Genomic DNA, 57,275 nt, shown 5'->3' with positions numbered 1-57,275 from the left:
ATGAGGCGCAGCAGGGTCGACTTGCCGGCGCCGTTGGGCCCGGTGAGCGCGATCCGCTCCGGCCCCCGGATCACCAGGTCGGCGCCGTCGCCGGCGAACACCTCCCGGTCGTCGAAGCGGGCCCGCATCCCCTTCCCGGTGAAGACCGTGCGGCCGGCCGGGACGGTGGTGTCCGGCAGGTCCACGACGATCCGGTCCTCCTCGCGCAGCGCCCGTCCGGCCTCGTCGAGCCGGGCCTGGGCCTGGCCGACCCGGGCCGAGTGTGTCTCGCGGGCCTTCCCGGCGGCCTCCTGGGCGCCCCGTTTCATGGTGCCGGCGAAGATCTTCGGCAGGCCGGCGTTCTTCAGGTTGCGGCTGGCGTTGCTGGCCCGCCGGTCCGCGCGCTCGCGGGCCTGCTGCATCTCCCGCTTCTCCCGCTTGACCTCCTGCTCGGCGTTGCGGATGTTGCTCTCGGCCACCTCCCGCGCCGCCTGCACCGCCTCGGTGTACGCGGTGAAGTTGCCGCCATACCAGCGGATCTCGCCGCGATCCAGCTCGGCGATGCGGTCCATCCGGTCCAGCAGTTCCCGGTCGTGGCTGACCAGCAGCAGGCAGCCGGTCCACTCGGACAGCACGTCGTACAGCTTGTGCCGGGCCTCCAGGTCCAGGTTGTTGGTCGGCTCGTCGAGCAGCAGCACGTCGGGGCGCCGGAGCAGCTGCGCGGCCAGGCCGAGAGAGACCACCTGGCCTCCGCTGAGGGTGTGCAGCCGTCGGTCGAGCGTCAGCTCGCCCAGGCCGAGGCGGTCCAGTTCGGCGCGGGTGCGCTCCTCGATGTCCCAGTCGTCGCCGATGGTCGCGAAGTGCTCCTCGCTGGCGTCGCCGGCCTCGATGGCGTGCAGCGCCGCAATCCGCTCGGCGACGCCCAACACCTCGGCCACGGTCACGTCGCCGACCAGCGGCAGGGTCTGCGGGAGGTAACCGAGCACCCCGTCGACGGTGACGCTGCCGCCGCTGGGCGTCAGCTCCCCGGCGATCAGCCGCAGCAGCGTGCTCTTGCCGGCGCCGTTGGGCGCAACCAGACCGGTGCGGCCGCCGGGGACGGTGAAGGACAGCTCCGAGAAGACCGGGGTGTCATCCGGCCAGGAGAAGGACAGGTTCGAGCAGACAATGAACGCATCAGACATGCGAGTGACCTCAAAGGGTGGGGTGGGCGCGCCGGAGCCGCCCGACGAAAACGGGGACCGGTGGAACGACGACATGGCCACGGCGGCCGCGCAGACGCGCGCCGAACGATGGCCTGAGACATCCGGTATCACCCGGAGATGTCGTCGTCACCCGCCATGTCTGGTCTCCCTCGTCAACCGCTGACACCCAACTCCGCAAAGTCTAACAACCGATCTTCGCCCCGCCACCGGGTTCCCGGAGTCGTTGGCCGGCCGCGCTTGAGCGTTATACCTGTGAGTCATAGCTATGACTCACAGGTATAACGCTCGAAAGACAGACATGCCCGCGCGGCGGGGCGACGCTGCGCTCACCGTGGCCGGTACTCGACCTCCGGGCGGCCGGGTGTGCCGTAGCGGGGCCGGCGGGCGGCCCGGTCGACGGTCACCAGGTACTCCAGGTAGCGGCGGGCCGTCACCCGGGAGATGCCGGTACGCGCGCTCACCTCGGTCGCGGAGAGCCCCACCTCCGCGCGGGTCCCGTCGCTGAGGGCGGCGCGTACCCGGTTGAGGGTCTGCGCGTCGAGCCCCTTGGGCAGGCTGTGCCCGGCCGCACCGCGCAGGGTGGCGAACATCCGGTCCACCTCGTGCTGGGCGGCCACCTCACCATCGGCGAGCGCCTGCGCGCGGTAGTCGGCGTAGCGTTCCAGCTTGTCGCGGAACGCGGCGAAGGTGAACGGCTTGAGCAGGTAATGGGTCACGCCGAGGGAGACCGCGGTGCGCACCACCGCCAGGTCCCGCGCCGAGGTCACCGCGAGTACGTCGACGCTGCTGCCGGCCGCGCGCAGCGCCCGGCAGACGTCCAGGCCGTGCAGGTCCGGTAGCCGGAAGTCGAGCAGCACCAGGTCCACGTCGCCGCCGTCGTTGGCGCGCAGCGCCGCCATCGCCGCCCGGGCGGTGTGCGCCACCCCGACCACCACAAAGCCGGGAACCCGCTCGGTGTACGCCGCGTGCGCCTCCGCCAGCAGCGGCTCGTCCTCCACGACCAGCACCCGGATGTCGGTCATCGGCGCACTCCGACCGGCAGCCGGACGGTGAACAGGCTGCCGCCGTCGTCCGAGCGGCCCACCTCGGATCGGCCACCGTGCCGGTGGATCACCTGGCCGATCAGGGCCAGGCCGAGCCCACGGCCGGTGCTCTTGGTGGACCAGCCGCGCCGGAACGCGTCCGCCACCCGGTCTGGCGCCAGCCCGGGGCCGCTGTCGGCGACCCGCACCACCAGCTCGTCGTCGACCGTGCCGACGAAGACCCGCACCCGGCGGGGCGCCGGCGTGCCGGCCACCGCTTCGAGGGCGTTGTCGACCAGGTTGCCGACCACGGTGAGCAGGTCGTTGGTCGGCAGCGGGCTGTCGTCGAGCCGGCAGTCCGGCTCGATCACCAGGTCCACCCCGCGCTCACTGGCCTGCGTCGACTTGCCCAGCAGCAGCGCGGCCAGCGCCGGCTCGGTCACCGCGCCGACCACCCGGTCGGTCAGCTGCTGAGCCAGCGCGAGGTCCCGGGTGCCGAGGCGGACCGCCTCGTCGGGGCGGCCCAGCTCCACCAGGGTCAGCACGGTGTGCAGCCGGTTGGCCGACTCGTGGGTCTGCGCCTGCAACGCCTCGGTCAGCGCGCGGACCGAGTCCAGCTCGCTGGCCAGGGTGCGCAGCTCGGTCTGATCGCGCAGGGTCAGCACCGTGCCGAGCACGGCGCCCTCGAAGCGGGTGATCCGCTGGTTGGCCACCAGCACCCGGTCACCGGCCAGGACCGGCTCGTCGAGGGCGTCCCGCCCGGAGCCGAGCAACTCGGCCACCGCCGGCGGCAGGTCGATCCCAGCCACCGGCTGGTCGATCACCGGCGCGTCCGGGTCGAGCCCGAGCAGCCGACGGCCCTCGTCGTTGATCAATGCCACCCGGCGGTCGGTGGTCAGCACGACGAGGCCCTCACGCACCGAGTGCAGGACCGCGTCGTAGTACTCGTACATCCGCGTCATCTGGGCCGGCCCGAGGCCGTGCGTCTGGCGGCGCAGCCGGCGACTCAACAGCCAGGAGCCGGTCGCGGCGAGGGCGAGCGCCGGCGCGGCGACGCCCAGCAGCACCGGCAACTGGCCGAGCAGCTTGCGGTTGATCGCCGAGGTGGTGATGCCCACCGACACCAGACCGACGATCCGGCGCTGGTCGTCGTACACCGGCACCACCGCGCGCACCGACTCGCCGAGCGTGCCGACGTTGGTGATGGTGAACGGTTGGCCGGCCAGCGCCGGCTCGATCTCTCCGACGAACGGCTGCCCGATCAGCTCCCGGGTCGGATGCGAGAAGCGGGTGCGGTCCGGGGCCATCACCACCACGAAGTCGGTGCCCGTCGCCAGCCGGGTCGACTCGGCGTACGGCTGGAGGGCGCCGGCCGGGTCGGCGGTCGCGAGGGCCGCGCGGACGTCGGGGGAGCGGGCCACGGTCTGCGCGACCGCCAGCACCTCCTCCTGCGCCGCCTGCCGGGCGTCGCTGCGGGCCAGCCAGACGGCGCCCGCCGCGCCGGCCAGCACGAGCAGCGTCACCACCACCGCCTGGAGGGCGAACAGTTGCCCCGCGATGCTCCACTGGCGGCGGAACACCTCCACCACCTCCTCGTCGTGCCGCGGTCGTTGGTGCGTTCGCGGTGAACAGAATGACCGCAAGGCTGTCAACGGTTGAGACGCGCTTCACATTGTCGGGATGGACTCCACCGCATCCACCACCACACCGGCGCCGCCGGCCCGTCGGGACCGTACCCGTTACCTCTACCTGGCCGTCATCGTGGCCGTGCTGGCCGGCATCGTGGTCGGCCTGGTCGCCCCCGAATTCGGCAAGGAACTGAAGCCGATCGGCACGGGCTTCGTCAACCTGATCAAGATGATGATCAGCCCGGTCATCTTCTGCACGATCGTGCTGGGCGTCGGCTCCGTCCGGCAGGCCGCGAAGGTCGGCAAGGTCGGCGGACTCGCGCTCGGCTACTTCCTCACCATGTCGACCGTCGCGCTCGCCATCGGCCTGGTGGTCGGCAACCTCATCCACCCCGGCTCCGGCCTGAACCTGGGTCAGGACCTCGCCGGCGCGGGCAAGGCCGCCGCGGGCGACGAGGCCGGCGGGACGGCGGACTTCCTGCTCGGGATCATCCCAACCACGCTGCTCTCCGCGCTCACCGAGGGCGAGGTGCTCCAGACGCTGCTGGTCGCGCTGCTGGTCGGCTTCGCCGTGCAGGCCATGGGCCGGCGCGGTGAGTCGGTGCTGAGCGCCATCGGCGTCATCCAGCGGGTGGTCTTCAAGGTGCTCGCCATGATCATGTGGTTGGCGCCGATCGGCGCATTCGGTGCCATGGCCGCCGTGGTCGGCGCGACCGGCGTCGACGCGCTCAAGAGCCTCGCGCAGATCATGGTCGGCTTCTACGCGACCTGCCTGATCTTCGTGCTGGTGATCCTCGGCGCCCTGCTCTGGTTCATCGCCCGGATCTCGATCTTCTCGCTGCTGCGGTACCTCGGCCGCGAGTTCCTGCTGATCCTGTCGACGTCGTCGTCGGAGTCGGCGCTGCCGCGCCTGATCGCGAAGATGGAGCACTTCGGGGTGAGCAAGCCGGTCGTGGGCATCACGGTGCCGACCGGGTACTCGTTCAACCTGGACGGGACGGCGATCTACCTGACGATGGCGTCGCTGTTCATCGCCGATGCGCTGGGCAAGCCGCTGTCGATCGGCGAGCAGGTGTCGCTGCTGCTCTTCATGATCATCGCTTCCAAGGGTGCTGCGGGGGTTACCGGCGCCGGGCTGGCGACGTTGGCTGGTGGGCTTCAGTCGCACCGGCCGGATCTCGTTGACGGGGTCGGGCTGATCGTGGGCATCGACCGGTTCATGTCGGAGGCGCGGGCGTTGACGAACTTCGCCGGTAACGCGGTTGCGACGGTGCTGGTGGGGACGTGGACCGGGGAGTTCGACCGGGACCGGGCGGTGGGAGTGCTGCGCGGCGACGACCCGTTCGACGAGGCGACGATGCTCGACGAGCACGACGACGCGGACGAGCCGGAGTCACGGCGGGCTGCCGACGAGCCGGCTAGTGTGCCGGTCTGACCTCGCGAATAGCAAACTCTCGGGGGTCGCGTTGGCCGAGCGCAGGCGCGACCCCGGTGCATAGAAAAGGACACCGGGTTGGTCCTGGGTGGCGCCCAGGCAGGTGAAAGGCCACTTCCCGGAAACGGGAGGTGGCCATTCTGCTGTCGTGCAGCAGTCGCGGTTACTGTGTGCGGGCGCTACCGGGAGGGTGGTGACTGTGACGGACATGCTGAGGGTCCAAGACTTGCGCCAGGCGTGCGAGATGCTGCTGGACGCAGTGGAAGAGCGGTTCGGGCCGGAGATTGGTCTGTCGGACGTCGGCGTCGATGCCTACTGGAACGTCGACCTGCGGACCTCGTTCGAGGTGAGTGCCGACCCGGCACCGGGGATCGACGTCGGGCAGAGCAGCGACGACATCGCGGAGCTGCGAGCGCTGCTGCGCCGTGCGGCGGACGACGTGCCGGTGCTCTGGCACGACCTACAACACCTTGCCGGAGCACTGCGGCTGCTGGCCTATCTCGACCTTCCAGTTACGGGAGCCGACGAGAGCTGAGGCCAGCCGCTGCGACTAGTGCAGTCTGGGCGCTCGCAGGGTGCCGGGGTCAGCGGCCGAGGGTGCCGTGCGGCCAGCCAATGACACGGTCGGGGATACATGTCTGTTGCTTTCAGCCATTAGCGGTAGGTGGAGCGGTGCGCGCCGCAGCTCCTCTATCTCATGACGCTTGCCTCAAGGTACTGCTGGACGTACCGATGCCTCACCATTGGAGGTGTGCCCATGGATGAGGACACTGGGGGCCACGCTAAGCCGTATCTAGCATTCTGGATTGGCTCTCCCAGGGGGCTTATTAGGTCGACGTTGCGAAACGTCACTTCTAGCCCTTCTGTAAAATGCAACACAAGTATGTGGACTTGAAAGAGTTCGATGCTGGTGATCCAATACGTGCGGAGAGTCCCGTCTTCCAGAATTGGTCCTTCGCAGGTTGGGTGGTAACTGATGGTATCGCCGTTGGTGTAGGGGAATGCCCAGACGTCAAGCCTAGGCGGGGTGATTGAGGCTCGCAAAGCATCGCGCTGATCCTGGCTGGACCCTTTTCGCATCTTGCTCAACGCTTCGATGATGATGGCTGTTTTGCTAGCCCAGCGCCCGACGTGTGCTAGTTCTTGTCTTGCAATGACCCGTTCGGTGCCCCTGGCCATGTCGTGAATAGTGGGGCCGGCCGCTTCTTCGAGTCGGCTCATCCATCCGTTATTGCAACTTCCGCAGACCTCGCGAACTTTTCTGCCGAACGGTTTCGCCTTGACTGTTTTCTCAACTTCGGTTCTCTTGCCGTCGCTATTGATGAGCCAGCCGGAGTCTGTTCTGTCGAAGAGGGATGCCCCGAATACCTTGCGCCAACTCTCGGGCAGCACGTGTTCCGCCGTGATGTTGCTGGTGGACTGGCAGAAGAGGCAAACCTTGGGTAGGCGGGTCGCCATGGAGTCCCTCTTCTTCTCGGCAGATGGGGTGGTCGCTACTCGGCGACGAAGACTCCCACCCCGGGCAGGGTCTCGGTCATCCCCTTGATCCGTAGCACCTGCATGGCACGGTCGATTACCGGCTCGGTGACCCCGTAGTGCTCGATCAACTCTCGCCGACTGGGCAGCTTGGAGCCGGGCTGGAACTCGCCTGACGCGATGCGTTCGGCGAGGTCGTCGGCAATCTGCTCGTAGCGGTAACGCGGTGGCACGTGGTTCTCCTCGGTTGGCAACACGAGTAGACCACCTACGTCAGCCCTTGACTACCCAACGGTACCTGTGGGAGGTTGCCGAGGAGGTCGATTCCCTCGGTTGGCGCTGTGGGCCGTCCTCGCCGGCGTGGATGTTCGGCGCGTCCCCCGCGTTCGGACATCCACGCCTCCAGATTGCTGCGGCACAAAGAGGTGGCGGTGCTTCCTTCGATTTGGCCCATCTGGTCTTGGCGGCACTGGCGGCATATCTGCCGCTGCGGAGGCGATCTGCCATGCCGGAGCCGTCACCGCATCCCGATCAACCGCGGCCACTGGCCCAGCCAGGACGGCCCGCAGTGACCACTCACCGCCCGATCAAGCCGGCCTGGACGTGCGGCGGCTGTGTGGGGGAGTGGCCATGCCAGACCCGGCGCCGAGAGCTGCGAGCCGAGTACGACCGCGCCCCGGTGTCACTAGCTCTCTACCTGGCCGCCCATCTCGTCGACGCCGCCCAGGACCTGGCCCACGTTCCCGCTGGCCACCTGCATTACCGATTCCTCGGCTGGACTCGATGAGCATCCTGCGGCCGGGCGACGAGAAGTTCCACTACAGCGACGGCTCTCACAAGTGGATCCCGCCGGACCCGGACTACGACCAGGAGGTCTGGGACGAGCAGGTCCGCCAACACAAGCACGGCCACCTGCGAAACGAGCGGGCCAAGGTCCGAATCCAACGCCTCGTCTGACGCCAGAAGCACATCAGCGAAGTGCACCAGCCGTGCCAACCCAGCCGAGCCGAAAGGCGTCAGCAGGTCATCTGACCTCGTATCAAATCGGAGGACGGCCGCCCCCCAAAGGTTCACGCCGAAGCGGTCACTCCAGCACGGCTGAGTGGTTGGTCGCGGTAGACGAGACGCGATCCACCGGGGGGAGACTCCACAGCAGGAGCTGGAACGGGTCCTCGCCGCAGGTGAGCCAGGTGCCGTCGCCGAGCGCCATCGGGCTCTCCGAAATGGGCATCGGGTATTCGACCCGACCGAGCACGTCACCCCGCGCCACGTCGATGAGCCAATGCTGCGGGCGACCGTACTCCTCGTCGTTCTCGTCGGCTCTCGCGATCACCGTGCGCTCGTCGACGAAGCCGCACTGGTAGTCCCAGTAGGGCTCCTCCGCGGTGTCCGACGGTTGTTGCGAGTGGGGCTGAAGCTGGTCGGCGGCAACCTCGTGCAGTACCGCCCCGTCGGGAAGCCGGTGGATCGCCAGGTCTCCCTGATGGTGGGCGACCGTGAGCAACAGTTGTCCGGATGGGCTGACGTCGATGAGGGAGCGGTCGTCATCCCCGATCGAGGTGACGGTGAGTCGGACGCCGTCCCACCGGCCCCACCGCAGCGGGACACCGTCCTGGCCCTCGCCGATGCTGATGCCCATCTGGCCGGGGTCGGGGTGGGGAACGTGGTGGGAGCCGGCGGCTGCGGTGCCGGTCGAGGCGCGTCCCAGGATGCGACCATCGATGGCGTCGATCACGAGCCACTCCTCGTCGTACTCCGGCTCGTCGTCATCCGGTAGAGGCGTGCGTACGTGGGCCCAGACCGTCGAGCCGTCCGCGCTGATCGAGCACGAGCCCCGATCGGGATAGCGGTGCTCGCCGGTGCCCGCGTACTCCTCGTAGGAATTGTGGAGTGACAAGCAGTGCGGGACCCAGCACGCGTGCCGCAGCCTCCAGCGCAGCGCGCCGGTCTGATCGACCGCGTGCAGCGCGTGCTGACCGCTGAAGACCGCCAGATCGAGGGTGGGGCTCACGGCATCCACCCCGCCTGCCCGACGCGGCCATGGCGCCGGGAACCGCGCGATGGGGGTGTCGTCACCGCCGAGGAGCCGTTCGAGGTCGTATGCCGACAGTTCATCGTCCCGGCGGATCACGATGAGCCGGCGCTGCGGCCACCGCTGGACGTCGGGAGTGTCGGCGGTGCTGGCCATATCGGGTACGCGAGGGGCGTTCGACGGTATCCGGAAGGACGTCACGAGGTGAGGGGTGACGGGCACCGCAACATCCTGCCAGAGTGCGCACCACGGCTTCGGAGCGTCGTGGTCGTTCCCGCTCTGGCATTCGCCGATGGCGCCAGACTGCCTGGGACTACGGCGTTTTAGTCTCGTCGCAGGGGCGACCGATACCGAGGTTGACGTGGTCCTGCCCCCCACTCGACCGGACGATGAGCGGTAGGCAGGTCGCTTTCGCGACCCAGGTGCCCCCGACGAAGGCCATCCATTGGGCTTGTCGATCGTTCGGCGCGCAGGCGTGCACCTGGGCGGTCGTCGCCGGCGTGGTGGGCGCACCCCACCCGATCCGCGCGTCGTCTTCCCATCCCGGTGCCACCTGAAGGTCGACGACCGCGCCGGCGCGGATGACGAGCCCCCATTTGGCGAATAGCCGAGCCGCTGGATCGGCTTCTCCGGATTCCCCGACCGACAGCATCGCCCTGTCCGGCACGGCTACGTCTTCTCCCACTAATCGATAACCCGTCGGTAGTTCCGGCATCGCCTCGACCGACGGCGTGCACGGTGGCCCGGCACTGTTGTCACGCGTCGACGGGGCGGCGCCTTCGACCGGCGGCCCGGGCGGTTGGCGTGAATCGCGTGGGGGCGTACAGGCGGTCAGCATTGCCAGCAGGCACAGGACGCTCAGCCCCAGGACCGGCCTGGTCTGGCCGCCTGGCAGGGGCTCCGGGCGGACCGGGACCCACGCGTCCCAGGTCTCCGCAGAATGCGAATCCATTCGATATTCATAGCAAAATTGGGCACGTAATGATCGCCGGGTGCCTTCCTGTCATGCCCGACGCCCTCGACAGTTGGTTGCCGAACGCTACCGGCTGGTGCGTCCGCTCGGACAACGCGGAATGGGCCCCGTGTGGCAGGCCCGTGGAACGCCAACCAGAAGTGGCGGGCCAGCTGAGCGTTGACTGCGGGCTGTTCGTCGCGAAAGCCGCCGCCACCGGACCCCTCGGTGAAGAATGGTGTACCGGGGAGGGTGCTGCGACGGACCCGGGGGAGCAGGCGTGCTCGGAACCAGCCTCCTGGGCCGGCTTCGCGGCCGTGACCCGGGGGATGTCGTCCTGCGGCGCGCGGCACGGCTGACCCTCGTCGCCTCCACTGTCTTCTACGCCTGCCGCTACGGCGCGGACAGTCCGAAGCTCGCCACGTACGGTCTGTTCGGCGTGGTCGCCGCCGGGTCGTTCGCGCAGCTGCCCGGCCCTGCTCCCCAGCGGGCACGGATCCTCGTCACGTCGCTGCCGGCGGTCTGGGCCCTGATCGCCGCGGGCTCGCTGCTGGCCTGGAGCACCTGGGCGGCCGCCGGCGGCATGTTGGTCATCGGGTTCGTCGTGGCGTTCGCCGGGGTCGGCAATCCGCGCCTGGTGGGGCTGGCCAGCACGTTCCAGCTCTTCTACATCCTGGCGTCCTTTCCGCCGTACCAGCCGGACACCCTGCCGGAGCGGCTGGCGGGGGTCACGCTCGCCGTCGTGCTGCTCGCGGTTGCCGAGGTGTTCCTCTGGCCGGATCCGGTGCCGGTCACCTGCCGGCAACGACTCGCAAAGGCGGCGGACGGCGTCGCGGCGTTCCTCGACGCCACGGCGGACGCGCTGACCCACCCGACCGGTGGTCGGGACACTTGGCGCGAGCGGGCGTACGACGCGGTGGCCGGGCTCGCGTTGGGCCGCAATCCTCCGGCGTGGGCACCCACCGCGGCGGGCGCTCCGGACCGGGCGCTGCGAATCTGCGCGGCCGCGTTACGGGAAATGCTCGCCGAGGCGGAGCGGTTGGCGGCGGACGCTCCGCCGGAGCCGATTCCGGACCTGGCCGCGGCGCGGCTGCTGCGCTCGTGCGCCGTAGCGACCCGTGCCGCCGGCCGGAGCCTGTCGGCGGATGCGCCGCCGGTCGACCTCGGCGACCTGGACGCCGCGATCGGACGGGCCGAAGTGGCGTACCCCGTTGGAGAGGGCGACGGCCGCGCCGCGCCGGACGTACCCCGGTTGTGCCGGGACGCGACCGCGCTGGCCCTCGCCGCCCAGGTGCGTGTCCTCGCCGTCGGTACCCGGGTGGCCAACGGGTCGCGGCTCGACGGCGAGGATGCCTACTCGGGGCTGTTCGAGTACGCGCGGCACGGCCCATGGACGCTGTACTGGCGGCAGTTCCGCGCCCACCTGGCGCCCCGCTCGGCCCACCTGCACAGCTCGCTGCGGCTGGCCGTGGCGCTGGCCGTCGCCCGGGTGGCCGCCGGGCTGTTGCAGCTCACCCACGGCTTCTGGGTGCTCCTGGCGACCCTCACCGTCCTGCGCACCTCGGCGGCGAACACCCGCACGGAGCTGCGACCCGCCGTGCTGGGCACGATCGCCGGCGCCGTCGTCAGTGGTGGGCTGATGCTCGTCGTACAGGAGCCGATCGTCTACGCCATCGCGTTGCCGTTCACGCTGATGCTGGCCTTCGGCGTCGGTCGCCTGCTGGGGCCGGTCTGGCAGCAGGCGTTGTTCACGGTGCTGCTGACGTTCGTCTTCGCTCAGCTCGCCCCCGAAGGATGGCGACTCGCCGAGGCACGCCTGGTCGACGTCGTGCTCGGCGCCGTGATCGGCGTGCTCGCCGGAGTGGCGATGTGGCCGCACGGCGCGAGCCGCGACCTGCGGCGCAACGCCGCCCGCTACCTCGCGGCCTGCGCGGAGGTGGTGGAGCAGACCGTCCAGGCGGTGCTCGGCGGCCCCCCGCCCGATCGTGCGCTCGACCGGGTCCGCAGGAGCACGACCCTCGTCGACTCGTCCTACTGCCAGTACCACTCCGAGCGGCCCGATCCGCCGAACCGGCGCGTGGACTGGGACGCCGTCCTGGCCACCGGGCACCGCGCGGTGCCCGCCGCCGAGTCGCTGCTGCGCCGCAACCCACCCGGCTGCCTCGCCGGCTGGCCCGCGGCGGCGGCGTTGCTGCGCGACTCCGCAGGTCAACTGCGATCGGGGTACGACGACCTCGCCGACGAGGTCGCGCACGGCCGGCCGTCAGGCCCGGTGCCCGTGCCTACCAACTGCGTCGACGAACTCGACCGCGTCCGCCCGTTGCTGGGCGAGGTCGGCTCCCGGTCCTCGATCCGGCATCTGGTGGAGGTCGACCGGTGGCTCGCCGGCCTCGCCGACAGCCTCGCCCGGATCCGCCCGCCCGGTGGTGGTGACGCGTCTAGTCGAGGCGGGAAGTCGTGACGAGTCGCTCGGGCGGGCCGGTGGCGTCGGAAAGCCTCGATCGTGTGGGGCTCGGCCCGGCAGGATGCTCGTGAGCGGTATACCTGAGAGTCATCTTTATACCTCTGAGTCATCACGCTCGTCAGGGACCAGCCCGCCCGCGCGCGGCCGCCAGGTGACTCGGCCATGCGCCGCAGGCCGCCGGTCGCCGATTGGTCGTGCCCATCCCCGACCGTCCGGCCTAGCGTCGGAATCATGGAGATCGAGCAGGCGCAGAAGCTCTGGCAGCCGGAGCCCGGCTGGTTGAACACCGCCTCCTACGGGCTGCCGCCCGAGCCGGCCTGGACGGCGATGCAGGACGCCCTCGCCGCCTGGCGGGTCGGCCGCACGTCGTGGGAGGGCTGGGGTGACTCGGTGCAGCGCGCCCGAACCGCGTTCGCCGGCCTGATCGGGGTGCCGGGCGAGGACGTGGCGGTCGGCGCGACCGCCTCGCAGATGCTGGCGCCGGTCGCGGCGGCGCTGCCGGCCGGGTCGACCGTGGTGGTTCCCGAGATCGAGTTCACCTCGAACCTCTTCCCCTGGCTGGCCCAGGAGGAGCGGGGCGTCACGGTGCGCACCGTGCCGGCGGACAGACTGGCCGACGCGATCGACGCCGACACCGACCTGGTCGCGTTCAGCCTCGTGCAGTCGGCCGATGGCACCGTCGCGGCGTACGACGAGATCGTGGCCTCGGCCCGCGCACACGGCGCGTTGGTCGTGGTGGACGCGAGCCAGGCGTGCGGCTGGCTGCCGTTCGACGGGAGCCTGGCCGACGTGGTGGTGGTGAGTGGCTACAAGTGGGTGATGGGGCCGCGCGGCTGCGCGTACGCGTATCTGGCTCCGGTGTTGCGCGACCGGCTGCGCCCGGACGCCGCCGGCTGGTACGCGGGCCGCGACCCGCACGCTTCCTACTACGGCCCGCCGCTGCGGCTGGCCGACGACGCCCGCCGGTTCGACATCTCACCGGCCTGGTTCAGCTGGGTCGGTGCGGCGCCCGCACTGGAGCTGGTCGCCGAGATCGGCGTGCCGGCGATCCAGGCGCACGACGTGGCGCTGGCCAACCGGTTCCTGACCGGGCTGGGCCGGCCGCCGGGGGAGAGCGCCATCGTTACCGTCGACGTGCCCGACGCGGAGCGGAGACTGTCGGCGGCCGGCATCCGGGCGGCGGTACGCGCGGGCCGGGTCCGGGCCTCGTTCCACGTCTACTCGACCGAGGCCGACGTGGACGGCGCCCTCACGGCGTTGGCCGGCTGAGCCCGCCAACGGGCGGCCCACCGAAGCACCGGTGAGCCGGACCGGCCGGCCGTGCCCTGCGGGGTCACGGCCGGCCCGCGATCGCCGTGGTGGTCAGGAACAGACGCTCAGGTTCGCGGAGGTGTAGGAGAGCATTCCCCACTCCAGGTCGGGCCCGGCGGGGATGTCCCACCTGCCGTCCGCGCGCCGGCCGAAGTAGGCGAAGTTGGTGCCGAGCCCGTCGTAGTAGAACCATCTCTCGCCCTCGTAGAGGCGGAGGCGGGTGGCCGCCTTGGCGAAGGTTTTGGGACCGACGACGCCGTCGCTGACCAGACCTCGGTCGCGCTGCCACCGCTTGGTGGCGGCCGTCGTCGCCGGCCCGAACCGGCAGTCGACGCCGGAGGCGGCGAGGTAGCCCTCGGCCTTCAGGATCGTCTGCCACATGGCGACCACGTTGCTGTACGAGCGCGTCGACGCGGAGATGGGGCCCTCGTCCCCCCAGTCGTCGGTCCAGGTGCCCGAGCCCGCGACGTACCCCTGGCTCACGCTGGCGGACGCTGGTGCGACCGAGATGGCGACAGTGCCGATCGTGGCGACGACCATCGCCATCGCAGCGGCCCTGAATCGTAGGAACATGCGCATCCCCTCTGGCTGGGCGGGCGGGTTGTGCCGGAAACACGTTCGGCGGCCCTGTCCCGTTGCACGTCAGTCAGGAGGCGGACACTGCGGCTCAGGCGAGGTGGCCGCCGATTTTCGTGTACCCGCGCAGCAGGTCCCGCGAGATGATCAGGCGCTGCATCTCGTCGGTGCCCTCGAAGATCCGGTAGAGCCGGACCTGCCGGTACCAGCGCTCGATGGGCAGCTCACGGGTGTAGCCCATGCCGCCGTGGATCTGGAGCACCCGGTCGACCACCCGGTTGACCATGCCGGCGCCGTAGAGCTTGCCCATCGACGATGCGTGCCGGGGATCCATGCCCTGGTCGACCGTCCACGCCGACTTCAACACGAGCCAGCGGGCCGCCTCCAGCTCGGTCTCCGAGTCGGCGATCATCCACTGGATGGCCTGGTTGGTGCCGATCTTCGAGCCGAACGTCTCCCGGGTGTTGGCGTGGTCGATCGCCATCTGCAGGACCCGCTCGGCGATGCCGATGGCATGCGACGGAATGGTGTAGCGGCCCTTGCCGATCCACTCCATGCCCAGCGTGAAGCCCTGCCCGATCTCGCCGAGGATGTTGCGGTGCGGCACGCGGACGTCATCGAAGATCAGCGACGCGGGCCCGCCCTCGCCCATGGTCTGGATGAACTCCGAGCGCCAGCCCATCGACCGGTCGACCAGGAACGCGGTGGCGCCGCCGTTGCGGGCGCCCTTCTCCCGGTCGGTCACCGCCACCACGATGGCGAAGTCGGCGTCGTTGCCACCGGTGATGAACGTCTTCTCGCCGTCGAGGATCCAGTCGTCGCCGTCGCGGCGGGCCGACAGCCGGATGTTCGCCGCGTCCGAGCCGGCCCCCGGCTCGGTGATCGCGAAGCAGGAGCGCCGCTCGCCCTCGATGGTCGGGATGAGGAACTCCCGCTTCTGCTCCTCGGTGGCGTGGAACAGGATGTTGTCCGCCTCGCCGCCGAAGCGGAACGGTACGAACGTGTGGCCCAGTTCGGTCCAGATCAGCGACTGGAGCACGGCCGGCAGGTCCATCCCGCCGTACTCCTCCGGCGTGGCCAGGCCCCAGAAACCGAACTTGCGCGCCTTGAGTTGCAGCTCGCGCAGCTCGGAGTGGTCCAGGCCCGGCTGGTGCGCCCGCTCCCGCCGGAGCACCTCCGCCTCCAGCGGCATCACCTCGCGGCGGATGAACGACCGGACGGTGTCCCGCACCGCCCGCTCCTCGTCGGTCAGCGAAAAGTCCACGGTGGTCCTCCTGGCGTCGGTGCTGCCGGTCACCCTTAAACTAGCGGTGTAAGTTTTGCCGCGTCCAGACCCCACGGCCGAGACCGCGAGGAGCGCAGTGCCCCGACCACGCCAGCCCCGGCTCACCCGGCAGCTCATCGTCGAGACCGCCACCGCGGTGATCGACGCCGAGGGCCTGCCGGCGTTCTCCACCCGCCGGCTCGCCGCCGAGCTGGGCGTGCGCGGCCCCTCGCTCTACAACCACTTCGCCACCAAGGACGAGATCCTGGACGCGGTCGCCGACACGGTCACCGCCGCCGTCGACACCGGTGGCTTCGCCAGCCGGGACTGGGCCGCCGCGCTGCGCGACTGGGCCTGGTCGTACCGGCGGGCGCTCACCGCGCACCCGAACATCGTGCCGTACCTGGCCCAGGGGCCCGGGCGGCGGCCGGCCGCGCTGGCCATGGCCGACGCGGTCTACGGCGGGCTGGTGCGCGCCGGCTGGCCGCCGGCTCGGGCCACCCACATCGGCGCGGCGCTGCGCTACTTCGTGGCCGGGTCGGCGCTCGGGTCGTTCGCCCGCGGCTTCGTCGAGGATCCCGAGCTGTACGCCGCGCACTACCCGCACCTGCGCCAGGCCCACCGGCTCGCCGAGCACCAGCAGAGCGTGGACGAGGGCGCGTTCGCCCTCGGCCTGGACGCCCTGCTGCACGGCCTGGCCGCCGAGTACGCCCGCACCGTCGGCACCCTCGACCCGGTGGAGTCCGTCCGGCCCAGCGGGTAGCGTCGAAACTCCCAGCGCTAGTTTCATCGCCCATCGCCCACCCCCGAAGGGACGACATGGACCTCGCCGCCCCGCCGTCGCGGCTGCTGCCCGACGCCCTGCGCCTCCGGCGCCACCTGCACATCGCCGGCGAGTGGACCCGGTCCACCGGCGGCGACGTGATCGATGTGGAGAGCCCGAGCACCGGTGAGCTGATCGGGCAGGTGCCCGCCGGCACCCCGACGGATGTGGACCGGGCCGTGGCCGCGGCCCGTGCCGCCTTCCCCGGCTGGTCGGCCGCCGCCCCGGCCGAGCGTTCCGCGTGCCTGGACCGGCTGCACATCGCGCTCGCCGCGCGCGCCGACGACCTCGCCCGCACCATCGCCGTGGAGTTGGGTGCCCCGCTCAAGCTCGCCACCCGGGTGCAGGTCGGGCTACCACTGACCGTGCTGCGCGACCACGTCGCGCTCGCCGCGCGACCACCGGTCGAGGAGAGCATCGGCAACTCCCTCGTCGTCCGCGAGCCGATCGGCGTCGTCGGCGCCATCACCCCGTGGAACTACCCGCTGCACCAGGTGATGGCGAAGCTGGCCCCCGCGCTGGCCGCCGGCTGCACGGTGGTGCTCAAGCCCAGCGAGCTGACCCCGCTGACCGCGTACCTGCTCTTCGACGCGGTCACCGAGGCCGGGCTGCCGCCGGGTGTGCTCAACCTGGTCCCCGGCACCGGCCCGGTGGTCGGCGAGGCGCTCGCCGGGCACCCCGACGTCGACCTGGTCTCGTTCACCGGCTCCACCGCCACCGGTGCGCGGATCATGCGCCTCGCCGCCGACCGGATCGCCCGCGTCGCGCTGGAGTTGGGCGGCAAGTCCGCCAACGTGATCCTCCCCGACGCCGACCTGGCCACCGCGGTCAAGGTCGGCGTCGGCAACGCCCTGCTCAACTCCGGCCAGACCTGCACCGCGTGGACCCGGATGCTGGTGCACCGCGACCGGTACGCCGAGGCGCTCGACCTGATCGCCACGGCGGTGGCCGGCTACCGCCTCGGCGACCCATTCGACCCGGCCACCCGGCTCGGCCCCCTGGTCTCCGCGGCCCAGGCCGAGCGGGTCCGCGGCCACGTCGACCGGGCTCTCGCCGACGGCGCCCGGCTGGTCGCCGGTGGCCCGGACGCCCCGGTGCCCGCCCAGGGCCACTTCGTCGCCCCGACCGTCTTCGCCGACGTGCACCCGGACAGCGCGCTCGCCCAGCAGGAGGTCTTCGGGCCGGTGCTCGCCGTCATCCCGTTCGCCGACACCGACGAGGCGGTGGCCATCGCCAACAACTCGAAGTACGGGCTGGCCGGCGCGGTGTGGTCCGCCGACACCGACGCGGCGCTCGCGGTGGCCCGGCGGCTGCGTACCGGCGCCGTCGACATCAACGGCGCCCCGTTCAACCCGCTCGCCCCGTTCGGCGGCTACAAGCAGTCCGGCCTCGGCCGGGAGCTGGGCGTGCACGGGCTGGCCGAGTTCTGCGAGCTGAAGGCGATCCAGCGGTGAGCGGCGCTGAGCCGACGGCCGCGCCGGCGGGCGGCACCGAGCCGGCGGCCGTGCCGGTCACCGTCCGCGCGCTGGTCGCGCGCGGGTCCGGCGCCGACCTGCGGGTCGAGCGGGTACGCCTGCCCGCGCCCGGCCCCGGCGAGCTACGGGTGACGATCCGGGCGGCCGGCGTCTGCCATTCCGATCTGTCCATGGTGAACGGCACACTCGCCGCGAGGTTTCCGCTGGTGCTCGGGCACGAGGCGACCGGCGTGGTGGCCGAGACCGGGCCGGGCGTCCGGGTGGCGGTCGGCACTCCGGTGGTGCTCAACTGGGCGCCGGCCTGCCGGACCTGCTGGTGGTGTCAGCACGACGAGCCGTGGCTCTGCGCCGACACCACCGCCCCGACGATGCCGCGGGGCGAGACCGACGACGGTGTCCCGCTGCACCTGACCCTCGGCCTCGGCGCGCTCGCCGAGGCGGTCGTGGTGCCCGAGAGCGCCGTCATCCCGATCCCCGCCGGGCTGCCCCCCGAGCGGGCCGCCCTGCTCGGCTGTGCGGTGCTCACCGGCGCCGGCGCGGTCCGCAACACCGCCCGGGTGGCCACCGGCGAGTCCGTGGCGGTGATCGGGCTCGGTGGGGTCGGGCTCGCCGTGCTCACCGCCGCCCGCCGGGCCGGCGCCACGCCGATCCTCGCCGTCGACGTCGCCGAGGCGAAGCGGGACCTGGCGCTCGCCGCCGGCGCGACCGACTTCCTGCTCTCCGACGATCGGCTCTCCAAGGAGGTACGGGCGCGCACCGAGAGCCGGGGCGTCGACCACGCCTTCGAGTGCGTCGGCCGCGCCGCCACCATCCGCGCTGCCTGGCGGCTCACCCGGCGCGGGGGAGCGGTGACCGTGGTCGGCATGGGCGCGAAGGACGACATGGTCAGCTTCGGCGCGTTGGACATCTTCCACTCCGCGCGTACGCTGCGCTCCTCGGTGTACGGCTCGTCCGACCCGGACCGGGAGGTGCCCGAGCTGGCCCGGGCCGCACTCGACGGCACGCTGGACCTGTCACCGCTGGTCAGCGGGGTGGTCACCCTCGACGAGGCGCCGGCCGCGTTCGACCGGCTGGCCCGGGGCGAGGGCGCCCGCTGGGTGGTCAGCTTCCCGGACTGAGCCGCGGGTCGGCCGGCGACGGTCGTTTGATCAGCGCGGCGTAGCCGTCGAGGAGCCGTCGGTGACCCGGCCCCACCCGGAGCGGGTGGGCCGGTCCCGGTCACTTGCCGGTGACGATGCCCGGGTTGATGCACAGCCCCGGGTTGGCGCCGTTCTTCTCGGCGATCTCCAGGCAGCGGGTCACCTTGTCGACCTTCGCGTTGGTCTCGGTGATCTGCTTGGAGATCTCGGCGTTCTTGCGGTCCTGCTCCAGGTTGCGAGTCTGAGCGAGCTTGTCCTGGAAGGCCCGGATGTTGCCCTCGGTCTTCTCGTCGTGGTTCACCCGGGTGATGGTCACCGAGAGGATGTCCACGTCGGCGGCGAGCCGGGTGTCCGCGCTGGTCTTGATGTTCGTCGCGAAGGGCTTCAGGTCGACGTTGAGGTCACCGGTCTGGGCGTCGATCTTCTCCAGCGGGTTGTACGCGGCGAACGCGTCGTTGACCGCGCTGTCGAGCTGCACGCCCACCCGCTGGCCACGGAAGCTGGTGAAGTCTCCCTTGTAGTCCATGAACTGCTTCGGCGCGTTCTCCGGCTTGACCTGCCACTCGATGAGCACCTCGACGCAGGCGTCGGCGAGCGTGCCGGTGCGGACCCGCACGCAGTTGTTGCCGCCGATGTGGTCGTACTTCTGCCGGCCCGCGTCCCACTCGCCGACCTTCTGCCAGGGCGCCACCCACTTCAGGCCCGAGCCGGTCACCTCACCGGTGGGCTTGCCGAAGCTGGTGACGATGCCGACCGAGCGGATCGGTACGGAGTGGGCGCTGGAGGCGACGCCGATCAGCAGCGTGACGGCGAGGCAGCCGAGCGCCGCGAGGGCGGCCGTGCGCTTCACCGCGCTTCTCGGGGCGACGAGCGCCAGGACGGCGCAGACCGCCAGGGCGACGGCGAAGACGATCGCCATGGTGAAGCCGACAGGCATGGGTTGGGGGCCTTTCGATGGGCTGTGTGGATCATTAAATTAGGGGGCTCGGTCAAGTCGGTTACGTCGGGGAGTGGGGTCCGCACACGTCTCCTGCCGGCTGAATATGGATGCCATCGACATGGCTCGACTCGCAGGGCCGGCCGTAGGTTTCCTCCACGCGACGGCCCTGTGACCGCGGTCACCGATCGGACGTCGCCGCGACCCTGCGGAGGATGAGGCGATGACCGGGCAAGCGCTCCTGTCGGCCCGTGGGCTGACCCGAGACTTCCGGGGCTTCCGGGCGGTCGACGACGTCGATCTCGACGTCGCGCCGGAGAGTGTGCACGCGCTGGTCGGCCCCAACGGCGCCGGCAAGACCACCCTGTTCAACCTGCTCACCGGTTTCCTGCGGCCCAGCGGCGGGCGGATCGAGCTGGCCGGGCGGGATGTCACCGGGCTGCCACCGGAGCAGGTCGCCCGGCTCGGCGTGGCCCGCTCGTTCCAGATCACCAGCCTCTTTCCGCAGCTGTCCGCCCGTGAGCACGTCGCGCTGGCCCTCCAGTCGTCCAGCGGGCTGGGCTGGCGGTTCTGGCGCTCGGCGAAGCTGATGGGCCGTTACACCGAGCGGGCCGACGAACTGCTGGCCATGGTGGGGCTGGCCGAGCTGGCGGACGCCCCCTCCGAGGCGCTGGCGTACGGCCGCAAGCGGGCCCTGGAGCTGGCCATCGCCCTGGCGCTGGACCCGAAGGTGCTGCTGCTCGACGAGCCGACCGCCGGGATGGGGCTGGAGGACGTCGACCGCACCGTCGAGCTGATCAGCCGGGTCCGCCAGGGCCGGACCGTGGTGATGGTCGAGCACAACATGAGCGTGGTCGGCCGGCTCGCCGACACCGTCACCGTGCTCCAGGCCGGCAAGGTCCTCGTCGAAGGCCCGTACGAGCAGGTCCGCGCGGACGAGCGCGTGATCACCGCCTACCTGGGAGCCGCTGATGCTGCGCATTGAGAACCTGTCCGCCTGGTACGGCGAGGCGCAGGTGCTGCGGGACGTCAGCCTGGAGGTCGCCGCCGGCGAGGTGGTCACCCTGGTCGGGCGCAACGGCGCCGGCAAGTCCACCCTGCTGCGCTGCGTGATGGGGCTGCACTCCGGCCAGCGCGGCACGGTCGAGTTGGACGGGCGGGACGTCGGGAAGCTGCCGGCGCACCGGCGTGCCCGGCTCGGGCTGGGCTGGGTGCCCGACGACCGGGGCAGCTACGCCACGCTGACCGTGACCGAGAACCTCACCCTGCCGCCCCGGGTCGGCCCGGACCCGTGGTCGCTGGAGCGCGTGTACGAGGCGTTCCCAGCCCTCTACTCCCGGCGCGACTCCGCGGCCACCATGCTCTCCGGCGGTGAGCAGCAGATGCTCGCGCTGGCCCGGGTGCTGCGGATGGGCGCCCGGCTGCTGCTCTGTGACGAGCCCACCGAGGGGCTCTCTCCACTGTTGGTGCAGCAGGTCGGTGACCTGCTGCGGGAAGCCAAGCGGCACGGGGTGACCGTGCTGCTGGTCGAACAGAACCTGCACTTCGCCACCGGCGTCGCCGACCGGCACTACCTGCTGGCCGAGGGACGCGTCGCCGAGGCGATGGACAACTCCGAGGTGCGCTCGCGGGAACGCGAGCTGCTGGCGTACCTCGGGATCTGAATTGTCTCAACGACGACCCGCGCGATGAGGCGCGGAATGGATGGAGTGAGCATGCGCAGGACGGTGGGTGTGGCCGCGGCGTCGGCCGCGGTGGTGCTGGTCGCCGGTTGCGGCGGCGGTGGACCCCAGTCGGGCGGCGACCAGAAGCTGACCGGCGACAAGATCGTGCTGGGCGTGCTCAACGACCAGTCCGGGGCGTATTCGGAGCTGTCCGGGAAGAACTCGGTCACGGCGGTGGAGATGGCCATCGCCGACTTCACCGCCAAGTACGGCGACAAGGCGGTGACCAAGGACATCACCGTGGAGACCGCCGATCACCAGAACAAGCCGGACGTGGCCAACTCCAAGGCCCAGGAGATGTACGACCGCAAGGGCGTCGACCTGATCCTGGACGTGCCCACCTCGTCGGCGGCGTTGAAGGTCGCCGACGTGGCGAAGGAGAAGAAGAAGCTCTACTTCAACATCGGGGCGGCGACCACCGACCTGACCGGCAAGAGCTGCAACAAGTACACCTTCCACTACGCCTACGACACGTACATGCTGGCCAATGGCACCGGGAAGACCACGACCGAGCAGATCGGCAAGAACTGGTACATCCTGTACCCGAACTACGCCTTCGGTCAGGACATGGAGAAGAGCTTCTCCACCGCGATCACGGCGGCCGGCGGGAAGGTCGTCGGCAAGGACGGCGCGCCGTTCCCGAACACCAGCGGCGACTTCTCCACCTTCCTGCTCAAGGCGCCGACGCTGACCCCGAAGCCGGACGTGCTCGGCACGATGCAGGCCGGCGCGGAGCTGGTCAACGTGGTGAAGCAGTACAACGAGTTCAAGCTGCGCGACAAGGGCGTCGGCCTGGCGGTGGGGCTGATGTTCCTCACCGACATCCACTCGCTCACCCCGGCCGCGCTGGCCGGTACCACCTACACCGACGCCTGGTACTGGAACTTCGACGCGAAGAACCGGGAGTTCGCCGACCGGTTCCAGCAGAAGGCCGGCACCCGGCCGACGTTCGCGCACGCGGCCAACTACTCCGCCGCCTTGCAGTACCTGGAGGCGGTGCAGGCGGCCGGCACCGACGACGCGGACGCCGTCGTCAAGGGCCTGGAGGGCAAGACGGTCGAGGACGTCTTCCTGCGCAACGGCAAGATCCGCGCCGAGGACCACCGGGTGGTGCACGACGCGTACCTGGCCCAGGTGAAGCCGCAGTCCGAGGTGACCGAGCCGTGGGACTACGTCAAGGTGCTCAAGACGATCCCCGCCGCGGACTGGCGTTCCGCGCGCCTTCCGCTGACTGCAAGCTGTGAGCGTGTGACGCTGTGAGCGGATTCGCGCAGAACACGTTCAACGGGTTGGTGAGCGGGGCGTTCTACGCCCTGCTCGCCCTCGGGCTCGCGGTCATCTTCGGCATGCTGCGGGTGGTCAACTTCGCCCACGGCGCGTTCTACATGCTCGGCGCGTTCGGCGCGTACGTACTGCTCACCGAGGCGGGCGTGCCGTTCTGGGCGGCCCTGGTGATCATGCCGGTGGGGCTGGGTCTGCTGGGCATGGCGCTGGAACGCGCGGTGATCCACCGGTTGACCCGGCTCGACCCGCTCTACAACTTCCTGCTCACCTTCGGCCTGACGCTGATCCTGCAGGACCTGGTGAAGTTGCGCTACGGCGTGCAGTCCAGCCCGTACGCCACCCCGTCGCTGTTGAGCGGGACGGTGAACTTCGGACTCTTCGACTTCCCGACCTACCGGGTGTTCATCCTCGGTTTCGCGCTGCTGCTCTGCGTTGCCGTGTGGTGGGTGCTCACCCGGACCCGGATCGGCATGGTGGTCCGCGCCGCCACCGAGCGGCCCGACCTGACCCGGGCGTTCGGTATCGACGTCGGACGCTGGGTGACCCCGGTCTTCGGCTTCGGCATCGGGCTGGCCGGGCTGGCCGGTGTGCTGGCCGCGCCGATGCGCGCGGTCAACCCGCTGATGGGCGCGGACCTGATCATCGTGGTCTTCGCGGTGGTGGTGATCGGCGGGCTGGGCTCGATCTTCGGCTCGGTCGCCGCCGGCTTCGGCATCGGCCTGGTCCAGGCGTGGGGCGAGGCTTACCTGTCCAACTTCCCGATCGTGTCGCAGACGATCGTCTTCATCGTGATGGCCGTCGTGCTGCTCTGGCGCCCGGCCGGCCTGTTCGGTCGTGAGGAGGCGCCGGCATGACCAGCACCGTGGACACCCCGGCCGACGTACCCCGAGCCACGCCGCCGTCCGGGCTGGTCGCCGTGGCCCGTGCCCCCGGTTGGGTTCGGTACGCGCTGCTCGCCGTCGGGCTGGCCGCCGCGGCCTGGCTGCCCAACGGCCTCTATCCGGCGGTTGCGGTGGACATCCTCTGCTGGGCGCTGTTCGCCGTCGCGGTGGACCTGCTGCTCGGCTTCACCGGGCTGATGTCGTTCGGGCACGCCGCGTTCTGGGGCACCTCGGCGTACGTCACCGGGTTGGTGGCGATCCACGCCGGCCTGCCGTTCCCGCTCGCGGTGCTGGCCGGGGCGCTGGCCGCGGCCGTGCTGGCGGTGCCGATCGGCTACCTGGCGGTCAAGCGGACCGGCATCTACTTCGCCATGGTGACGCTGGCCTTCGCGCAGATGGTCTACTACGTCGCCAACGAGTGGCGCTCGGTGACGCAGGGCGAGAACGGCCTGCAGGGGGTGCCCCGCGAGCTGTTCGGCTGGGACCTCACCGACGACTACTACTTCTACTACGCGATCCTGCCGATCGTGCTGCTCGGGCTGGCCGCCGCCTGGCGGATCGTGCACTCGCCGTTCGGCCGGGTGCTGGTCGGCATCCGGGACAACCCGGCCCGGGCCCGAGCGCTGGGCTACCCGGTGCACCGCTACAAGCTCACCGCGTTCGTGCTCTCCGGGTTCATCGCCGGTCTCGGCGGCGGGCTGTTCGCGGTCGGCCACCGGTTCGTCTCGTTGGACGTGCTGCACTGGACCACCTCCGGCAAGGCGGTCATCGTGGTGGTGCTCGGCGGGATCGGCACCCTCTGGGGTGGCGTGCTCGGCGCCGGGATCGTGGTCCGGCTGGAGGACTGGCTCTCGTTCTCCGGGTTCGAGGCGATCGGCCTGGTCACCGGCGGCATCTTCGTCCTGGTCGTGGTGTTGTTCCGGCGCGGCATCTGGGGCAGCGCCGCCGCGCTGGCCCGCCGGCTGGTGGCGCGCCGCCGGTAAATCTCCGCGCGGGCGCATCCGCCGCGCGCCCTCGTGGCGTACCCCGGGGTAGGGAAAACTACCCGGGGGTACGTCTGGTGCTGACCGATCCGATGCCGGCGGAGGCCGTGGAGATCGCGCACAAGCTGGTCTCGCTGGCGGCCGAGGACCTGGACGGCAACCGTGTCGCCACGATGATGCTGGAGCTGGCCGGAGAGTGGGGTGTGCCGGCGCTCTGGGAGCAGGTCTGCCAGCCGCTGCTGGCCCGGCTGACGGGGGGCGCCGGCGAGATCGCCGTCGAGCACGCTCTCTGTGTGGGCGTGCGGGTCGGGCTGGACGTGTACCGGCGGGAGCCGGGGCGGTCGCTGCGAACCGGCGGGGTGCTGCTGGCCGGCGCCGAGCGGGAGGCGCACTGCCTCGGCCTTGACGCGCTCGCCGCCGCGCTGCGCGAGCAGGGTCATGGGTGCCTGCATCTCGGCCCAGCGCTGCCGTGGGCCGCGCTGACCAGCGCGGTGTACCGGGCCCGCCCGAGCATCGTCGTGCTCTGGTCGCAGACGCCCGTCACCGGCCGCGCGTACCGCCTGGTGCGCTTCGCCCGGGACTTCCCGCTGCTGCGGGTGTACGGCGCCGGGCCCGGCTGGATCGAGCCGCTCACCGCGCCGGCGGCCCACCTGCGCACGCTGCCGGCCGCCGTGGCCGCCTGCCTGGCCGCCCCGCGACCAGGCTGATTGCGTCACGCTCGCCAGCGAAGGAGCCGATGGTCAGCCCCCACCCTTTGCTCTGCTTCAACCGACGCAACACTCACGGCCCACAACCGTTGCGCGGGTTGAAGCAGAGCAAAGGCGGCAGCGAGTGCCGCCGCCGGTTCTGATGCCGACCGCGGATGGCGGAAGTGGGCGCCCGAATGGGCGTGACGCCGACCACATACGATACGGATCGGTTCCGTATCGTTAATGCCGGTCGTAGTCTGTCCGCAGTTACGAGTCTGGCCCGTATCGTATTGCGCTGCGGGTGAACCGGGGGGAGAACCGGCGCATGGAGCTGCACGACAACACCGGACATCCGAGGAGGTGGGCGATCCTGGGGGTGCTGGTGATCAGCCTCCTCGTCGTCGTCCTCGACAACACGATCCTCAACGTCGCCCTGCGTACGCTGGCCGACCCGGTGCACGGCCTCGGCGCCAGCCAGGGCCAGCTGGAGTGGGCCATCAACTCCTACACGCTGGTCTTCGCCGGGCTGCTGTTCACCTTCGGGGTGCTCGGCGACCGCGCCGGCCGCAAGCGCTTCCTGATGATCGGGCTGGCGCTGTTCGGCCTGGCGTCGCTGCTCTCCGCGTACGCCCAGAGCCCCGCCCAGCTGATCGCGGCCCGCGCCCTGATGGGGGTCGGCGGCGCGGCCATCATGCCGGTGACGCTGTCGATCATCTCCAACGTCTTCGACCCGCGTGAGCGTGGCCGCGCCATCGGCGTCTGGGCCGGGGCGGTCGGGCTCGCGGTGGCGATCGGCCCGATCCTCGGCGGCGCGCTGCTGGAGCACTTCTGGTGGGGCTCGGTCTTCCTGATCAACGTGCCGGTGGTCGTCGCCGGCGTGGTCCTGGTCGCCCTGCTGGTCCCCGAATCGCGCGACCCGCGCCCGGGCCGGGTCGACGTGCTCGGCGTCCTGCTCTCCGTGGTCGGCCTGGTCGCCCTCTCCTACGGCATCATCGACGGCGGCGAGCACGGCTTCGGCCGACCGGTGGCCTGGGGCTCGATCCTGGTCGGCCTGGCGGTGCTGGCCTGGTTCGTGCAGCACGAGCGGCGCAGCGACCACCCGTCGCTGGACGTCCGGCTGTTCCGCCTGCCCCGGTTCGCCGCGCCGGTGGCCATCGTCGGCCTGGTGTTCTTCGCCGCGATGGGCGTGATGTTCTTCAGCTCGTTCTACCTGCAACTGGTACGCGACTACAGCCCGCTGCAGACCGGCCTGCTCTTCCTGCCCTTCGCCGGCGCCCAGCTGATCTTCGCGCCCCGCAGCGCCGCCATGGTCCGCCGCTACGGCGGCCGGGCGGTCGCGACCGTCGGGCTGGCGCTGACCGCGGGGGCACTGGCCGCCTTCGCTTTCATCGGCGCGTCCACCCCGATCTGGGTCGTGCTGGTCGTCTTCTTCTTCCAGGGCGTCGGAATGGCCAACATCATGCCGCCGGCAACCGAGTCGATCATGTCGGCGCTGCCCCGCGAGAAGGCCGGCGTGGGCTCCGCGGTCAGCAACACCGTCCGCCAGGTTGCCGGTGCGCTCGGCGTGGCGGTCCTCGGCTCGGTGCTCTCCGCGGTCTACCGGGCCGACGTGGACGGCGCGTTGACCGGCCTTCCCGCGCAGGCCCGTGACGCGGCCAACGAGTCGATCTCCGGGGCGTACGCGGCGGCCGGGCAGCTCGGCCCGGCGGGGCCGGCGCTGATCTCGGCGGCCAACGACGCCTTCGTCACCGCCATGCACTGGGCGGCGGCGCTCTCCGCGGTGGTCGCCGCGCTCGGCATCCTGGTGGTGCTGCGCTGGATGCCCGGCCGGGAGGCCGTGGCGGACGCGCCGGCGGCGCCGGTCGCCGAGCCCGAGTTGGCCGGGACGGCCTAGGTTCGGGGACAATGTCCGACATGACGTCCACTGCCGATGCTCCGCGGTCGCCCGGGCGACCGCGGAGCCTCCGCGCCGATGAGGCGATCGTCGAGGCCACCCTCGACCTGCTCGCCGAGGGCAGCACCATCGAGGCGCTCTCGATCGAGGCGATCGCCGCCCGCGCCGGGGTCGGCAAGGCCACCATCTACCGCCGCTGGGCCGGCAAGGACGCACTGCTGCTGGACGCGCTGCGCCGGCTCAAGGGCATCCTGCCGCAGCCGGAGGGGCACTCCGTCCGCGATGACCTGGTACTGCTCGTCGGCGCGATCGGGAAGAACGTCGACCCGCGGGCCGCGAAGATCATGCCCTGCCTGGTGCCCGCGGTGAACCGCAGCCCCGACCAGTTCCAGCTCTACCAGAACATCATCGCCCCGCGCCGGCAGCTGATGCGCGAGGTGTTGCGGCGCGGCATCAGCGAGGGCCTGCTCCGGCCGGACATCGACCTGGAGGTGACGATGGCGCTCCTGACCGGGCCGATGCTGATCCAGCGGGTGCTGCAATGGAACCCGGTGCTGGACGAGCAGACCCTGCCGGGGCAGGTCGTCGACACCGTCCTGGCAGGCATCCAGACCCCCTGACCCGCCCCCGCCCGCCCGCCGCCCGCCCCCAATCGCGTCGATCTAGGAAATATCGTTGTTGTTGGAGATCAAGGAGCGGCGATCTGCCCTAGATCGACGCGGTGGGGGTGGGCGGCCGGTGGTCAGCCGGCCGGCGCGCGCAGCCGGTGCAGGCGCAGTGCCAGCTGCACCTCCAGCGCCCGCTCGGGCTTCTGCCAGTCGGCGCCGAGCAGCTGCCCGACCCGCTCCAACCGCTGGGTCACCGTGTTGACGTGCACGTGCAGCTGCTCGGCGGCGCGGGCCAGGCTGCCGCCCACCCCGAAGTACGCCTCCAGCGTCTTCACCAGCGCCGTGCCCCGCCGGGCGTCGTAGTCGAGCACCGGCCCGACGGTGGCGGTGAGGAACTGGGCCACGTCCTTCTCGCCCCGGTCACCGACCGTGCCCAGCAGCAACCCGACGAAGCCCAGCTCCGCCGTGCTCGCCCCCTGGCCGGAGCGGCCCAGCGCGCCCAGCGCGGTGAGGCAGCGGTCCGCCTCGTGGAACGTGCCGGCCAGCGTCGCCGGCCCGGCCGACGGGCCGCTCGCCCCGGCGGTCACCGGCCGGCCGGTCACCCGGGACAGGTCCCGGGCCACCGAGCGGGCACTGCCGCCGGCGTCCCGCCCGGGCAGCATCAGCACCACCCGACCGTCGCGCGCCGCCGCCAGCCCACCCCGCGCCGAGGCGTACGTGGTGGCCCAGGAGAGCACCCGCTGCCGGGCCGACCCGGTGGCCGCGATCGCGTCGTCGCCCACCGCCACCAGCACGTGCGGGGCGTCCAGATCCACCCCGAGGCGGCGGGCGCGGCTGCGCAGCGCGTCGGTGTCCCGCAGCGGCCGGGCGATCAGGTCGTCCAGCAGCTCGCCGCGAACCCGACCCTCCGCCTCCGCGACCGTGCGCCGGAACAACAGCAGCAGAGCGGTCACCAGCGCGGCCCGCTCCAGAATCCGCTGGTCGGCGTCGACCAGCTCGTCGTCCGGGCGCAGCACCAGGGCGCCCAGGTTCTCCGCGCCCGCCACCACCGCCGCGTACCAGAGCGGGCCCCGGCGCACGCTGCGCCCCTCCGTCCGGGACGCGGCCACCGCCTCGACGATGTCCGCCCGGTCCGGCTCGTCGATCTCGCCGACGCGGGCCAGCAGCCGCCCCTCGGCGTCCAGCGCCAAAAGCGCGCCGTCCAGCACCTCGGTCACCGCGGCCGCCACGTCCTCCACCCCGCCGCCGCGCAGCACCAGCGCGGTCATCCGGTCGTGCGCCGCCGCGGCCCGCTCCACCGAGCTGCTGTGCGCCCGGATGGTGGTGTTCGCCGCCGACAGCTCGGCCAGCGCCGAGCGGGTCTCGGCCAGCAGCCGGGCGGTGTCGATCGCCACGGCTGCGTGCGCGGCGAGGGAGACCAGCAGCGCCACCTCCTCCCGGGCGAACGGCCGGGCCGAGCGGTTGGCCGAGTAGAGCACCCCGATCGAGGTGGAGCCGAGCCGCAGCGGCACCCCGAGGATCGCCACCAGGCCCTCCTCGCCGACCCCGGCGTCGATCTCGCCGGTGTGGTGGAAGCGCTCGTCCTCGCCGTAGTTGGCGGTGACGTACGGCGCGCCGGACTGGGCCACCAGGCCGCCGAGGCCGGCGCCCATCGGCAGCCGCAGTCGCTGGAAGCGGGCCGAGACCGACCCGTCGGTCACCCGCATGTAGGTGTCGCCGCGCTCGTCGTCGTTGAGCGTCATGTAGGCCACGTCGGCGCCGAGCAGGTTGCGGGCCCGGTGCACGATCGCCCGCAGCACGTCGTCCAGGTCGCGCAGCCCGGCCAGGTCGCTGACCGTGTCGTACAGGCCGGACAGCTCAGTCTCCCGGCGGCGCCGGCGCTCCAGCAGCGCGCGGACCCGCAGCGCCACCGTCTTCGCCTGCTCCAGCTCGGCCAGCCGGTCGGCGGGCAGCCCGGCAGCCCGCGCGGCCACCAGCGGTCCCTCGAACTCGACCGCCGCGGCCTCGCGGGCGAGCAGTTCCAGGAACTCCACCGGCGACGACATGGTCGACATTGTGCTCAGCCCCACTAGTTGGCCGTCCAGCCCCCGTCGAGCGCGATCGACGCGCCGGTGATGAAGGCCGCCGGCGGCGAACAGAGGTACGCCAACAGCTCCGCCACCTCCTCCGGTTCGATCAACCGCTTGATCGCGGCCCGGGCCAGCATGATCTTCTCGATCACCTCGGCCTCGCCGATGCCGTGGCTGGCCGCCTGGTCGGCGATCTGGCTCTCCACCAGCGCGGTGCGCACGTACGCCGGGTTGATGCAGTTGGCGGTCACGCCGTGCGCCGCACCCTCCAGCGCCACCACCTTCGACAACCCCTCCAGCGCGTGCTTCGCCGAGACGTAGGCCGCCTTGTACGGCGACGCCCGCAGCCCGTGCACCGAGGAGATGTTGACGATCCGGCCCCAACCACGCGCGTACATGTGCGGCAGCGCGCGGCGGATGATCAGGAACGGCGCCTCGACCATCACCCGCTGGATGTACTCGAATCGCTCCACGGGAAAGTCCTGCACCGGCGCCACGTGCTGGAGCCCGGCGTTGTTCACCACGATGTCCACGTCCACGTCGAGGCGGTCCACCGCGACGGCGTCGGCCAGGTCCACACCCTCGGCCCGGCCACCGGCCTCGGCGGCCACCGCCTTGGCCGCCTCCAGGTTGCGGTCCAGCACGAGCACCTTGGCGCCGGCCGCGCCCAGCCGCAGGGCGCACGCCCGCCCGATGCCGCTGCCGCCCCCGGTGACCAGGGCGGTCCGACCGGCGAGGTCGACCTGTACGACGTGGGGGACCGCCACGGGTTCTGCCGTCATGGCGCAAGAAGTTACGAGCTGTGTGGCCCCGGGCACATGTTCCGGCAACACATATCCCACACCAAGTCTGTGTGGCCCCCCGCGCGAGGCAGGTCCCCCGGCCGCTCTCGTCGATCATGGAGTCGTGGTGCCCGATCAGCGGGCTTTCGCGGCCTCTGTGACCCATCACAACTCCATGATCGACAGGGGCTGGCGTGTCTGTTGGGGCGGGTGGGAGGGCGGGCAGTAAGGTGTCGAACACACGTACTGCTGACGGGTGGGAGGGGGCGGCGTGCGGGTTCTCGGTGTCGACCCGGGGCTCACCCGGTGCGGGGTGGGCGTGGTCGAGGGCGTGCCGGGGCGGCCCTGCACCCTGATCGCCTACTACGTGGTCTACACCGACCCGGCCGACGATCTGTCGCTGCGGTTGCTGCACCTGGACCGGTCGCTGACCGACCTGGTCGCCGAACACCAACCGGAGAGCGTCGCCGTCGAGCGGGTGTTCAGCCAGCACAACGTCCGCACGGTGATGGGCACCGCGCAGGCCAGCGGCATCGCCGTGCTGGCCGGGGCGCGCGCCGGGCTGCCGGTGCAGACGTACACCCCGAGCGAGGTGAAGGCGGCGGTGACCGGCTCCGGTCAGGCCGACAAGGCGCAGATGACGGCCATGGTGACCCGGCTGCTGCGGCTGGCCGAGCCGCCGAAGCCGGCCGACGCCGCCGACGCGCTCGCCCTGGCCATCTGCCACGTGTGGCGCGGCGGGACCCGCTCCAAGCTGGCCGCGGCGGCCGACCGGGCACGACGAGGAGGGGCTCGATGATCGCCAGCGTGCGCGGCACGGTGACCGCGACAGGTCCGGACCAGGCCGTGATCGAGGTCGGCGGGGTCGGCCTGGCCGTGCACTGCGCCCCCGGGACGCTCGCCGAGCTGCGGGTCGGCCAGAGCGCCCGGCTTGCCACCAGCCTGGTCGTCCGGGAGGATTCGCTGACCCTCTACGGCTTCGCCGACGACGACGCCAAGGCGCTGTTCGAGCTGCTCCAGACCGCCAGCGGGGTCGGCCCGCGGCTGGCCCAGGCGGTGCTGGCCGTGCACACCCCGGACGCGGTGCGCAAGGCGATCGCCAACGCCGACACCGCCGCGCTGACCCGGGTGCCCGGGATCGGCAAGAAGGGCGCCGAGCGGCTGGTGCTGGAGCTGCGCGACCGGATCGGCCCGGTGCCGATCGGCGCCGACGGCGCGGCCGGGGTGACCGGCGGCAGCTGGCCCGAGCAGGTCCGCCAGGCGCTGGTCGGGCTGGGCTGGACGGCCGGACAGGCCGACCAGGCGGTGGCCGCGGTGGCGGAGACCGTCGACGGCGAGACCCCGCCCGTGCCGGTCCTCCTCAGGCAGGCCATCCGCCTGCTGGGCCGTACCCGATGAGCGCGAGGAGTGAGCCGGGTTTGCGAGCCCCGCAGTCGCGAATGAGGATGGCGCTGTGAGCGAGACCGAAGGGCTCGTCTCGGCGTACGTCAGTGACGCCGACCGGGACGCCGAGGCCACGGTGCGGCCCAGGCGGCTGGCCGAGTTCATCGCCCAGGACCGGGTCCGCGATCAGCTCGACCTGTTGTTGCAGGGCGCCATGCGGCGGGGCTCGCCGCCGGACCACATCCTGCTCTCCGGCCCGCCCGGGCTGGGCAAGACCAGCCTGGCCAACATCGTCGCCGCGGAGCTGGGCGCGGGCATCCGGGTGACCAGCGGCCCGGCGATCGAGCGCTCCGGCGATCTGGCGGCGATCCTGACCAGTCTCGCCGAGGGTGACGTGCTGTTCATCGACGAGATCCATCGGATCGCGCGGCCAGCGGAGGAGCTGCTCTACAGCGCGATGGAGGACTTCCGGGTCGACGTGGTGGTCGGCAAGGGGCCGGGCGCCACCGCCATCCCGTTGGACGTCGAGCCGTTCACCCTGGTCGGGGCGACCACGCGGTCGGGTCTGCTGACCGGGCCGATGCGGGACCGGTTCGGCTTCGTCGCGCACCTGGACTTCTACGCCCCGGCGGATCTGGAGACGCTGTTGCACCGCTCGGCGCGGATTCTCGGTGTGCCGATCACCGCCGAGGGCGCGGCGGAGATCGCCGGCCGGTCCCGGGGCACCCCGCGGATCGCCAACCGGTTGCTGCGCCGGGTCCGCGACTACGCGGAGGTGCGGGCCGAGGGCGTGGTCAACCTGGGCACGGCCCGCGCCGCGCTGACCGTGTACGACGTGGACGCGCTCGGCCTGGACCGGTTGGACCGGGCGGTGCTGACCGCGCTGGTCGACTCGTTCAAGGGTGGCCCGGTGGGGCTGTCCACCCTTGCCGTGGCGGTGGGGGAGCAGCCGGACACGGTCGAGGAGGTCTGCGAGCCGTTCCTGGTCCGCGCCGGCCTGCTGGCCCGTACCCCGCGCGGCCGGGTGGCCACCGAGGCCGCCTGGCGGCATCTGGGCCGAACGCCGCCGAATGGTACATTTGGGGTGGATGTCCCACCGGCGCCCGATCTGTTCTCGTTGGACGCCGATCAGCCGTGATGTGAACGTGATCTGCACCGCATTCGGTGTTCTCAGGTGCAGGGATTAGACTTCGCCGCGATCTGTACAGGACGTGAGAATCCGCCTCCGCTCCGGCACCCCATGTGCCGGGCAGGTGGCCAATGGGAAGGTCAGTAACCGTGCTTTACGCAGCAGCGGGTGGCGGGGCCGGCAGCTTCACGCCGATCCTGATGATCGCCCTGCTCTTCGGTGTCATGTACTTCATGATGATCCGGCCCCAGCAGAAGCGCCGCCGCGAGGCGGCGGCGATGCAGTCCAACCTCGGCCCCGGCGACGAGGTTGTGACCATCGGCGGGCTCTACGGCACCGTCACCGGCATCGAGGACGACACCGTCCTGATCGAGGTCGCCCCGGGTGTCCAGACCCGCTACGCGCGGCCGGCCATCGCCCGGGTGGTCACCCGCGCGGAGCTGCCGAGCGAGCCGGTCACCGAGGACGCGGACACCGTCAAGGAGTGACCCTCCCTCCCGGGAGTGGTGGGTTCGGCGTACGGCCGGCCCACGGCCCCCGGGGCCGCCGCACCCGACGGGGCAGCGGACGTGACGTGAAAACTGGATAGTTGGGTCGACGCCGGGCGTCGGCACGTCCCCGTGACCGTCGGCGTCCCGCGCCGGCGCGTCCGGCCATCGTGTCGGCCCCTCGCCGGCCCAGGTCAGACCCGTCGGCCGGGACCCCCGGCCCGACACCCGCCGCCGCCGCGCGCAGCGGCGCGACCGTACAGGGAGACAGGACAACCGTGGCACCACCTCAGGGACAGATGCGCCCCGGGCGGCAGCTCGCCGTGCTCGGGTTCATCTTCGTCGTCCTCTATCTTCTGGTGTTCTTCTCCGGCGCCAGCGGCAGCTTGAAGGACCGGCTCGAGCCCCGGCTCGGCCTGGACCTGATCGGCGGCACCCGGGTGACGCTGGAGGCGACCAACAGCCTCGACGGCCAGCCCCCGACGGCGGAGAACCTCGAGGAGGCCCGCCAGATCATCGAGAGCCGGGTCAACGCGTTCGGCGTTGCCGAGGCCGAGGTGGTCACCGAGGGCAACCGGAACATCGTCATCTCCCTGCCCGGTGAAAACCGGGACCTCACCGACGTGGGCAGCGCGGCCGAGCTGCGTTTCCGCAAGGTGCTCAAGGCCGCAGACGGCAGCGGAACGGTCGCGGTGCCGCCGCCGGCGGCCACGCCGGCCCCCTCGGGCAGTGCCAGCCCGACCCCGTCCGGTAGCGCGTCGCCGACCCCGTCGGGCAGCGCCGCGCCGAAGGTGACCACGTCGCCGAGCGGTGGGCAGGGCGGGATGGCCCCGGCATCGCCCAGCGCCAGCGCCACGCCGACCCCCTCGGCCTCGGCCTCGCCGAGTGCCGCGGCGCCGTCGCCGAGCGCCAGCGAGGAGCCGGTGCCGGCCAGCATCGAGGAGCAGCGCAAGGCCGTCGAGCAGAAGGTCGGCGCTCCCGCCTGGCAGGCCGCCAGCGGACTGCAGGCCCAGGCGGACCTGACCGCCGATCCGTCGCTGGCCGACAAGCTCAAGCCGTTCGGCACGCTGTCGCCGCAGGAGGTGGCGGTGCTGCCGGCGCAGATGCAGTTCAACGTGCCGACGATCGGCTGCGCGCAGCTCGACAAGCGCCCACCGGCGTCGATCTCCGACCCGAAGCAGCAGGTCGTCTCCTGCGAGGACGGCGCCTCCAAGTACCTGCTCGACCAGGCCAAGGTGCTGGGCACCGACGTGTCCGACGCCGACGCGGTGCTCGACCAGACCAACGCCTGGGTGGTCAGCCTGGACTTCACCGGCGACGGCCAGGGCAAGTGGACCGGCCTCACCCGTGAGGCGTTCAACAACGAGGGCCAGGCCTGCGACGCGACCGCGCTGGGTCAGGACGGCAAGTGCCGGGTGGCCGTCGTGCTGGACAACGAGATCGTCTCCTCCCCGGAGATCCAGGGCGTGCTGACCGGCAACTCCCAGATCACCGGCAACTTCAACCAGAAGGACGCCAGCGCGCTCGCCAGCCAGCTGCGCTACGGCGCGCTGCCGGTGACCTTCGAGCAGCAGGAGCAGCAGAACGTCACCGCCACGCTGGGTGCCAGCCACCTGCGCGCCGGTCTGCTCGCGGCCGGCATCGGCATGCTGCTGGTCATCATCTACGCGTTCTTCTACTACCGGCTGCTCGGCTCGGTGATCTTCCTGAGCCTGATCCTGTCCGCGCTGCTGGTCTTCGGCGCGCTGGTGGTGCTCGGCCGGCAGATCGGCTTCACGCTCACCCTCGCCGGCATCGCCGGCATGATCGTCTCGCTCGGTGTGGCGGCGGACTCGTTCGTCATCTACTTCGAACGGTTGAAGGACGAGATCCGGGAGGGCCGCAGCCCGCGTAGCGCGGTGCCCCGTGCCTGGATCCGGGCCCGCCGGACGATCATCTCGGCCAACGCGATCACCCTGCTCTCCGCGGTGGTGCTCTACGTGGTCTCGGTCGGCACGGTCAAGGGCTTCGCGTTCGCGCTCGGCCTGGCCACCGTGCTGGACCTGGTGGTGGTCTTCCTCTTCCGGCACCCGATCATGACGATGTTCGCCCGGACCCGGGCGTTCCTGTCCCCGCGGGTCAGCGGTCTGGGCCGGGCGCTTCCGGCCCGCACCCAGCAGACTCAGCCCCGCAACCCGCGCGCCAAGGAGGCCTGAGATGGCTGAAAACGGTCTGGCGAGCCGCCTCTACAACGGCGAGGCCGGTCTCAACGTCGTCGGCCGGCGCAAGCTCTGGTTCGGCGTCGCCGGAGTCCTGGTGTTGATCGCCATCCTCAGCTTCTCGATTCGTGGGTTCAGCCTCGGCATCGAGTTCGCCGGCGGCAACTCGTTCCAGGTGCCGGCCAGCGTCGGCACCCTCGAGCAGGCCGAGGAGGAGGTCAACTCGGCCCTCGCCGCTGAGAACACCGGCATCGAGGTGGCCACCGCACAGAAGGTCGGTGGTCCCGGTGGCGACTCCTACGAGCTGCGCACCGGTCAGCTGAGCGCTGACCAGGCCAACGCGGTCAAGGCCCAGATCGCCGAGGACCTCGGCATCGACGCCAATCAGATCAGCGGCAACCAGGTCAGCGAGGCGTGGGGCAGCCAGGTGACCGAGCGGGCCGTCCTCGGCCTGGTCATCTTCATCGCGCTGGTGATGGTCTACCTGGTCCTGCGCTTCGAGTGGCGGATGGCCGTCGCCGCGGTCTCCTCGCTGTTCATGAACCTGATCCTCACCGCCGGCATCTACTCGCTGGTCGGCTTCGAGGTCACCCCGTCGACGATCATCGGTTTCCTCACGATCCTGGGCTTCGCGCTCTACGACGTGGTGGTGGTCTTCGACAAGGTTCAGGAGAACACCCGGGGCATCACCGCCAACAACAACCAGACGTACGGCGAGGCGGCCAACCTGGCCGTCAACCAGAGCCTGATGCGGTCGCTGAACACCTCGGTGGTCGCCCTGCTGCCCGTCGGTGGTCTGCTCTTCATCGGCGCCGGCCTGCTCGGCGCCGGCACGCTGAAGGACCTCGGCCTGGTGCTGTTCGTCGGTATGGCGGTGGCGTTCCTGACCTCGATCCTGGTGGCCACGCCGCTGCTGGCGCTGCTGAAGAACTACGACCCGCGGATCCAGGCCCACAACAAGCGGGTGCTGGCCCGCCGGGGCGCGCTGTCCCGTGGCGAGGCCACGCCGAAGGGTGCCCCGAGCGCGGCCCAGGCCGACGGTGCGGACACCCCGGTCGACCCGGACTCCGCCGCGCTGGCCGGCGCCGCCCCCAAGGTGGGCGCCCGTCCGGCGGGTAAGCGGCCGACCGGCGCCCGGGGCGGTCGCCCCGGTGGTGGCGGTAACCGGCCGGGTGGCGCCAAGCGGCGCTGAGCGGCCCCCGGGGCGGACCCGGGAGGAAACACCCGAACGGCGTCCGGCATGCTGTCCGAGCATGCCGGACGCCGTCGTCGTTGGAAGGAAGCGGAACAGCCGTGACGGAGACCCACAGCACATCGGCGCGCGGGGACAGCGGCCCGGAGGCCGCCCGGCTGGTGGCCAGCCGGGTGCTGGACGTGCCGGACTTCCCCCAGCCCGGTGTCATGTTCAAGGACCTGATGCCGCTGTTCGCCGACGGTAAGGCGTTCCGCGAGGTGACCGACGGGATCGTCGCGTACCACGGGCGGGACAGCTTCGACGTCGTGGTCGGCATCGAGGCACGCGGGTTCGTCGTCGCGGCGGCCGTCGCGTACGCGGCCGGGGTGGGCGTGGTGCCGGTACGCAAGGCCGGCAAGCTGCCCCGCCCGGCCCAGTCGGTCTCCTACGCCCTGGAGTACGGCGAGGCCACCCTGGAAGTGCACGAGGACGCCTTCACCGCCGGGCACCGGGTGCTGGTGGTCGACGACGTGCTGGCCACCGGCGGCACCGCCGAGGCGACGCTGGACCTGGTCGAGCGGGCCGGGGGGACCGTCACCGGTTTCACCGTGCTGCTGGAGCTCGCCTTCCTCGGTGCCCGGGAGCGGCTGGCCCCGCGTCCCGTCCATGCCCTGCTGACCGTTTGAGCCCCGACCCGTCGGGCGGACCGGGCGCCGACCGTCCGGTGGAGCGGCAGGGGACCGTCCGTGCGGGTAGCATTGCCCTTTGCTGACGCCGGCGGTACGCCGTCCGGCGGCGCGAGACCAGGCCGGCCGACGTACGGCTGGTGTGTTCCGGCGAGCGGTGAGGAGGCCGGTGTCCCACGATGTCGTCCCTCCGGTGGAGGGCACGGTGTACCCGACAGGCGACGCTGACGGCTCGGTGACGGAGCGGAACGGTAACGCGCCGACCAGGGTGACGGGCGCCGGCAACGGTTCCGGCAAGGCTCCGGCCGAAGGCGCGGCGCGTCCGACCGGCGCGGCGTCGGACGCTGAGGCGGCCCCCGGCGCCGACGGGGTCGTGGTCCCGTTCCCGACCGACGCCGGCCTCGACCCGCTGCCGAGCGGCGGCTTCGGGCTGTCCAACGCGCCCACCGGCCGGCGGGTCCGGGCCCGGCTCGCGCGGTTCAACGCACCGTGGCAGACCTCGCAGGTCAGCGAGGTGCTGGAGCCGCTCATCGCGAGCCACCGTGACAACCACCCCAAGGCCGACGCCCGGCTGCTCCAGCGCGCCTTCGACACGGCCGCGCGGTGGCACTCCGGCCAGTACCGCAAGTCCGGCGACCCGTACATCACCCACCCGCTGGCGGTGGCCACGATCCTGGGCAACCTGGGGATGGACACCACCACGCTGGTCGCCGCGCTGCTGCACGACACCATCGAGGACACCGAGTACACCCTCGACCAGATGCGCGCCGACTTCGGCGGCGAGGTCGCCCTGCTGGTCGACGGCGTCACCAAGCTGGACAAGGTCAAGCTTGGCGACGCGGCCAAGGCCGAGACGATCCGCAAGATGGTCGTGGCCATGGCCAAGGACCCGCGGGTGCTGGTGATCAAGCTGGCCGACCGGCTGCACAACATGCGCACCCTGACCTTCCTGCCCCGCCCCAAGCAGGAGCAGAAGGCCAAGGAGACGCTGGAGATCCTGGCCCCGCTGGCCCACCGGCTGGGTATGAACACGATTAAGTGGGAGCTGGAGGATCTCTCCTTCGGCACGCTGTTCCCGAAGCGCTACGAGGAGATCAACCGGCTGATCGGCGAGCACCAGCCGCAGCGCGAGGCGCTGCTGCGGCAGGTGACGCAGAAGGTGCAGACCGACCTCAAGGCCGCCAAGATCAAGGCGGAGACCACCGGCCGGCCGAAGCACCTCTACTCGATCTACCAGAAGATGATCGTGCGGGGTCGCGACTTCAACGACATCTACGACCTGGTCGGTGTGCGCATCCTGGTCGACACGGTTCGGGACTGCTACGCCGCGCTGGGCGTGATCCACGCCAACTGGCAGCCGGTGCCGGGTCGGTTCAAGGACTACATCGCCATGCCCAAGTTCAACATGTACCAGTCGTTGCACACGACGGTCATCGGGCCCACCGGCAAGCCGGTGGAGATGCAGATCCGCACCTACGCGATGCACCGCACCGCGGAGTTCGGCATCGCCGCGCACTGGAAGTACAAGGAGCACAAGGGCACTCAGATCGTCGGCCCGCCGGCGCACATCGACGAGATGACCTGGCTGCGGCAGTTGCTGGACTGGCAGCGTGAGGCGGCCGACCCGAGCGAGTTCCTGGACGCGCTGCGCTTCGACCTGTCCAGCCAGGAGGTGTACGTCTTCACCCCGAAGGGTGACGTCATCCCGCTGCCGACCGGGTCGACGCCGGTGGACTTCTCGTACGCGGTGCACACCGAGGTGGGGCACAAGTGCATCGGCGCGCGGGTCAACGGCAAGCTGGTGCCGCTGGAGTCGACGCTGTCCAACGGCGACGTGATCGAGATCTTCACGTCGAAGTCCGAGACGGCCGGCCCCACACAGGACTGGCTGGGCTTCGTCAAGAGCCCGCGGGCGCGCACGAAGATCCGGCAGTACTTCAACAAGGAGCGGCGCGAGGAGGCGATCGAGGCCGGCAAGGACGCGATCGTCAAGGCGATGCGCAAGCAGGGCATGCCGTTGCAGCGGATGCTCACCTCGGACGCGCTGATGTCGATCGCCCGCGATCTGCACCTGGCCGACGTGGCCTCGCTCTACGCGGCGGTCGGCGACAGCCAGGTCTCCGCGCAGTCGGTGGTGCAGAAGCTGATGGCCGCGTACGGCGGCGAGGAGGGCGCGGCGGAGGACATCGCCGAGACCGCCGTCGCCACCCGGCCGCCGCGCAGCCGGCAGAGCAGCAGCGATCCCGGCGTGGTGGTCCGGGGCGTCAGCGACGTCTGGATCAAGCTGGCCCGCTGCTGCACCCCGGTGCCGCCGGATTCGGTGTTCGGCTTCGTCACCCGCTCCGGTGGGGTGAGCGTGCACCGCGACGACTGCGCCAACGCCGAGGACCTGCGTGCCCAGAGCGAGCGGGTGGTCGAGGTGAGCTGGAAGCTGACCTCCGCCTCGACGTTCCTGGTGGCCATCCAGGTGGAGGCTCTGGACCGGCACAAGCTGCTGGCCGACGTCACCCGGGTGCTCTCCGACGAGCGGGTCAACATCCTCTCCGCCACCGTCACCACCACCCGGGACCGGGTGGCGGTGAGCCGGTTCAGCTTCGAGATGGCCGACCCGAAGCACCTGGGCCACCTGCTGGCCACGGTCCGCAAGGTCGACGGCGTCTTCGACGCCTACCGGGTCACCTCCGGCGCCTGACCGCCCGCGGCGCGTACCCCGTCCCCGGACACACGAAAAGCGCCCGCCGGCTCAGCCGGCGGGCGCTTCGTCGTCTCCTCGGGCGTCAGCCCTGCGGCGCGCTCATCGTGAGGTCGGTGATCACGACCTCCTTCTTCGGGTGGCCACCGCCGGGCTGCGGGGCGAACGCCCCGTCGTCGCCGGCCGCGGCCACGTCCTTGACGAGGTCCAGGCCACCGGTGATGGTGCCCAGCACGGTGTACGCGGGGTCCAGCGGCGAGTCGCCGTAGACGATGAAGAACTGGCTGCCGGTGCTGCCCGGCTGGCCCGAGTTGGCCATCGCGATGACGCCCTCCGGGTACGGCGGGCGCTTGTCGGTGGGCAGGTTCTCCTCGGGCAGCCGGTAGGTCGGGCCGCCCGTGCCGTCGCTGTCGCGCCAGCCCTTGCCGGTGGCGCTCGGGTCACCGCACTGCAGCACCTTGATGCCCTCGGTCACCATGCGGTGGCACTTGGTGTTGTCGAAGAAGTTCTTCTCCGCGAGGTGGGTGAAGCTGCCCGCCGTGCACGGCACCAGCGACCGGTCGACCTTGGCCGTGATCGGGCCGAGGTTGGTGGTGATCGTCATGGTCTGCACACCGGTGCCGGACTGCTGGTTGCTCGGCAGCCCGACGTCCTTGATCTGCGGGCTCCGCTGGTCGGCGGGCAGCTCGTTGTAGACGCACTCGGACGCGCCGGGCGCCTGGGCGGCGGTGTCGGTCTCGTCGTCGTCGCCGCCGAGGCTCATCGCCAGCCAGACGGTGCCGGCGACCACAAGCACCAGCGCGGCGGCCGCGCCGATGATCGCCTGCGTCTGCCGGCGCTTGCGGGCCTTGGCCGCGCGCTCGGCCATCTCCTTCTCGAGCCGGGCGCGTGCCGCCGCGCGCTGCCGCTCTCTGGTGGACGTCACGCCTGGATCCTCCTGGCTGTCTGCTGCTGGGTGCCGCTCGGGTGGGGTGGGGGCCACCGGTCAGCCGGCGCTCGGGCTGCTGGCCGGGGCTCCGGAGGCCGACGGCGACGGTGCCGCGGCGGTGACCGGCTCACCAACGGTGAGGCTCTGGATCACCACGTCGGTCTTGGGCTTGACCTTGGCCCCCGTCCCATTGTCCACGGTCGGCAGGGCACCGATCTTCTCCACCACGTCGAGCCCGCCGGTCACCCGGCCGATCACCGGGTACTTCGGGTCGGTGGTGGTGAAGTCCTTGAAGAAGATCAGGAACTGGCTGCCGTTGCTGCCCGGCGGGTTGGAGATCATCGCCACGGTCCCCTTCGGGTACGTGGGCGGCTGGCCGGGCGCCGGACTGGCCGACGGCGACGCCGACGGCACGGTCGGCACGTCCTCGTCGTAGAACGAGTAGGTGGGCCCACCGAGGCCGGTGCCGCTGGGGTCGCCGCAGCGCAGGGCGCCGTCGGCGGTGATCTCGTGGCACTTGGTGTTGTCGTAGAACGACCGGCTCGCCAGGTGGGCGATGCTCGCCGCGGCACACGGGGAGTTGGTCAGGCTCAGCTCGGCGGTGATCGGCGCGCCCTGGTTGGTGGTCACGGTCATCGCCCGGGTGCCGTCGGTGGGCAGGCCCTTCGTCTCCGGTTTGCCGACGTCCTTGAGGTTGGTGTTGGCCGTCGCGTCCTGCGGCGTCCAGAGGCAGGTGTCCTCCGCTGCCGTGTTCTGCTTCGGGTCGGAGTCGAACGCGCCCAGCGCCCACGCCGAGCCGGCCACGATCACCGCGAGGACCAGGAAGGCGCCGACGCCGGCCTGGATCTGCCGACGGCGCCGCACGGTAGCGGCCCGGCGGGCCAACTGCCGGTCGAGCTTGGCCCGCGCCAGTTTGCGCTGCCGGTCCCTGCTGGAAGCCACCCGTGCTCCCCTTTCCTCTACCTGGTCGTCGCCGGCGGCCGGGCGTCCCGGCCCGTCCGGGCGTCACGTGTGCCGCGCCACACGCCCGCCAGAGTGTACGGCTAGCGACTGGGAATGTGGTGTACGAGGTCCACCCCACCGCCAGCAGCCCTTATCGGGCGATGTCACTGTGCCCGGCGGGGCAGGTGGGACGGACGCGGCAAACCCGCTCGTCCCGCCGGTTAGGCTGCTGGGCAGGACGACAGCTCGACGGAAGGACAGCGCCCGTGCTCGTGGCCGGCTTTCCCGCGGACGCCTTCGGCACCAACTGCTACGTGGTGGCCACGGCGCCGGGGGAGCAGTGCGTGGTGGTCGACCCCGGCATCGGGGTGCTCGACCAGCTCGACGCCCTGCTCGCCGAGCACCGCCTGCACCCGGCCGCCGTGCTGCTCACCCACGGCCACCTCGACCACACCTTCTCGGTCGCGCCGGTCTGCGGTGCCCGCGGCATCACCGCGTACGTCCACCCCGGCGACCGGGAGATGCTGGCCGACCCCGCCAAGGGTCTCTCGACCGACCTGACCTCGCTCTTCGGCGGCCGGTTGAGCTACACCGAGCCGGAGGACGTGGCGGAGCTGACCGACGGCGCCACCCTCGCGCTGGCCGGTCTGGAGATCGCCGTCGACCATGCCCCGGGCCATACCGGCGGGTCGGTGCTGTTCCGGCTGCCCGGTGCCGGGTCGGGCTGGGAGGCCGACGAGCTGTGCCTCTCCGGCGACGTGCTCTTCGCCGGCTCGATCGGCCGCACCGACCTGCCCGGCGGCAGCATGCCGGCGATGCTCACCAGCCTGCGCGACAAGATCCTCCCGCTGGCCGACGACACCGTCGTGCTGCCCGGCCACGGCCCCAGCACCACCATCGGCCGTGAGCGCGCCAGCAACCCGTACCTGATCGAGGTGGCGCAGGTCGGCGGCGGCCGGCCGACGGCGCCCACCCGGGGCCTCTAGAACAGTCCGCGCCGCGCGCGGACCCACGACCGCACCGCGCCGTGACGCGGGACCGCAAGGAGTACTCCGATGAGCAAGCCCACGCCCATCTCCGGCTTCCCGGAGTGGACCCCCGGCCAGCGGATGGTCGAGCAGTTCGTGCTCGACCGGATCCGGGCCACCTTCGAGCTGTACGGTTTCGCCCCGCTGGAGACGCGCGCGGTGGAGCCGCTGGACCAGCTGCTGCGCAAGGGCGAGACCTCGAAGGAGGTCTACGTGATCCGGCGGCTGCACGCCGATGCCGAGGGCGCGAGCAGCGACGACCAGCTCGGCCTGCACTTCGACCTGACCGTGCCGTTCGCCCGGTACGTGCTGGAGAACGCCGGCAAGCTGGCCTTCCCGTTCCGCCGCTACCAGATCCAGAAGGTGTGGCGGGGTGAGCGGCCGCAGGAGGGGCGCTACCGGGAGTTCGTCCAGGCCGACATCGACATCGTCGACCGGGACACTCTGGCCCCGCACCACGAGGCGGAGATGCCGCTGGTGATCGGGGACGCGCTGCGCGCGCTGCCGATCCCGCCGGTGACGATCCAGGTCAACAACCGCAAGATCTGCGAGGGCTTCTACCGGGGCATCGGGCTGACCGATCCGGAGGCGGTGCTGCGCGCGGTGGACAAGCTCGACAAGATCGGTCCGGCGAAGGTGGCCGAGCTGCTGGCGCAGACCGCCGGGGCGAGCGAGGCACAGGCCAAGGCCTGCCTGGCGCTGGCCGAGATCTCCGCTCCGGACGCCTCGTTCGCCGACGCGGTGCGCGCGCTCGGGGTCGACGACCCGCTGCTGACCGAGGGCATCGAGGAGCTGGTCCGGGTGGTGGAGACGGCCGCCGAGCACGCGCCCGGCCTCTGCGTGGCGGACCTGCGCATCGCCCGGGGCCTGGATTACTACACCGGCACGGTCTACGAGACCCAGCTGCGCGGCTACGAGCGGTTCGGCTCGATCTGCTCCGGCGGCCGGTACGACAACCTGGCCAGTGCCGGCGCCACCTCGTACCCGGGGGTGGGGATCTCGATCGGCGTGACCCGGCTGCTCGGCCTGCTCTTCGGCGCGGGCGAGCTGTCGATCTCCCGCGAGGTGCCGACCGCCGTGCTGGTCGCGGTGACCAGCGAGGAGCGGCGCGCGGCCAGCAACCGGGTGGCCGAGGCGCTGCGGGGGCGTGGGGTGCCGACCGAGGTGTCGCCGAGCGCGGCGAAGTTCGGCAAGCAGATCCGCTACGCCGAGCGGCGCGGCATTCCGTACGTCTGGTTTCCTGGTGCCGACGAGGCGCCGGACGAGGTGAAGGACATCCGCTCCGGCGAGCAGGTCACGGCCAGTGCGGGGGAGTGGATGCCGCCCCGGCAGGACCTGAAACCGGCGGTTGGCTGAGCGCTCTACTGGCGCGTACGGCCGCGGGGACCTACGGTAGCGTAAGTTACGCCACCGTAGGGAGTTTCTCGTGACCGTGAGCACCACGCTGAGTCAGACCGCACTGCTCGTCGAGTTGGAGCCGGTTGTCGCGCGCAACCTGGACCGCCACCTCTCGCTGGCGAAGGAGTGGTTCCCGCACGAGTACGTGCCGTGGAGCGAAGGGCGCACCTTCGACGGGCCGCTCGGCGGCGAGGCGTGGTCGCCGACCGACTCCACCATCCCCGACGTGGCCCGCACGGCGCTGATCGTCAACCTGCTGACCGAGGACAACCTGCCCTCGTACCACCACGAGATCGCCACCCTGTTCGGCCGGGACGGCGCGTGGGGCACCTGGGTGCACCGGTGGACCGCGGAGGAGGGCCGGCACGGCACGGCGATCCGCGACTACCTGACGGTCACCCGGGCGGTCGACCCGGTGGCGCTGGAGCGGGCCCGGATGACGCACATGTCTGAGGGCTACGAGAACGCGCACGGGGACGAGGTGCTGCACTCGCTGGCGTACGTCTCGTTCCAGGAGCTGGCCACCCGGATCTCGCACCGCAACACCGGCAAGGCCACCGGCGACCCCGCCTGCGAGGCGCTGCTCGCCCGGGTGGCCGCCGACGAGAACCTGCACATGGTCTTCTACCGCAACCTGCTCGCCGCCGCGTTCGAGCTGGCCCCGAGCCAGGCCATGCGGGCGGTCGCCGACGTGGTGGCCGACTTCCAGATGCCGGGCAACGGCATCGAGGGCTTCGCCCGCAAGTCGGTGGCGATCGCCCTGGCCGGCATCTACGACCTGCGCCAGCACCGCGACGAGGTGCTGATGCCGGTGCTGCGACAGTGGGACGTGTTCAACGTGACCGGCCTGAACGCCGACGGCGAGGCCGCCCGCGAGCAGCTGGTCGCCCAGCTCGACACCCTGGAGCGTGCCGCCGCCCGCTTCGAGGAGAAGCGCGACGCCCGCGCCGCCCGCCTGGCGCTGCGCTGAACCCACCCCACCTGCGCCACCCCCACGCTCGCCCTCGTTGATCATGGGGTTGGTGGGTTCTCTGATCTTCAGATCGCCCGTCAACCTCGTGATGAACCTGTGCGGGGTCAGGCTGGGGGGTCGAGGGGGAAGAGGAGGCAGGTGCTGGTGGCGTGGGCGATGAGACGCGAGTCGGCGTCCGTGAGGCGGGCCTCGGCCAGGGCGGTGCGGCGGCCACGCTGGAGCACGGTGCCCTCGCAGCGCAGGATTCCGCTCGCGACGGTGACCGGGCGGAGGAACTTCACGCTCAGGTCCAGCGAGGTGTAGCCGACACCGGCGGGCAACGTGGTGTGCACCGCGCAGCCGGCGGCGGTGTCCAGCAGGGTGGAGATGACACCACCGTGGACGGTGCCCAGCGGGTTGTAGTGGAACTCCTGCGGGACCAGATCGACCGTGACCCGACCCTCGTCGGCCTCCATCCGGACCATGTCCATCAGATGCATGACCGGTGGCGCCGCCAGCTCCCCGGCGATCATCGCCCGGAGCAGGTCGAGGCCGGGGCGCCGACCGACCTGCGCCGCGTTGGCCGCCGGGTCCGACCAGGTGAAGGTACGGCTGCGCGTCGGCTCCTGCGTCTGTGTCATGGACGCAGCCTCGCAGCACGTTGCTGAGTCTGTCAATCAGACCTAGCCTGGGCGGATGAGACCCGCGGCACTGGACTGGTCGGTGGAGAACTGCACCATCGCCCGCGCGATGGCGATCCTCGGTGAGCGGTGGACCCTCGTGGTGCTCCGCGAGGTGTTCAACGGCGTACGCCGCTTCGACGACATGCGGGTGCGCACCGGGATCCCGCGTCAGGTGCTGACCAACCGGCTGGCCACCCTGGTGGAGCAGGGCGTGCTGCGCCGCGAGCCGTACCGGGAGCCGGGCAGCCGGCTGCGCCACGAGTACCGGCTGACGGAGAAGGGTCTGGACCTGTGGCCGGTCCTGGTCGCCGTGCTCGGGTGGGGCGACCGCCACCTCGCCGATCCGGAGGGCTCGCCGCTGAGCGTGGGTCACCGGGACTGCGGCGCGGAGGTACGCGTCGCGCTGCGCTGCGCGGACGGGCACGAGGTGGGCCAGCACCGCGACGTCGTGCCCCGGCCCGGCCCCGGCGCCCGCCGCCGTATCCCCTGACGCCGCCCACCGCCCGCACGCCCCGCCGCCCGCACGCCCCGCCGCCCGTTGCCGCGCCGCGGGCGTCCGGCGGCAGGTGGTGTCCGGAAGGGATCCGGCGGTGATCCGGTGTGACGGTGTGCGTCCGCCAGCGTGTCAGGGGTGTTGCGGCCAGGTGGCCGGTGAAGATCGGCGAATCCGGGCGAAACCAGGGTCTTGCGAATGATCTTATGCATGTGAATACTTCAGTTCACTTGGCCGGCTTCCCCAGATCGGCCGGGTTGCCCCCTCGGGTTCGCCACCCCCGGCGACACCCGTTCCCCCGCCCAGGAGGTTTGTTACATGCGACCCACGAGGTCCTCACTCCGTGTTGCGGCAACTGTCGCCGTGGCCGGAACCCTGGTTGTCGGCTCGCTCATCGGCGCGCCCGCCCAGGCCGCCCCCGCCGCCTCGCCCGATGCCGCCGCCGCCCTCTCCGCGCAGCTCGGCGACCGCTCCGCCGGCTCGTACATCGACGCCAGCGGCAAGTCCGTCGTCACCGTGACCGACGCGGCCGCCGCCCGCAAGGCCAGCAACGCCGGCGCCACCGTCCGGTACGTCACCCGTGGCGCCGCCGAGCTCAACCGGGCCACCGCGGACCTGGAGCGCTCCGCCAAGATCCCGGGCACCGCGTGGTGGAGCGACCCGGTCACCAACCAGGTCGTCGTCTCCGTGGACAGCACCGTCACCGGTGCCAAGCTGGAGCGGGTCAAGGCCGCCGCCGCGCGGGCCAACGGCGCGGTCCGGGTCGAGGCCGAGGCCGGTGTGCTGAGCACCCGCATCTCCGGTGGCCAGGCCATCTACGCCGGCGGTGGCGGGCGCTGCTCGCTCGGCTTCAACGTGCGCAGCGGCAGCACCTACTACTTCCTGACCGCCGGGCACTGCACCAACATCTCGTCGAGCTGGTACTCGAACTCGGGTCAGACCTCCGTGCTCGGCTCGCGCGCCGGCACCAGCTTCCCGGGCAACGACTACGGCATCGTCCGCTACACGAGCAGCGTGTCGCACCCTGGCAACGTCTACCTCTACAACGGCAGCTACCGGGACATCACCGGCGCCGGCAACGCCTCCGTCGGCCAGTCGGTACAGCGCTCCGGCAGCACCACCGGCCTGCGCTCCGGCTCGGTGAACGCGACCAACGCCACGGTGAACTACGCCGAGGGCTCGGTCTCCGGCCTGATCCGCACCAACGTCTGCGCCGAGCCGGGCGACAGCGGCGGCTCGCTGTTCAGCGGCGGCACCGCGCTGGGCCTGACCTCCGGTGGTAGCGGCAACTGCAGCACCGGCGGCACCACCTACTTCCAGCCGGTCACCGAGGCCCTGAGCCGCTACGGCGTCAGCGTCTTCTGATCGATCCACCGCCCGCGGGTCGCCGGAGTCCTCCGGCGACCCGCGTCGCGCGTTCGGGCACCGTGGGCCGCCACCACTCTCCGGAACGCGCCGGGAGCTGGCTCAGGTGAGCGGATCAGGCCCTTGAGCTGGTCGAAGGGGATCCGAGGCTACGACACCTGCCGCCGGACCACCCGGACCGAGGGACAGGGCGCCAGCGGCCACCCACGCGAGATTCGCCCGACGGGCGGAGAGGACCGCCAGCAGCGGCCAGAGCGCGACGGCCAGCGCCGTCACGCGCTCGGCCAGCCCGGTCCGGGACCCGCCGGTGACCTCGAACGCGAACCAACCGAAGAGGGCGAGCAGCACGACGGTGGTGCTCAGCCCCACCGCCCGGCGGAACGCCCACGGCGGCTCCGGCGCGGCCGGATGCGCGGCGTCCGGGCCGCGCGGCAGCCACAGCGCCGAACCGGCCGGCCAGAGCGCCAGGGCGAGGACGGCCACGGTCGCCACGATGCCGTGGCTGAGGGAACCGCCGACCGTCGGCCGCGGAAAGGCGACCAGCGCGATGGTGGCCACGCCGCCGACGGCGAGCAGGAAGCGGCTGGGCAGCCCGGCAGCGTGCAGCACGGCGGCGATCGCCAGGTAGCAGCCGCCGAGCAGCACCAGACAGGCGATCATGATCCAGGCGTCGGTCGCTTCGTGCCCGGCCAGCTCGCTGATCGTGTCCCGGACCGGGTCGTAGCCGTCCGGCTGCCGGGCACCCGCGACCGTCCATCCGGTCACCAGCAGCACGGGTGCGGCCACCGCCGTGGCGACGGCCCAGTTCGGTACGGCGCGCATTCGGCCACGTTAACCGGACCGGCGGCCCGCGAACCGGAGTTCGCCGCGCTGCCCGCCGATGGATCGCCCCGGCCTGCCGGGTGCCCCGGAACAACGACTGCCGCCCCTGACAGAATGCCGGTGAGGACTGTTCCACGATGAGGAGTTGCCAGCCGTGATCCGTACCCACAATGCCGGAAGCCTGCGCGCCGCGGACGCCGGCTCGACGGTGACGCTCGCCGGGTGGGTGGCCCGCCGGCGCGACCACGGCGGCGTCATCTTCGTCGACCTGCGCGATGGCTCCGGCGTGGTCCAGGTGGTGTTCCGCGAGGAGGACGCGCACGCGCTGCGCAACGAGTTCTGCGTGAAGGTCACCGGTGAGGTGACCCGCCGGCCGGCCGGCAACGAGAACCCGGAGCTGCCCACCGGCGAGGTCGAGGTGACCGCCGCCGAGCTGGAGGTGCTCTCCGAGGCGGCGCCGCTGCCGCTGCCGGTGGACGACCAGATCGAGGCCGGTGACGACATCCGGCTCAAGTACCGCTACCTGGACCTGCGCCGCAGCGGCCCGGCGAACGCGCTGCGGCTGCGCTCGCGCGCCAGCCAGCTCGCCCGGGGTGTGCTGCACGAGCGGGACTTCCTGGAGATCGAGACGCCGACGCTGACCCGGTCGACGCCCGAGGGCGCCCGCGACTTCCTGGTGCCGGTCCGGCTCCAGCCCGGCAGCTGGTACGCGCTGCCGCAGTCGCCGCAGCTGTTCAAGCAGCTGCTGATGGTCGGCGGCATGGAGCGGTACTACCAGATCGCCCGCTGCTACCGGGACGAGGACTTCCGCGCCGACCGGCAGCCGGAGTTCACCCAGCTCGACATCGAGATGTCCTTCGTGACCGAGGACGACGTGATCGACCTCGGCGAGGCGATCGTCTCGACGCTCTGGAAGGACCTGGCGGGGCACGAGATCCGCCGGCCGATCCCGCGGATCACCTGGCACGACGCGATGGCCCGCTACGGGTCCGACAAGCCGGACCTGCGCTACGGCGTCGAGCTAACCGAGCTGACCGACTACCTGCGCGGCACCGAGTTCCGGGTCTTCGCCGGTGCGATCGACGCGGGCGGCTACGTCGGCGCGGTGGTGATGCCCGGCGGCGCGGCGCAGAGCCGCAAGGAGCTGGACGGCTGGCAGGACTGGGCCAAGGCGCGTGGCGCGCGGGGCCTGGCCTACGTGGTGCTGGACGCCGAGACCGGCGAGGCGAGGGGCCCGGTGGCGAAGAACCTCTCCGCCGAGCACCTGGGTGGGCTCGCCGACGCGGTCGGCGCCAAGCCGGGCGACGCGGTCTTCTTCGCCGCCAGCGCCACCACCCGGGAGGCGCAGGAGCTGCTCGGCGCGGCCCGGGTCGAGATCGCCAAGCGGGCCGGGCTGATCGACGAGAGCGCGTGGGCGTTCTGCTGGGTGGTCGACGCGCCGATGTTCGAACGCACCGACGAGGGTGGTTGGACGGCGGTGCACCACCCGTTCACCTCGCCCAACGCCGAGTGGGTGGACCGGTTCGAGGAGGCACCGGACCGGGCGCTGGCGTACGCGTACGACATCGTCTGCAACGGCAACGAGATCGGCGGCGGGTCGATCCGTATCCACCGGGGCGACGTGCAGAAGCGGGTCTTCGACCTGCTCGGCATCACCCCCGAAGAGGCGCAGGACAAGTTCGGCTTCCTGCTGGAGGCGTTCAAGTACGGCGCCCCGCCGCACGGCGGCATCGCGTTCGGCTGGGACCGGGTCTGCATGCTGCTCGCCGGCGCGGACTCCATCCGCGAGGTGATCGCGTTCCCGAAGACCCGTGGCGGCTTCGACCCGCTGACCGGCGCGCCGACACCGATCACCGCCCAGCAGCGGACCGAGGCCGGCATCGACGCCAAGCCGAAGCCCCCGGCCACCGCGCACACCGGCACCGCCGGCCCGGCCGCTCCAGTGGCCGACCCGGTCTGACCGACCACCTCCAGATGCTTGGTTGATCAGGAGGTTTGCGTCATCATCGCCAGTCGGGATGACGCGAACCTCTTGATCGTCAGTTGGGGAGTGGGTGGCATGCGGGTGCTCGTGGTGGGGGCCAGTGGGTTTCTGGGCGGGGAGGTGTGTCGGCGGACGGTGGGCGCCGGGTGGTCGGTGGTGGGCACGTGCCACTCCGGCGACATCACGGCGCCGGGTGTCGAAGTGCGGCGGCTGGATGTGACCGACCGGGCCGCCGTGCGCGCGCTGGTCACGCAGGTGCGGCCGGACGCCGTGGTCAGCACCCCCTACCGGTACGACGACTGGCGAGTCACCGCCGACGGGGCCGCGCACGTGGCGGTCGCCGCCGCCGAGGTGGGCGCCCGGCTGGTGCACGTGTCCAGCGACGCGTTGCACGGCGGCCGCCCGACGCCCTACGCCGACGACGAGCCACCCACCCCCGTGAACGCGTACGGGGCGGCGAAGGCCGCGGCCGAGACCGCCGTGCGGGCGGTCGACCCCGGCGCGGCGCTGGTGCGTACCTCGCTGATCCTGGGCGAGGGCAGCAAGCAGATCCAGCTCTGCCGGGACGCGCTCGCCGGGCGAGTCACCCTGTTCACCGACATGATCCGCTGTCCGGTCGACGTCACCGACCTGGCCGACGCCGTGCTGGAGCTGGTCGACGGCACGTACGCCGGGCCGCTCAACGTGGCCGGCGCGGACGCGGTCAGCCGGGCCGAGCTGGGCCTGCTGGTCGCCGAGCGGTTCGGCCTCGACGCGACCGGGCTGACGACCACCACCAGCGCCGCCGCCGGGCTGGCGGGCCCCGGCGACGTACGCCTGGACTGCAGCCGTGCCGCTGGCCTGCTGCGTACCCGGTTGCGTGGGGTGGGCGAGCTCCTGGCCCGCTGAGCGCATGCACACTTCCTATGCACAACCCTTGTGCATAGGAAGTGTGCAGAGATAGTGTGCAGCCATGGCAGTTGACGGAGAGGCACCGCGGCCGGTGCCACGCGAGGTGCGGATCGACAAGCGGCAGGTCCGGGTGCTCGCGCACCCGCTCCGGATGCGACTGGTCGGGGCTCTGCGGGTCAAGGGCCCTGCCACCGCCACCACACTGGCGGAGATGCTCGGCACCAACACCGGCGCGACCAGCTACCACCTGCGCCAGCTCGCCGAGGTCGGGCTGGTCGTCGAGGATCCCGACCGGGGCACCGGACGGCAGCGCTGGTGGCAGGCCGCGCACGACATCACCAACTTTGAACCGACCGACTTCGACGACGACCCCGACGCCCGGGCCGCCATCGAGTGGATTCAGGGCGACCAGGTGCGGCACCTCGTCGAGCACGCCGAACGCTGGTTCGCCACCCAGCACGAGTGGTCCCCCGCCTGGCGGGACGCCTTCGGCATGAGCGACATCTTCATGACCCTCCCGCCGGCCCGGCTCGAGGAGCTCAAGGCGGAGGTGTGGCAGGTCCTGGAGCGGTACCACCGCGAGGCCGACCCCGTCGACTCCGCCGACCCGCAGGCCCGCCCGGTGCAGGTCTTCTTGGCCACCTACCCGTTGCGGGAGGAGTACCGGTGAGCGCGCTGACCGTACGCCAGGTCCGGCGTCGCTACCTCACGCTCTACGGTCTGCGCTGGCTGCCCACCGGTCTGATGATCCCGGTGATGATCCTGCTGATGCAGGAGCGCGGCCTGTCGCTGCCGCAGATCGGCCTGGTCGGCACCGCGCAGGGGCTGCTGGTGCTGGCGCTGGAGCTGCCCACCGGCGGCCTCGCCGACGCCCTCGGCCGCCGGCCGGTGCTGCTCGCCGCCGGAGCGCTCAACCTCATCTCGCTGTCCCTGTTCGCGGTGGCCAACTCGTTCGTGCTGTTCTTCGCGGTCTGGGCGTTGCAGGGGATCTACCGGGCGCTGGACAGCGGCCCACTGGAGTCCTGGTACGTCGACGCCACCATGGCCGCCGACCCCGAGGCGGAGTACGAGCGCGGGCTCGGCCACGCCGGTACCGTCGCCGGGTTGGCCATCGGCGCCGGCGCGCTGCTCGGCGGCGCCCTGGTCGCCCTCGGCCCGATCGGGCCGGTCACCGCCCTCACGGTGCCCGTGCTGGCCGCCATCGTGGCCCAGGCTGCGGCGCTGGTCGCGCTGTTCGTCCTGCTGGTGGAGCAGCGGCCGGCCACCGGAGCGGCGGCGCTGCGCGCCTCGGTGGTCCAGGCGCCCCGGATGATCGGCCAGGCGGTCGGGCTGCTGCGCCGCTCCCGGGTGCTGCTCGCCCTGGTGGCCGTGGAGCTGTTCTGGGGCTTCGGCATGGTCACCTTCGAGTCGCTGCTGCCGGTCCGGCTCGCCGAGGTGATCGGCAACCCGGAGCGCGCCGCCGCGCTGCTCGGGCCGGCCAACTCGGCCGCCTGGATCGCGTCGGCGGCCGGCGCGGCGCTGACCCCGCTGCTGCTGCGCTGGCCCGGCGCCGCGCCGGGCGCCGCCCTGCTGCGCATCCTGCAGGGCGTCACGGTGGTCGGGATGGGGCTGTTCGCCGGACCCGTCGGGGTGCTCGTGGCCTACCTGGCCTGCTACGCGGTGCACGGCGCGTCCAACCCGCTGCACAGTGGGCTGCTGCACCGGCAGGTCGACGGCCCGTACCGGACCAGCGTGCTCTCGCTGAACTCGATGATGGCGCAGCCGGCCGGCGCGCTCGGCGGGGTGGTTCTGACCGCGCTCGCCGCCGCCACCAGCGTCGGCACCGCCATGGTGGTCGGCGCGGTGGTACTGGCCGTCGCCGCCCCGCTCTACCTGCCCGCCTGGCGCGCCGGCCGCCGACCCGTCGACCTGCCCATCGACCCGCCCGCGGTCCCCACACCCGCGGAGCCACATGGAGCCGGGCGTTAGGAAGGGGCCCTTCCTCGACACGAGGCGATAACAAGGGTCCCTTCCTTACACCTCAGGCGAGGCGTAGCGAGCTGAGCTGGAGGGTGTTGGTGAAGCCGAGTCGGCGGTAGAGCCGCACCGCCCCGACGTTGTCCGGGTAGACGCCCAGCCCGACGGTGTCGTAGCGGGTCAGCAGCGTCCGCGTCATCCCGGCGGTCAGCGCCGCGCCCAGCCCCCGACCCCGCTGGTCGGGAGCGACGGTCAGGCCGGCGAGGAAGCCGATGTCGCCCCGGCTGCGGTCCGCTCCGCACGCCACCAGCCGGCCGCCGGCCCGGATGCCGTACCAGTCCACCACCCGCGGGTCGCCGGGGCGGGAGGTGGTGCTCGGGAACGCCTCGTCGATCAGCGCCTCCAGCGCCGGGTGGTCGGCCTCGCTGAGGCGTACCACCCGCTGCTCGTCGGGCTGGGCCGACGGCGGCGCGCCGGTCCAGTGGAAGTCCCAGTCGTCGTGCCGGCTCACCGCCAGCCGGCCCGCCAACGGCGCCGGGTCATGCCGGGGCAGGTGCAGCCACTGCTCCGGGCGCAGCACCCCGTCGGCGGCCAGCGCGGCAGAGATCTCGAGTGCCGGTCCGGCCGGGCCGATCGCGCCGCCAGCCGGTCCCGGCCCGGGCGGTAACAACCACAGCACCGCGCCGTCGCGCCGGTAGCCGCGTGCCGGCGCCCCACGCCAGAGCGCGTGCCGGGCGTACGGGTGATGACCGGCGGCGGCGAGGATGGCGGCCCGGTCCTGGAGCACCTGGTCGTCGATGATCATGGCCTTCAGCCTAGGAGCCGGGGGACCGGTGGACGCGCCGGGCCATGCCCGGGTGCTCGGATCCACGATGGAGATTGGCGGTCCGACCGATTGGGTACATCACGCGCCGACCTACTGGGAACCCCCACCGGAGGACCGACATGCTCGCCATTCTCGCGGCCATCGTCTTTGGCTTCGCCCTGTTGATCGATCTGCTCGACACGAACTTCGGAGCGCCGGACCTGTTCAACTGGAACACCCTCGTGCTCATCGGGCTGCTGCTGCTGTCGCTCTACCTGGCCGGCGTGGGCAGCGGCCCGCGCGGCGGTGGCGGCGGTCGCTGGTACCGGGGCCGGCGCCCTGGTCGTGGCTGACCGGAACCGATCATCGATTGCCCGGCTCGCGGCGCGATTCCGGCGTCGCGGGCCCGGCCCGGTACTGTCTTCGTGATGGAGTCCGACGCCCTCTTCTCCCTCGGTGCACCCGCCGGGCCGCGCAGCGCGCCCGCCGGTCCCGCCGGTGCCGACGGCTTCACTCCGGTAGCGGACGATTCGCCCCTGCCCGTCCGGATGCGCCCGGCGAACCTTGACGAGCTGGTCGGGCAGGACCACCTGCTCGCCCCCGGCGCGCCGCTGCGGCAGCTGGTCTCCGGTGGCGCGCCGATGTCGGTGATCCTCTGGGGACCGCCGGGCAGCGGCAAGACGACCATCGCGCACCTGGTGGCCGGGGCCACCGACCGCCGGTTCGTCGCCATGTCGGCGCTCTCCGCCGGGGTCAAGGACGTCCGTGCCGTGATCGAGACGGCCCGCCGCCAGCGCCGCTCGGGCGGCCCGCAGACCGTGCTCTTCATCGACGAGGTGCACCGGTTCAGCAAGACCCAGCAGGATTCGCTGCTCGCCGCCGTCGAGGACCGTACGGTCACGCTGCTGGCCGCGACCACCGAGAACCCGTACTTCTCGGTGATCTCCCCTCTGCTGTCGCGGTGCGTGCTGCTCACCCTGCAACCGCTGGACGACGACGCGGTGCGCGGGCTGCTGCGCCGTGCCGTCGCCGACGAGCGCGGCCTGGGCGGCGCGCTCACCCTCGCCACCGAGGCGGAGGACCACCTGGTCCGGCTCGCCGCCGGTGACGTCCGCAAGGCGTTGACCGCGCTGGAGGCGGCGGCGGCCTCCGCCACGGCGCTCGGCGCCGGGCGGATCGACCTCGCCACCGCCGAGCAGGCGGTGGACGTGGCGGCGGTGCGCTACGACCGCGACGGCGACGCCCACTACGACGTGGTCAGCGCCTTCATCAAGAGCATGCGCGGCTCGGACGTCGATGCCGCGGTGCACTGGCTGGCCCGGATGCTGGTCGCCGGGGAGGACGCCCGGTTCATCGCCCGCCGGCTGGTCATCTTCGCCAGCGAGGACGTGGGCATGGCAGATCCGGCCGCGTTGGGCGTGGCCACCGCCGCCGCGCACGCGGTCGAGTACGTCGGGCTGCCGGAAGCGCAGCTCAACCTGGCCCAGGCGGTTATCCACCTGGCCACCGCGCCCAAGTCGAACTCGGCGACCACCGCCATCGGCGCTGCCATCGCCGACGTGCGGGCCGGCCGGGGCGGCCCGGTGCCGCGTGGGCTGCGCGACGCGCACTACGCCGGCGCGCGAGGGCTGGGCCACGGGACCGGCTACCGCTACCCGCACGACGACCAGCGCGGCGTGGTCACCCAGCAGTACGTTCCGGACGACCTGGTGGGCACCGACTACTACCGACCCAGCCCGCACGGGGCGGAGCGCTCGGTGGCCACCCGGTTGCCGTTGCTGCGCCGGATCGTGCGTGGGCTGCCGGCTCCGGCCGCCCGCCCGGAGGACCCGTCGGCCGGGTCGCCCGTAACGGCGCAGACCGCGTCGGCGCTTGCCGACGGGAACGGTCGCCCGACGACGGGCGCGGGTGGTCCCGGCACGATGCAGGACAGCGGCACGAACGCCGCAGGAGAGGGTCAACAGTGAAGTCGCGTGGTGCGGACCGCCCGGACGAGGGCCCGGACGAGCGGCGCGATTCCCGCGCCAAGGGGCGCCGCTGGGGTCGAGGCCGGGCCGAGGCCGAGCCGGAGGCGCCGGTACCCGGCGAGGAGTTCGGCTGGATCGACGACCTGCGCTCGGCCAAGCAGCAGCGCGGCGAGCTGGGCCCCGACGGCGCCCCGGCCGAGCCCGTCGGGCCGCGCGGGGGCGCGCCGGTGCCGCCGGACGTCCCGGCGTCGCCCGGCGCACGCCGTGGCGACACGGACGGCGTGGCCGGGCGCCGGCCGGTGGACGGACCGTGGCCGGGCGAGGCGCCGCCGCCGCCGGGCCGCCGGCCGGACGAGCGGCCAGCCACCGACCGCCCCCGGCCCGCTGGCGGTGCCGCCGTCCCCGGCCAGCCGCCGCGTCGCGGCGCGGTACCGGTGCCCGGCACCGGCCCCCGCGCCGCCGGGCCGCCACCCGCGCCACCCACCGCCGCCCGGCCGGTCGGCGGTGACCCGGCGGGCCCACCCGGGCCCCGCCCGACGTCCGGCGCGCCAGCCGGCCCGACCCGGTCCCGCCCGGCGGCGGTCCCCCCCGGCGCACCCGCCGGCCCACCGACCTCAGGCACCCCGACCTCAGGCACCCCGACCTCAGGCACCCCGACCGGCCGGCGGCCGGCCGCCGC

General features: G+C 71.9%; 51 protein-coding genes and 2 pseudogenes (1 of these 53 running past the window's edge). 37 read left to right on the top strand and 16 right to left on the bottom strand.

Translation table 11 applies throughout. The features are described 5' to 3' along the window. From abc-f to KBX63_RS27370, 3 genes are all read right to left on the bottom strand, one after another. Window positions 1–1,163, bottom strand: partial view of a ribosomal protection-like ABC-F family protein gene (gene abc-f, locus KBX63_RS27380; RefSeq protein WP_210916188.1) — the 5' portion only. 475 nt of this gene lie to the left of the window's left edge; only the first 1,163 of its 1,638 coding nucleotides appear in the window; the start codon lies at window positions 1,161–1,163; the stop codon falls past the left edge of the window. A gap of 347 nt (window positions 1,164–1,510) precedes the next feature. Further along, on the bottom strand, window positions 1,511–2,206 hold the full coding sequence (locus tag KBX63_RS27375) for a response regulator (protein ID WP_210916185.1): 696 nt from the start codon (window positions 2,204–2,206) through the stop codon (window positions 1,511–1,513). Beyond that, window positions 2,203–3,792, bottom strand: a complete 1,590-nt coding sequence (locus KBX63_RS27370; RefSeq protein ID WP_307871865.1) for a sensor histidine kinase — start codon at window positions 3,790–3,792, stop codon at window positions 2,203–2,205. Before KBX63_RS27370 ends, KBX63_RS27375 begins: the two co-directional genes overlap by 4 nt. Window positions 3,793–3,886: 94 nt before the next feature. On the opposite strand from KBX63_RS27370, the gene KBX63_RS27365 reads away from it, so the two are divergent. After that, on the top strand, window positions 3,887–5,269 hold the full coding sequence (locus tag KBX63_RS27365) for a cation:dicarboxylate symporter family transporter (RefSeq protein ID WP_210916181.1): 1,383 nt from the start codon (window positions 3,887–3,889) through the stop codon (window positions 5,267–5,269). Between the two features lie 244 nt (window positions 5,270–5,513). Continuing rightward, entirely contained in the window at window positions 5,514–5,804 is a 291-nt protein-coding gene (locus KBX63_RS27360) for a hypothetical protein (protein WP_247663323.1), read from the top strand. Between the two features lie 155 nt (window positions 5,805–5,959). Here KBX63_RS27360 and KBX63_RS27355 read toward each other — a convergent pair whose 3' ends face one another. Both KBX63_RS27355 and KBX63_RS27350 read right to left on the bottom strand, forming a co-directional pair. Next, window positions 5,960–6,727 (bottom strand): hypothetical protein, encoded by a 768-nt coding sequence (locus KBX63_RS27355; RefSeq protein WP_210916179.1) that lies wholly within the window; start codon window positions 6,725–6,727, stop codon window positions 5,960–5,962. A gap of 35 nt (window positions 6,728–6,762) precedes the next feature. Then, on the bottom strand, window positions 6,763–6,978 hold the full coding sequence (locus tag KBX63_RS27350) for a GntR family transcriptional regulator (RefSeq protein ID WP_233578732.1): 216 nt from the start codon (window positions 6,976–6,978) through the stop codon (window positions 6,763–6,765). A gap of 335 nt (window positions 6,979–7,313) precedes the next feature. On the opposite strand from KBX63_RS27350, the gene KBX63_RS27345 reads away from it, so the two are divergent. Continuing rightward, a complete protein-coding gene (locus KBX63_RS27345) occupies window positions 7,314–7,532 on the top strand; it encodes a flavin reductase (protein WP_210916178.1) in 219 nt (72 codons plus the stop codon). Next, window positions 7,529–7,702 (top strand): hypothetical protein, encoded by a 174-nt coding sequence (locus KBX63_RS27340; protein ID WP_210916177.1) that lies wholly within the window; start codon window positions 7,529–7,531, stop codon window positions 7,700–7,702. The genes KBX63_RS27345 and KBX63_RS27340 overlap by 4 nt, the downstream gene beginning before the upstream one ends. Window positions 7,703–7,829: 127 nt before the next feature. Here KBX63_RS27340 and KBX63_RS27335 read toward each other — a convergent pair whose 3' ends face one another. Beyond that, a complete protein-coding gene (locus KBX63_RS27335) occupies window positions 7,830–8,933 on the bottom strand; it encodes a hypothetical protein (RefSeq protein WP_210916175.1) in 1,104 nt (367 codons plus the stop codon). 1,076 nt (window positions 8,934–10,009) lie between these two features. On the opposite strand from KBX63_RS27335, the gene KBX63_RS27330 reads away from it, so the two are divergent. Both KBX63_RS27330 and KBX63_RS27325 read left to right on the top strand, forming a co-directional pair. After that, a complete protein-coding gene (locus tag KBX63_RS27330) occupies window positions 10,010–12,190 on the top strand; it encodes an FUSC family protein (protein WP_210916172.1) in 2,181 nt (726 codons plus the stop codon). Window positions 12,191–12,424: 234 nt separating this feature from the next. Then, window positions 12,425–13,462 (top strand): aminotransferase class V-fold PLP-dependent enzyme, encoded by a 1,038-nt coding sequence (locus KBX63_RS27325; RefSeq protein WP_210916171.1) that lies wholly within the window; start codon window positions 12,425–12,427, stop codon window positions 13,460–13,462. 93 nt (window positions 13,463–13,555) lie between these two features. On the opposite strand, the gene KBX63_RS27320 is transcribed toward KBX63_RS27325, so the two are convergent. Further along, window positions 13,556–14,050 carry a peptidoglycan-binding protein gene (locus KBX63_RS27320; protein WP_210916170.1) on the bottom strand — a complete coding sequence of 165 codons (495 nt, stop codon included), beginning with the start codon at window positions 14,048–14,050 and terminating at the stop codon, window positions 13,556–13,558. 121 nt (window positions 14,051–14,171) lie between these two features. Further along, complete coding sequence (locus tag KBX63_RS27315; protein WP_210916169.1) at window positions 14,172–15,344, bottom strand: acyl-CoA dehydrogenase family protein; 1,173 nt, start codon at window positions 15,342–15,344, stop codon at window positions 14,172–14,174. Window positions 15,345–15,441: 97 nt separating this feature from the next. On the opposite strand from KBX63_RS27315, the gene KBX63_RS27310 reads away from it, so the two are divergent. From KBX63_RS27310 to KBX63_RS27300, 3 genes are read left to right on the top strand one after another with little or no spacing between them, the layout of a single operon-like run. Beyond that, a complete protein-coding gene (locus tag KBX63_RS27310; RefSeq protein WP_210916168.1) occupies window positions 15,442–16,107 on the top strand; it encodes a TetR/AcrR family transcriptional regulator C-terminal domain-containing protein in 666 nt (221 codons plus the stop codon). A 56-nt stretch (window positions 16,108–16,163) separates the two neighbouring features. Beyond that, window positions 16,164–17,621 (top strand): aldehyde dehydrogenase family protein, encoded by a 1,458-nt coding sequence (locus KBX63_RS27305; protein ID WP_210916165.1) that lies wholly within the window; start codon window positions 16,164–16,166, stop codon window positions 17,619–17,621. Between the two features lie 50 nt (window positions 17,622–17,671). Continuing rightward, window positions 17,672–18,760, top strand: a complete 1,089-nt coding sequence (locus KBX63_RS27300; protein WP_210916235.1) for an alcohol dehydrogenase catalytic domain-containing protein — start codon at window positions 17,672–17,674, stop codon at window positions 18,758–18,760. 100 nt (window positions 18,761–18,860) lie between these two features. On the opposite strand, the gene KBX63_RS27295 is transcribed toward KBX63_RS27300, so the two are convergent. Then, on the bottom strand, window positions 18,861–19,718 hold the full coding sequence (locus tag KBX63_RS27295) for an SPFH domain-containing protein (protein WP_210916162.1): 858 nt from the start codon (window positions 19,716–19,718) through the stop codon (window positions 18,861–18,863). 223 nt (window positions 19,719–19,941) lie between these two features. Between KBX63_RS27295 and KBX63_RS27290 the strand changes: the two genes are divergently transcribed. From KBX63_RS27290 to KBX63_RS27255, 8 genes and pseudogenes are all read left to right on the top strand, one after another. Beyond that, a complete protein-coding gene (locus tag KBX63_RS27290; protein ID WP_210916160.1) occupies window positions 19,942–20,703 on the top strand; it encodes an ABC transporter ATP-binding protein in 762 nt (253 codons plus the stop codon). Beyond that, entirely contained in the window at window positions 20,690–21,382 is a 693-nt protein-coding gene (locus tag KBX63_RS27285; protein WP_074318527.1) for an ABC transporter ATP-binding protein, read from the top strand. The genes KBX63_RS27290 and KBX63_RS27285 overlap by 14 nt, the downstream gene beginning before the upstream one ends. A 51-nt stretch (window positions 21,383–21,433) precedes the next feature. After that, window positions 21,434–22,686 (top strand): annotated as a pseudogene (locus KBX63_RS27280) (ABC transporter substrate-binding protein). A gap of 12 nt (window positions 22,687–22,698) precedes the next feature. Beyond that, window positions 22,699–23,580, top strand: a complete 882-nt coding sequence (locus tag KBX63_RS27275; protein WP_210916159.1) for a branched-chain amino acid ABC transporter permease — start codon at window positions 22,699–22,701, stop codon at window positions 23,578–23,580. Next, window positions 23,577–24,590 carry a branched-chain amino acid ABC transporter permease gene (locus KBX63_RS27270; RefSeq protein WP_210916158.1) on the top strand — a complete coding sequence of 338 codons (1,014 nt, stop codon included), beginning with the start codon at window positions 23,577–23,579 and terminating at the stop codon, window positions 24,588–24,590. Before KBX63_RS27275 ends, KBX63_RS27270 begins: the two co-directional genes overlap by 4 nt. Window positions 24,591–24,667: 77 nt before the next feature. After that, complete coding sequence (locus KBX63_RS27265; protein WP_307871864.1) at window positions 24,668–25,297, top strand: transcriptional regulator; 630 nt, start codon at window positions 24,668–24,670, stop codon at window positions 25,295–25,297. A gap of 307 nt (window positions 25,298–25,604) precedes the next feature. Next, window positions 25,605–27,173, top strand: coding sequence for an MFS transporter (locus KBX63_RS27260; RefSeq protein WP_210916157.1), 1,569 nt, complete (start codon window positions 25,605–25,607; stop codon window positions 27,171–27,173). An 11-nt stretch (window positions 27,174–27,184) separates the two neighbouring features. Continuing rightward, window positions 27,185–27,793: a TetR/AcrR family transcriptional regulator gene (locus KBX63_RS27255; protein WP_210916156.1), complete on the top strand. Its 609-nt coding sequence runs from the start codon at window positions 27,185–27,187 to the stop codon at window positions 27,791–27,793. A gap of 122 nt (window positions 27,794–27,915) precedes the next feature. On the opposite strand, the gene KBX63_RS27250 is transcribed toward KBX63_RS27255, so the two are convergent. Continuing rightward, on the bottom strand, window positions 27,916–29,835 hold the full coding sequence (locus tag KBX63_RS27250; protein ID WP_210916154.1) for a helix-turn-helix domain-containing protein: 1,920 nt from the start codon (window positions 29,833–29,835) through the stop codon (window positions 27,916–27,918). Between the two features lie 14 nt (window positions 29,836–29,849). Further along, the gene (locus KBX63_RS27245; protein ID WP_210916152.1) at window positions 29,850–30,632 is read right to left on the bottom strand and encodes a 3-hydroxybutyrate dehydrogenase; all 783 of its coding nucleotides are present in this window, start codon (window positions 30,630–30,632) and stop codon (window positions 29,850–29,852) included. Window positions 30,633–30,903: 271 nt separating this feature from the next. Between KBX63_RS27245 and ruvC the strand changes: the two genes are divergently transcribed. The 8 genes from ruvC to KBX63_RS27205 all read left to right on the top strand — a co-directional run bounded on the left by ruvC (window position 30,904) and on the right by KBX63_RS27205 (window position 40,382). Further along, entirely contained in the window at window positions 30,904–31,431 is a 528-nt protein-coding gene (ruvC, locus tag KBX63_RS27240; protein WP_074318534.1) for a crossover junction endodeoxyribonuclease RuvC, read from the top strand. Beyond that, entirely contained in the window at window positions 31,428–32,030 is a 603-nt protein-coding gene (ruvA, locus tag KBX63_RS27235; protein ID WP_210916149.1) for a Holliday junction branch migration protein RuvA, read from the top strand. Before ruvC ends, ruvA begins: the two co-directional genes overlap by 4 nt. A 55-nt stretch (window positions 32,031–32,085) precedes the next feature. After that, complete coding sequence (gene ruvB, locus KBX63_RS27230) at window positions 32,086–33,153, top strand: Holliday junction branch migration DNA helicase RuvB (RefSeq protein ID WP_210916146.1); 1,068 nt, start codon at window positions 32,086–32,088, stop codon at window positions 33,151–33,153. 140 nt (window positions 33,154–33,293) lie between these two features. After that, window positions 33,294–33,632 carry a preprotein translocase subunit YajC gene (gene yajC, locus KBX63_RS27225; protein WP_210916142.1) on the top strand — a complete coding sequence of 113 codons (339 nt, stop codon included), beginning with the start codon at window positions 33,294–33,296 and terminating at the stop codon, window positions 33,630–33,632. Window positions 33,633–33,910: 278 nt separating this feature from the next. Continuing rightward, window positions 33,911–35,827, top strand: coding sequence for a protein translocase subunit SecD (gene secD / locus KBX63_RS27220; protein WP_210916139.1), 1,917 nt, complete (start codon window positions 33,911–33,913; stop codon window positions 35,825–35,827). A gap of 1 nt (window position 35,828) precedes the next feature. Further along, window positions 35,829–37,022, top strand: a complete 1,194-nt coding sequence (secF, locus tag KBX63_RS27215; protein WP_210916137.1) for a protein translocase subunit SecF — start codon at window positions 35,829–35,831, stop codon at window positions 37,020–37,022. 101 nt (window positions 37,023–37,123) lie between these two features. Continuing rightward, window positions 37,124–37,690 carry an adenine phosphoribosyltransferase gene (locus tag KBX63_RS27210; RefSeq protein ID WP_210916136.1) on the top strand — a complete coding sequence of 189 codons (567 nt, stop codon included), beginning with the start codon at window positions 37,124–37,126 and terminating at the stop codon, window positions 37,688–37,690. A gap of 169 nt (window positions 37,691–37,859) precedes the next feature. Further along, entirely contained in the window at window positions 37,860–40,382 is a 2,523-nt protein-coding gene (locus tag KBX63_RS27205) for a bifunctional (p)ppGpp synthetase/guanosine-3',5'-bis(diphosphate) 3'-pyrophosphohydrolase (protein ID WP_374102272.1), read from the top strand. Window positions 40,383–40,467: 85 nt separating this feature from the next. Here the strand turns inward: KBX63_RS27205 and KBX63_RS27200 are convergent, their stop codons facing one another. Both KBX63_RS27200 and KBX63_RS27195 read right to left on the bottom strand, forming a co-directional pair. Beyond that, window positions 40,468–41,307 carry a peptidylprolyl isomerase gene (locus KBX63_RS27200; RefSeq protein ID WP_210916135.1) on the bottom strand — a complete coding sequence of 280 codons (840 nt, stop codon included), beginning with the start codon at window positions 41,305–41,307 and terminating at the stop codon, window positions 40,468–40,470. 60 nt (window positions 41,308–41,367) lie between these two features. Then, window positions 41,368–42,252 carry a peptidylprolyl isomerase gene (locus tag KBX63_RS27195; RefSeq protein ID WP_210916134.1) on the bottom strand — a complete coding sequence of 295 codons (885 nt, stop codon included), beginning with the start codon at window positions 42,250–42,252 and terminating at the stop codon, window positions 41,368–41,370. 266 nt (window positions 42,253–42,518) lie between these two features. On the opposite strand from KBX63_RS27195, the gene KBX63_RS27190 reads away from it, so the two are divergent. The 3 genes from KBX63_RS27190 (at window position 42,519) to KBX63_RS27180 (ending at window position 45,648) form a co-directional block, all read left to right on the top strand. Continuing rightward, window positions 42,519–43,238: an MBL fold metallo-hydrolase gene (locus KBX63_RS27190; protein WP_210916133.1), complete on the top strand. Its 720-nt coding sequence runs from the start codon at window positions 42,519–42,521 to the stop codon at window positions 43,236–43,238. A 69-nt stretch (window positions 43,239–43,307) separates the two neighbouring features. Further along, window positions 43,308–44,636 (top strand): histidine--tRNA ligase, encoded by a 1,329-nt coding sequence (gene hisS / locus KBX63_RS27185; protein WP_210916130.1) that lies wholly within the window; start codon window positions 43,308–43,310, stop codon window positions 44,634–44,636. A 70-nt stretch (window positions 44,637–44,706) separates the two neighbouring features. Beyond that, complete coding sequence (locus tag KBX63_RS27180; RefSeq protein WP_210916128.1) at window positions 44,707–45,648, top strand: acyl-ACP desaturase; 942 nt, start codon at window positions 44,707–44,709, stop codon at window positions 45,646–45,648. Between the two features lie 107 nt (window positions 45,649–45,755). Here KBX63_RS27180 and KBX63_RS27175 read toward each other — a convergent pair whose 3' ends face one another. After that, on the bottom strand, window positions 45,756–46,271 hold the full coding sequence (locus KBX63_RS27175) for a PaaI family thioesterase (protein WP_210916127.1): 516 nt from the start codon (window positions 46,269–46,271) through the stop codon (window positions 45,756–45,758). Between the two features lie 55 nt (window positions 46,272–46,326). Between KBX63_RS27175 and KBX63_RS27170 the strand changes: the two genes are divergently transcribed. Together KBX63_RS27170 and KBX63_RS27165 are read left to right on the top strand one after the other, a co-directional pair. Next, window positions 46,327–46,803 carry a helix-turn-helix domain-containing protein gene (locus tag KBX63_RS27170; protein WP_210916126.1) on the top strand — a complete coding sequence of 159 codons (477 nt, stop codon included), beginning with the start codon at window positions 46,327–46,329 and terminating at the stop codon, window positions 46,801–46,803. A gap of 321 nt (window positions 46,804–47,124) precedes the next feature. Next, window positions 47,125–48,171 (top strand): S1 family peptidase, encoded by a 1,047-nt coding sequence (locus KBX63_RS27165; RefSeq protein WP_210916125.1) that lies wholly within the window; start codon window positions 47,125–47,127, stop codon window positions 48,169–48,171. A 102-nt stretch (window positions 48,172–48,273) separates the two neighbouring features. Here the strand turns inward: KBX63_RS27165 and KBX63_RS27160 are convergent, their stop codons facing one another. Next, a complete protein-coding gene (locus KBX63_RS27160) occupies window positions 48,274–48,993 on the bottom strand; it encodes a DUF998 domain-containing protein (protein WP_210916123.1) in 720 nt (239 codons plus the stop codon). A gap of 154 nt (window positions 48,994–49,147) precedes the next feature. On the opposite strand from KBX63_RS27160, the gene aspS reads away from it, so the two are divergent. From aspS to KBX63_RS27140, 4 genes are all read left to right on the top strand, one after another. After that, window positions 49,148–50,953 (top strand): aspartate--tRNA ligase, encoded by a 1,806-nt coding sequence (aspS, locus tag KBX63_RS27155; protein ID WP_210916121.1) that lies wholly within the window; start codon window positions 49,148–49,150, stop codon window positions 50,951–50,953. Window positions 50,954–51,052: 99 nt separating this feature from the next. Beyond that, window positions 51,053–51,865: a sugar nucleotide-binding protein gene (locus KBX63_RS27150; RefSeq protein WP_210916118.1), complete on the top strand. Its 813-nt coding sequence runs from the start codon at window positions 51,053–51,055 to the stop codon at window positions 51,863–51,865. Between the two features lie 64 nt (window positions 51,866–51,929). Further along, window positions 51,930–52,538, top strand: a complete 609-nt coding sequence (locus tag KBX63_RS27145; RefSeq protein WP_210916117.1) for a transcriptional regulator — start codon at window positions 51,930–51,932, stop codon at window positions 52,536–52,538. Continuing rightward, complete coding sequence (locus KBX63_RS27140) at window positions 52,535–53,836, top strand: MFS transporter (RefSeq protein WP_210916116.1); 1,302 nt, start codon at window positions 52,535–52,537, stop codon at window positions 53,834–53,836. Before KBX63_RS27145 ends, KBX63_RS27140 begins: the two co-directional genes overlap by 4 nt. A 52-nt stretch (window positions 53,837–53,888) precedes the next feature. Here the strand turns inward: KBX63_RS27140 and KBX63_RS27135 are convergent, their stop codons facing one another. Beyond that, window positions 53,889–54,629, bottom strand: coding sequence for a GNAT family N-acetyltransferase (locus KBX63_RS27135; RefSeq protein WP_210916115.1), 741 nt, complete (start codon window positions 54,627–54,629; stop codon window positions 53,889–53,891). Between the two features lie 140 nt (window positions 54,630–54,769). Here KBX63_RS27135 and KBX63_RS27130 point away from each other — a divergent pair, with 140 nt between their 5' ends. The 3 genes and pseudogenes from KBX63_RS27130 to KBX63_RS27120 all read left to right on the top strand — a co-directional run. Further along, window positions 54,770–54,982 carry a hypothetical protein gene (locus tag KBX63_RS27130; RefSeq protein WP_091087319.1) on the top strand — a complete coding sequence of 71 codons (213 nt, stop codon included), beginning with the start codon at window positions 54,770–54,772 and terminating at the stop codon, window positions 54,980–54,982. A gap of 75 nt (window positions 54,983–55,057) precedes the next feature. Beyond that, on the top strand, window positions 55,058–56,596 hold the full coding sequence (locus KBX63_RS27125) for a replication-associated recombination protein A (protein WP_210916112.1): 1,539 nt from the start codon (window positions 55,058–55,060) through the stop codon (window positions 56,594–56,596). After that, window positions 56,593–57,275, top strand: a pseudogene (locus tag KBX63_RS27120) (hypothetical protein); the annotation flags it as partial. The gene KBX63_RS27125 and the pseudogene KBX63_RS27120, both read left to right, overlap by 4 nt.

Origin of the sequence: Micromonospora sp. U21 (genome assembly GCF_018070045.1) — a bacterium.
Classification (GTDB): domain Bacteria; phylum Actinomycetota; class Actinomycetes; order Mycobacteriales; family Micromonosporaceae; genus Micromonospora.
Note: the sequence above shows the minus strand (reverse complement) of the source record. Positions and strands in the feature narration are given on the sequence as shown.

Coding starts and splice junctions, on each gene's coding strand:
- KBX63_RS27375 (WP_210916185.1), bottom strand. CDS start 2,206: ATGACCGACATCCGGGTGCTGGTCGTGGAGGACGAGCCGCTGCTGGCG.
- KBX63_RS27365 (WP_210916181.1), top strand. CDS start 3,887: ATGGACTCCACCGCATCCACCACCACACCGGCGCCGCCGGCCCGTCGG.
- KBX63_RS27360 (WP_247663323.1), top strand. CDS start 5,514: ATGCTGCTGGACGCAGTGGAAGAGCGGTTCGGGCCGGAGATTGGTCTG.
- KBX63_RS27355 (WP_210916179.1), bottom strand. CDS start 6,727: ATGGCGACCCGCCTACCCAAGGTTTGCCTCTTCTGCCAGTCCACCAGC.
- KBX63_RS27340 (WP_210916177.1), top strand. CDS start 7,529: ATGAGCATCCTGCGGCCGGGCGACGAGAAGTTCCACTACAGCGACGGC.
- KBX63_RS27335 (WP_210916175.1), bottom strand. CDS start 8,933: ATGGCCAGCACCGCCGACACTCCCGACGTCCAGCGGTGGCCGCAGCGC.
- KBX63_RS27325 (WP_210916171.1), top strand. CDS start 12,425: ATGGAGATCGAGCAGGCGCAGAAGCTCTGGCAGCCGGAGCCCGGCTGG.
- KBX63_RS27320 (WP_210916170.1), bottom strand. CDS start 14,050: ATGGCGATGGTCGTCGCCACGATCGGCACTGTCGCCATCTCGGTCGCA.
- KBX63_RS27305 (WP_210916165.1), top strand. CDS start 16,164: ATGGACCTCGCCGCCCCGCCGTCGCGGCTGCTGCCCGACGCCCTGCGC.
- KBX63_RS27295 (WP_210916162.1), bottom strand. CDS start 19,718: ATGCCTGTCGGCTTCACCATGGCGATCGTCTTCGCCGTCGCCCTGGCG.
- KBX63_RS27290 (WP_210916160.1), top strand. CDS start 19,942: ATGACCGGGCAAGCGCTCCTGTCGGCCCGTGGGCTGACCCGAGACTTC.
- KBX63_RS27285 (WP_074318527.1), top strand. CDS start 20,690: ATGCTGCGCATTGAGAACCTGTCCGCCTGGTACGGCGAGGCGCAGGTG.
- KBX63_RS27270 (WP_210916158.1), top strand. CDS start 23,577: ATGACCAGCACCGTGGACACCCCGGCCGACGTACCCCGAGCCACGCCG.
- KBX63_RS27260 (WP_210916157.1), top strand. CDS start 25,605: ATGGAGCTGCACGACAACACCGGACATCCGAGGAGGTGGGCGATCCTG.
- KBX63_RS27255 (WP_210916156.1), top strand. CDS start 27,185: ATGTCCGACATGACGTCCACTGCCGATGCTCCGCGGTCGCCCGGGCGA.
- KBX63_RS27250 (WP_210916154.1), bottom strand. CDS start 29,835: ATGTCGACCATGTCGTCGCCGGTGGAGTTCCTGGAACTGCTCGCCCGC.
- KBX63_RS27245 (WP_210916152.1), bottom strand. CDS start 30,632: ATGACGGCAGAACCCGTGGCGGTCCCCCACGTCGTACAGGTCGACCTC.
- ruvA (WP_210916149.1), top strand. CDS start 31,428: ATGATCGCCAGCGTGCGCGGCACGGTGACCGCGACAGGTCCGGACCAG.
- secF (WP_210916137.1), top strand. CDS start 35,829: ATGGCTGAAAACGGTCTGGCGAGCCGCCTCTACAACGGCGAGGCCGGT.
- hisS (WP_210916130.1), top strand. CDS start 43,308: ATGAGCAAGCCCACGCCCATCTCCGGCTTCCCGGAGTGGACCCCCGGC.
- KBX63_RS27175 (WP_210916127.1), bottom strand. CDS start 46,271: ATGACACAGACGCAGGAGCCGACGCGCAGCCGTACCTTCACCTGGTCG.
- KBX63_RS27170 (WP_210916126.1), top strand. CDS start 46,327: ATGAGACCCGCGGCACTGGACTGGTCGGTGGAGAACTGCACCATCGCC.
- KBX63_RS27165 (WP_210916125.1), top strand. CDS start 47,125: ATGCGACCCACGAGGTCCTCACTCCGTGTTGCGGCAACTGTCGCCGTG.
- KBX63_RS27160 (WP_210916123.1), bottom strand. CDS start 48,993: ATGCGCGCCGTACCGAACTGGGCCGTCGCCACGGCGGTGGCCGCACCC.
- KBX63_RS27150 (WP_210916118.1), top strand. CDS start 51,053: ATGCGGGTGCTCGTGGTGGGGGCCAGTGGGTTTCTGGGCGGGGAGGTG.
- KBX63_RS27145 (WP_210916117.1), top strand. CDS start 51,930: ATGGCAGTTGACGGAGAGGCACCGCGGCCGGTGCCACGCGAGGTGCGG.
- KBX63_RS27135 (WP_210916115.1), bottom strand. CDS start 54,629: ATGATCATCGACGACCAGGTGCTCCAGGACCGGGCCGCCATCCTCGCC.
- KBX63_RS27130 (WP_091087319.1), top strand. CDS start 54,770: ATGCTCGCCATTCTCGCGGCCATCGTCTTTGGCTTCGCCCTGTTGATC.
- KBX63_RS27125 (WP_210916112.1), top strand. CDS start 55,058: ATGGAGTCCGACGCCCTCTTCTCCCTCGGTGCACCCGCCGGGCCGCGC.